This window comes from Bacillus niameyensis (assembly GCF_001375535.1).
In the GTDB taxonomy this organism is placed as follows: Bacteria; Bacillota; Bacilli; order Bacillales; family Bacillaceae_C; genus Lederbergia; species Lederbergia niameyensis.
The window spans coordinates 2389911-2447581 of the sequence record NZ_LN831197.1 but is presented as its reverse complement, the minus strand read 5'-3'; the positions used below and the strand labels follow the sequence as shown (position 1 = coordinate 2447581).

The 57671-nt window shown below is 39.3% G+C and carries 52 protein-coding genes and 1 pseudogene (2 of these 53 cut by a window edge); 40 read left to right on the top strand and 13 right to left on the bottom strand.

Translation table 11 applies throughout. From position 1 onward, the window contains the following. Positions 1–901: the final stretch of an ABC transporter ATP-binding protein gene (locus tag BN1243_RS11525; RefSeq protein WP_326569834.1), read on the top strand. 1121 nt of this gene lie to the left of the window's left edge; 901 of the gene's 2022 nt are visible here — the last part of the coding sequence; its start codon lies off the left edge, out of view; the stop codon is at positions 899–901. 407 nt (positions 902–1308) lie between these two features. On the opposite strand, the gene BN1243_RS11520 is transcribed toward BN1243_RS11525, so the two are convergent. After that, entirely contained in the window at positions 1309–2334 is a 1026-nt protein-coding gene (locus tag BN1243_RS11520) for a YeiH family protein (protein WP_230200180.1), read from the bottom strand. Positions 2335–2451: 117 nt separating this feature from the next. On the opposite strand from BN1243_RS11520, the gene BN1243_RS11515 reads away from it, so the two are divergent. The 18 genes from BN1243_RS11515 to BN1243_RS11430 all read left to right on the top strand — a co-directional run bounded on the left by BN1243_RS11515 (position 2452) and on the right by BN1243_RS11430 (position 22157). Beyond that, positions 2452–3357, top strand: a complete 906-nt coding sequence (locus BN1243_RS11515; protein WP_062106940.1) for a LysR family transcriptional regulator — start codon at positions 2452–2454, stop codon at positions 3355–3357. A gap of 153 nt (positions 3358–3510) precedes the next feature. Then, positions 3511–4053 (top strand): helix-turn-helix domain-containing protein, encoded by a 543-nt coding sequence (locus BN1243_RS11510; RefSeq protein WP_062106938.1) that lies wholly within the window; start codon positions 3511–3513, stop codon positions 4051–4053. 167 nt (positions 4054–4220) lie between these two features. Next, the gene (locus tag BN1243_RS11505; protein ID WP_062106936.1) at positions 4221–5324 is read left to right on the top strand and encodes an ABC transporter ATP-binding protein; all 1104 of its coding nucleotides are present in this window, start codon (positions 4221–4223) and stop codon (positions 5322–5324) included. After that, positions 5314–6120 carry an ABC transporter permease gene (locus BN1243_RS11500; RefSeq protein ID WP_062106934.1) on the top strand — a complete coding sequence of 269 codons (807 nt, stop codon included), beginning with the start codon at positions 5314–5316 and terminating at the stop codon, positions 6118–6120. Before BN1243_RS11505 ends, BN1243_RS11500 begins: the two co-directional genes overlap by 11 nt. Beyond that, complete coding sequence (locus BN1243_RS11495; RefSeq protein WP_062106932.1) at positions 6117–6923, top strand: ABC transporter permease; 807 nt, start codon at positions 6117–6119, stop codon at positions 6921–6923. Before BN1243_RS11500 ends, BN1243_RS11495 begins: the two co-directional genes overlap by 4 nt. Beyond that, positions 6920–7993 (top strand): ABC transporter substrate-binding protein, encoded by a 1074-nt coding sequence (locus BN1243_RS11490; RefSeq protein ID WP_062106930.1) that lies wholly within the window; start codon positions 6920–6922, stop codon positions 7991–7993. Before BN1243_RS11495 ends, BN1243_RS11490 begins: the two co-directional genes overlap by 4 nt. 104 nt (positions 7994–8097) lie before the next feature. Continuing rightward, positions 8098–8469: a hypothetical protein gene (locus BN1243_RS11485; protein ID WP_062106928.1), complete on the top strand. Its 372-nt coding sequence runs from the start codon at positions 8098–8100 to the stop codon at positions 8467–8469. Positions 8470–8804: 335 nt separating this feature from the next. Beyond that, positions 8805–9704, top strand: coding sequence for a branched-chain-amino-acid transaminase (ilvE, locus tag BN1243_RS11480; RefSeq protein WP_062106926.1), 900 nt, complete (start codon positions 8805–8807; stop codon positions 9702–9704). Between the two features lie 45 nt (positions 9705–9749). Continuing rightward, the gene (gene ilvD / locus BN1243_RS11475; protein ID WP_062106924.1) at positions 9750–11414 is read left to right on the top strand and encodes a dihydroxy-acid dehydratase; all 1665 of its coding nucleotides are present in this window, start codon (positions 9750–9752) and stop codon (positions 11412–11414) included. A 483-nt stretch (positions 11415–11897) separates the two neighbouring features. Then, positions 11898–13619: an acetolactate synthase large subunit gene (gene ilvB / locus BN1243_RS11470; protein ID WP_230200318.1), complete on the top strand. Its 1722-nt coding sequence runs from the start codon at positions 11898–11900 to the stop codon at positions 13617–13619. A 5-nt stretch (positions 13620–13624) separates the two neighbouring features. Further along, positions 13625–14143: an acetolactate synthase small subunit gene (gene ilvN / locus BN1243_RS11465; protein ID WP_062106920.1), complete on the top strand. Its 519-nt coding sequence runs from the start codon at positions 13625–13627 to the stop codon at positions 14141–14143. Positions 14144–14161: 18 nt separating this feature from the next. Next, on the top strand, positions 14162–15196 hold the full coding sequence (gene ilvC / locus BN1243_RS11460) for a ketol-acid reductoisomerase (protein ID WP_062106918.1): 1035 nt from the start codon (positions 14162–14164) through the stop codon (positions 15194–15196). Beyond that, on the top strand, positions 15183–16727 hold the full coding sequence (locus BN1243_RS11455) for a 2-isopropylmalate synthase (protein ID WP_062106916.1): 1545 nt from the start codon (positions 15183–15185) through the stop codon (positions 16725–16727). The genes ilvC and BN1243_RS11455 overlap by 14 nt, the downstream gene beginning before the upstream one ends. Positions 16728–16776: 49 nt before the next feature. Beyond that, entirely contained in the window at positions 16777–17841 is a 1065-nt protein-coding gene (gene leuB / locus BN1243_RS11450) for a 3-isopropylmalate dehydrogenase (RefSeq protein WP_062106914.1), read from the top strand. A gap of 11 nt (positions 17842–17852) precedes the next feature. Further along, positions 17853–19268, top strand: a complete 1416-nt coding sequence (gene leuC / locus BN1243_RS11445; RefSeq protein ID WP_062106912.1) for a 3-isopropylmalate dehydratase large subunit — start codon at positions 17853–17855, stop codon at positions 19266–19268. Further along, positions 19265–19849 carry a 3-isopropylmalate dehydratase small subunit gene (gene leuD, locus BN1243_RS11440; RefSeq protein WP_062106911.1) on the top strand — a complete coding sequence of 195 codons (585 nt, stop codon included), beginning with the start codon at positions 19265–19267 and terminating at the stop codon, positions 19847–19849. Before leuC ends, leuD begins: the two co-directional genes overlap by 4 nt. A gap of 282 nt (positions 19850–20131) precedes the next feature. Beyond that, entirely contained in the window at positions 20132–21025 is an 894-nt protein-coding gene (locus BN1243_RS11435; protein WP_230200179.1) for a thermonuclease family protein, read from the top strand. A gap of 319 nt (positions 21026–21344) precedes the next feature. Next, positions 21345–22157, top strand: coding sequence for an EcsC family protein (locus tag BN1243_RS11430; RefSeq protein WP_062106909.1), 813 nt, complete (start codon positions 21345–21347; stop codon positions 22155–22157). 139 nt (positions 22158–22296) lie between these two features. On the opposite strand, the gene BN1243_RS11425 is transcribed toward BN1243_RS11430, so the two are convergent. Continuing rightward, entirely contained in the window at positions 22297–22737 is a 441-nt protein-coding gene (locus BN1243_RS11425) for a cell wall hydrolase (protein WP_062106907.1), read from the bottom strand. A 140-nt stretch (positions 22738–22877) separates the two neighbouring features. Here BN1243_RS11425 and BN1243_RS11420 point away from each other — a divergent pair, with 140 nt between their 5' ends. Genes BN1243_RS11420 through BN1243_RS11410 form a run of 3 tightly spaced genes read left to right on the top strand, consistent with a single transcriptional unit; the run spans position 22878 to position 25172 of the window. After that, positions 22878–23414, top strand: coding sequence for a sigma-70 family RNA polymerase sigma factor (locus BN1243_RS11420; RefSeq protein WP_062106905.1), 537 nt, complete (start codon positions 22878–22880; stop codon positions 23412–23414). Then, the gene (locus tag BN1243_RS11415) at positions 23407–24687 is read left to right on the top strand and encodes a DUF4179 domain-containing protein (protein WP_062106904.1); all 1281 of its coding nucleotides are present in this window, start codon (positions 23407–23409) and stop codon (positions 24685–24687) included. The genes BN1243_RS11420 and BN1243_RS11415 overlap by 8 nt, the downstream gene beginning before the upstream one ends. A gap of 14 nt (positions 24688–24701) precedes the next feature. Beyond that, complete coding sequence (locus tag BN1243_RS11410; RefSeq protein WP_062106903.1) at positions 24702–25172, top strand: DUF4825 domain-containing protein; 471 nt, start codon at positions 24702–24704, stop codon at positions 25170–25172. 44 nt (positions 25173–25216) lie between these two features. Here the strand turns inward: BN1243_RS11410 and BN1243_RS11405 are convergent, their stop codons facing one another. Genes BN1243_RS11405 through BN1243_RS11395 form a run of 3 tightly spaced genes read right to left on the bottom strand, consistent with a single transcriptional unit; the run spans position 25217 to position 27155 of the window. Then, positions 25217–25900: a hypothetical protein gene (locus BN1243_RS11405; protein ID WP_062106902.1), complete on the bottom strand. Its 684-nt coding sequence runs from the start codon at positions 25898–25900 to the stop codon at positions 25217–25219. Next, the gene (locus tag BN1243_RS11400; protein ID WP_062106901.1) at positions 25897–26787 is read right to left on the bottom strand and encodes an ABC transporter ATP-binding protein; all 891 of its coding nucleotides are present in this window, start codon (positions 26785–26787) and stop codon (positions 25897–25899) included. The genes BN1243_RS11405 and BN1243_RS11400 overlap by 4 nt, the downstream gene beginning before the upstream one ends. Further along, positions 26784–27155 carry a GntR family transcriptional regulator gene (locus BN1243_RS11395; protein ID WP_062106900.1) on the bottom strand — a complete coding sequence of 124 codons (372 nt, stop codon included), beginning with the start codon at positions 27153–27155 and terminating at the stop codon, positions 26784–26786. Before BN1243_RS11395 ends, BN1243_RS11400 begins: the two co-directional genes overlap by 4 nt. Positions 27156–27485: 330 nt before the next feature. On the opposite strand from BN1243_RS11395, the gene BN1243_RS11390 reads away from it, so the two are divergent. The 3 genes from BN1243_RS11390 to BN1243_RS11380 all read left to right on the top strand — a co-directional run bounded on the left by BN1243_RS11390 (position 27486) and on the right by BN1243_RS11380 (position 31776). Further along, the gene (locus BN1243_RS11390; RefSeq protein WP_062106899.1) at positions 27486–29657 is read left to right on the top strand and encodes an MMPL family transporter; all 2172 of its coding nucleotides are present in this window, start codon (positions 27486–27488) and stop codon (positions 29655–29657) included. Between the two features lie 71 nt (positions 29658–29728). Then, positions 29729–30409: a response regulator transcription factor gene (locus tag BN1243_RS11385; protein WP_062106897.1), complete on the top strand. Its 681-nt coding sequence runs from the start codon at positions 29729–29731 to the stop codon at positions 30407–30409. Beyond that, complete coding sequence (locus BN1243_RS11380) at positions 30406–31776, top strand: sensor histidine kinase (RefSeq protein WP_062106896.1); 1371 nt, start codon at positions 30406–30408, stop codon at positions 31774–31776. Before BN1243_RS11385 ends, BN1243_RS11380 begins: the two co-directional genes overlap by 4 nt. An 83-nt stretch (positions 31777–31859) precedes the next feature. Here the strand turns inward: BN1243_RS11380 and BN1243_RS11375 are convergent, their stop codons facing one another. Continuing rightward, complete coding sequence (locus tag BN1243_RS11375; protein ID WP_062106894.1) at positions 31860–32321, bottom strand: hypothetical protein; 462 nt, start codon at positions 32319–32321, stop codon at positions 31860–31862. Positions 32322–32493: 172 nt separating this feature from the next. Here BN1243_RS11375 and BN1243_RS11370 point away from each other — a divergent pair, with 172 nt between their 5' ends. The 3 genes from BN1243_RS11370 (at position 32494) to BN1243_RS11360 (ending at position 36225) form a co-directional block, all read left to right on the top strand. Beyond that, positions 32494–33882, top strand: a complete 1389-nt coding sequence (locus tag BN1243_RS11370) for a TldD/PmbA family protein (RefSeq protein ID WP_062106892.1) — start codon at positions 32494–32496, stop codon at positions 33880–33882. Between the two features lie 4 nt (positions 33883–33886). Beyond that, on the top strand, positions 33887–35230 hold the full coding sequence (locus tag BN1243_RS11365; RefSeq protein WP_062106891.1) for a TldD/PmbA family protein: 1344 nt from the start codon (positions 33887–33889) through the stop codon (positions 35228–35230). Positions 35231–35472: 242 nt separating this feature from the next. Beyond that, the gene (locus BN1243_RS11360; protein ID WP_062106889.1) at positions 35473–36225 is read left to right on the top strand and encodes a formate/nitrite transporter family protein; all 753 of its coding nucleotides are present in this window, start codon (positions 35473–35475) and stop codon (positions 36223–36225) included. 229 nt (positions 36226–36454) lie between these two features. On the opposite strand, the pseudogene BN1243_RS11355 reads toward BN1243_RS11360, so the two are convergent. Next, positions 36455–36775 (bottom strand): annotated as a pseudogene (locus tag BN1243_RS11355) (DDE-type integrase/transposase/recombinase); the annotation flags it as partial. A 127-nt stretch (positions 36776–36902) separates the two neighbouring features. Next, the gene (locus BN1243_RS11350; protein WP_062106885.1) at positions 36903–37607 is read right to left on the bottom strand and encodes a hypothetical protein; all 705 of its coding nucleotides are present in this window, start codon (positions 37605–37607) and stop codon (positions 36903–36905) included. A 213-nt stretch (positions 37608–37820) separates the two neighbouring features. Here BN1243_RS11350 and BN1243_RS11345 point away from each other — a divergent pair, with 213 nt between their 5' ends. Further along, positions 37821–38573 carry a Cof-type HAD-IIB family hydrolase gene (locus BN1243_RS11345; protein WP_062106883.1) on the top strand — a complete coding sequence of 251 codons (753 nt, stop codon included), beginning with the start codon at positions 37821–37823 and terminating at the stop codon, positions 38571–38573. A 303-nt stretch (positions 38574–38876) separates the two neighbouring features. Here the strand turns inward: BN1243_RS11345 and BN1243_RS11340 are convergent, their stop codons facing one another. Next, the gene (locus BN1243_RS11340; RefSeq protein ID WP_062104485.1) at positions 38877–40316 is read right to left on the bottom strand and encodes a DDE-type integrase/transposase/recombinase; all 1440 of its coding nucleotides are present in this window, start codon (positions 40314–40316) and stop codon (positions 38877–38879) included. Between the two features lie 340 nt (positions 40317–40656). On the opposite strand from BN1243_RS11340, the gene BN1243_RS11335 reads away from it, so the two are divergent. The 5 genes from BN1243_RS11335 to BN1243_RS11315 all read left to right on the top strand — a co-directional run bounded on the left by BN1243_RS11335 (position 40657) and on the right by BN1243_RS11315 (position 45005). After that, entirely contained in the window at positions 40657–40926 is a 270-nt protein-coding gene (locus BN1243_RS11335) for a hypothetical protein (protein ID WP_062106881.1), read from the top strand. Positions 40927–40961: 35 nt separating this feature from the next. Further along, positions 40962–41735 (top strand): membrane protein insertase YidC, encoded by a 774-nt coding sequence (yidC, locus tag BN1243_RS11330; RefSeq protein ID WP_062106879.1) that lies wholly within the window; start codon positions 40962–40964, stop codon positions 41733–41735. 162 nt (positions 41736–41897) lie between these two features. Continuing rightward, positions 41898–43124 (top strand): efflux RND transporter periplasmic adaptor subunit, encoded by a 1227-nt coding sequence (locus BN1243_RS11325; protein WP_062106877.1) that lies wholly within the window; start codon positions 41898–41900, stop codon positions 43122–43124. After that, on the top strand, positions 43108–43794 hold the full coding sequence (locus BN1243_RS11320) for an ABC transporter ATP-binding protein (protein ID WP_062106875.1): 687 nt from the start codon (positions 43108–43110) through the stop codon (positions 43792–43794). Before BN1243_RS11325 ends, BN1243_RS11320 begins: the two co-directional genes overlap by 17 nt. Then, positions 43791–45005 carry an ABC transporter permease gene (locus BN1243_RS11315; protein WP_062106873.1) on the top strand — a complete coding sequence of 405 codons (1215 nt, stop codon included), beginning with the start codon at positions 43791–43793 and terminating at the stop codon, positions 45003–45005. The genes BN1243_RS11320 and BN1243_RS11315 overlap by 4 nt, the downstream gene beginning before the upstream one ends. 46 nt (positions 45006–45051) lie before the next feature. On the opposite strand, the gene BN1243_RS22655 is transcribed toward BN1243_RS11315, so the two are convergent. Both BN1243_RS22655 and BN1243_RS11310 read right to left on the bottom strand, forming a co-directional pair. Continuing rightward, positions 45052–45324 carry a hypothetical protein gene (locus BN1243_RS22655; RefSeq protein WP_230200178.1) on the bottom strand — a complete coding sequence of 91 codons (273 nt, stop codon included), beginning with the start codon at positions 45322–45324 and terminating at the stop codon, positions 45052–45054. After that, positions 45299–46360, bottom strand: coding sequence for a C45 family autoproteolytic acyltransferase/hydrolase (locus tag BN1243_RS11310; RefSeq protein ID WP_062106871.1), 1062 nt, complete (start codon positions 46358–46360; stop codon positions 45299–45301). Before BN1243_RS11310 ends, BN1243_RS22655 begins: the two co-directional genes overlap by 26 nt. Positions 46361–46545: 185 nt before the next feature. On the opposite strand from BN1243_RS11310, the gene BN1243_RS11305 reads away from it, so the two are divergent. Continuing rightward, positions 46546–46746: a hypothetical protein gene (locus BN1243_RS11305; protein ID WP_062106869.1), complete on the top strand. Its 201-nt coding sequence runs from the start codon at positions 46546–46548 to the stop codon at positions 46744–46746. A 75-nt stretch (positions 46747–46821) separates the two neighbouring features. Further along, on the top strand, positions 46822–49428 hold the full coding sequence (gene adhE / locus BN1243_RS11300) for a bifunctional acetaldehyde-CoA/alcohol dehydrogenase (RefSeq protein WP_062106867.1): 2607 nt from the start codon (positions 46822–46824) through the stop codon (positions 49426–49428). Positions 49429–49654: 226 nt separating this feature from the next. Here the strand turns inward: adhE and ilvA are convergent, their stop codons facing one another. Further along, positions 49655–50923, bottom strand: coding sequence for a threonine ammonia-lyase IlvA (ilvA, locus tag BN1243_RS11295; RefSeq protein ID WP_062106865.1), 1269 nt, complete (start codon positions 50921–50923; stop codon positions 49655–49657). 116 nt (positions 50924–51039) lie between these two features. Continuing rightward, complete coding sequence (locus tag BN1243_RS11290; RefSeq protein WP_069201861.1) at positions 51040–51678, bottom strand: SIMPL domain-containing protein; 639 nt, start codon at positions 51676–51678, stop codon at positions 51040–51042. Between the two features lie 209 nt (positions 51679–51887). On the opposite strand from BN1243_RS11290, the gene BN1243_RS11285 reads away from it, so the two are divergent. The 4 genes in view from BN1243_RS11285 to BN1243_RS11270 are tightly spaced (at most 12 nt apart) and all read left to right on the top strand, a layout consistent with a single transcriptional unit that may run on beyond the window. Continuing rightward, on the top strand, positions 51888–53549 hold the full coding sequence (locus tag BN1243_RS11285; protein ID WP_062106861.1) for a polysaccharide deacetylase family protein: 1662 nt from the start codon (positions 51888–51890) through the stop codon (positions 53547–53549). Between the two features lie 12 nt (positions 53550–53561). Beyond that, complete coding sequence (locus BN1243_RS11280) at positions 53562–54821, top strand: DegT/DnrJ/EryC1/StrS family aminotransferase (RefSeq protein WP_062106859.1); 1260 nt, start codon at positions 53562–53564, stop codon at positions 54819–54821. Then, positions 54818–56638 carry a hypothetical protein gene (locus BN1243_RS11275; RefSeq protein ID WP_062106857.1) on the top strand — a complete coding sequence of 607 codons (1821 nt, stop codon included), beginning with the start codon at positions 54818–54820 and terminating at the stop codon, positions 56636–56638. The genes BN1243_RS11280 and BN1243_RS11275 overlap by 4 nt, the downstream gene beginning before the upstream one ends. Positions 56639–56644: 6 nt before the next feature. Next, a protein-coding gene (locus BN1243_RS11270; RefSeq protein ID WP_062106855.1) for an alpha/beta hydrolase family protein crosses the window boundary here: on the top strand, positions 56645–57671 show its 5' portion. It continues 41 nt past the right edge of the window; the window shows 1027 of its 1068 coding nt (coding positions 1–1027); it begins with the start codon at positions 56645–56647; the stop codon falls past the right edge of the window.

Here is a 57671-nt window from a genome sequence, read left to right as displayed (position 1 = left end):
GTATGTCGATTATATTAATCGTTTATTTAACCCAGTGAACAATATTGTGAATCAGTTTTCGAACTTGGAGAGAGCACTTGTTGCAGGTGAAAGAGTTTTTCGCCTCCTTGATGAAAAGGGAGAAGATGTCACAAGTGAAAGAATGGAACGTTACAAAGGTGATGTGACGTTTGACCATGTTTACTTCGGCTACAAGGAAAATGAGTATGTTTTAAAAAATATCGACTTTGAAGCAAAACAAGGGGAAACGGTAGCGCTCGTAGGCCATACGGGCTCTGGGAAGAGTTCAATCATGAATGTGTTATTTCGCTTTTATGATGCTAATAAGGGAGAAATTCGAATTGATGGGAAAAACATCTTAGATATCCCGAAACAGGCTCTTCGTGACCATATGGCGATCGTGCTTCAAGATCCTTTTCTTTTCACAGGGACGATTGCTTCGAATGTTAGCTTAAATGATCCACGAATCACACGTGAAAAAGTCGAGGCTTCGTTGAAAGCTGTTGGAGCAGATCGGGTTTTGAAAAACTTAGAAAATGGTATTGATGAACCGGTAGTGGAAAAGGGAAGTACGCTTTCTTCAGGGCAAAGGCAGTTAATCTCCTTTGCAAGAGCACTTGCGTTTGATCCTGCTATTCTTATTTTAGATGAGGCAACTTCTAGCATCGATACAGAAACAGAAACGATTATTCAAAAAGCGATGGATGTATTGAAAAAAGGAAGAACGACTTTTATTATTGCCCACAGGTTGTCGACGATCAAAAATGCAGATCAAATATTAGTGTTGGACCGTGGTTCTATTGTCGAGCGTGGTAATCATGAGCAGTTAATGGAAAGAAAAGGTAAGTATTATCAGATGTATCAATTGCAGGCGGGGAATAGTGCGAATCAGGCAGGGTAAGGAAGGGTCTACAGCTTGATGGAACCTAGAATATTCTGCACTTGATCTTTTCATATGGTGCATTTGACTGGAAAATCCATCTCAAAGTGCCGCGAGGTCTCCTATCATGGCCCTTTGATGCAGTTAATCTGGAGGAAAGGGCTATGAGAGCACTTATCATAGCCCTTTGATGCGGTTATTCTGGAGGAAAGGGCTATGAGAGCACTTATCATGGCCCTTTGATGCAGTTAATCTGGAGGAAAGGGCTATGAGAACACTTATCATGAACCTTTGACACTGTTTTTCCGTGAGAAAGGGTCATGAGACAATTACTTATTGTATTTTGATGCTTACTCTCCATGAGAAAGCGCCACGAGAACACTTCTCGTGGCGCTTTTTAAATTAAATATGGAAACAACACAGCTCTATTAAATAATAAAGATAGTAATGACAGAAAGCACAACAGATACAGACACCATGGCAATCAGTGGCTTCAATGCTTTTTGCCGAACATCCCCAAGGCTAACATTTAGTCCGAGCCCGACCATTGCAGCAGTTAATATCCACGTTGTTGCATTTGTAACAATATCTCTCGCATTTTCTGAAAACGGTATTGAATCCCCTAGTACATAGCTACCTAATATACTCATAACAATAAAGCCTAATAAAAACCATGGGAATTCAACTTTTGCTGATGCTTGATCTTCTGCTGTCCTCTTTTTCACCCAAAACATAAAGATAAAACAAAGAGGAATGAGTAAAAATACACGTCCTAATTTGGCTAAAAGTCCAATCGCAAGGGCATCTTCTCCTCCCGCTGCTGCAGCTAGCACGACTTGGGCAATTTCATGTAAGCTTATTCCAGCCCAAGTGCCATACTCTATATCTGAAAGAGGAAGGATCGGTCTTAAAAGAGTATATCCAATCGCAAAGATGGTTCCGACTAGAGCGATAATCCCAACGCTAATTGCAGTGTCTTCATCCTTCGATTTAATAATTGGAGCGACTGCGGCAATTGCTGCAGCTCCGCAAACACCAGTACCGACACCAAGGAGCAAAGAGATCGTTGGGTTCGCTTTTAGTCTTTTGGCAAGCCAGACAGTCGCTAAAATAGCGAAGATTATAACACCAGTATCACGAATAAGGAGCCCAAGTCCATCTTGAAGAACGATGGCGATGTCTAATTTAAGTCCATAAAAGATAATCGCAACTCTTAGTAATTTTTTTGATGAAAAGACAATGCCGGAGCGAATGATTTCCGGATAACCAAATATTTGCCTGAATGCGATTGCGATCAAAATGGCGCAGGCTAGTTGCCCTACCATACTGAATCCGGGAATCTTTGCGAGTAAAAATCCTAGTAAAGCAATAAAAAAGGTGAAAAGGATTCCGCCAACCATTGAAGAGATAGCGGAAGTCTGTTTTTGTTTTTTAGCAACGTCAGGCTGCCCCATACATGAACCCTCCATATGAAAAAATTCTTTTCTCTAGCATAAAGCACTTTCATATATAAGGAAAATAAATCATTATAATAATTGTTATAAGTAATTACTTATCATAGGAGGCTTAAAATGGATCAACCATTATTGGTTTTTATAACGGTTGCTGAGAAACGCAACTTTTCGAGAGCAGCGGAAGAACTGCATATGACACAACCAGCTGTCAGTCAATATATTCAAGCGCTGGAACGAGACTTTGGAACAAGACTGTTAGAAAGAAATAATAAATATGTTGGGTTAAATAAGGCGGGGGAAATTGTTTACCATCATGCGAAAGAAATACTTGGCCTTTATTCAAAAATGCAACGGTTGATTGATGACACTACAAATAAAACGAGCGGTCCCTTGACGATTGGTGCCAGCTATACATTTGGTGAGTATGTTTTGCCAAGAATTATGGTCAAAATGTTAGATCAGTACCCACTAGTAAAACCGAATATTTCGATTGGGAACACGAAGGAAATTGCAGAGCTTGTTTTACAGAATCAGCTCGATGTAGGAATAGTAGAAGGGGAATTTAAAAGTAAAAAGCTTATTATAGAACCTTTTGCGAAAGATACCATGTATGTTGTTGTAGGTCGCCAACATCCTTTAGCCAAGGTTGAAGGGGAAATAAAACCAAGTGAGTTGAAGGATGAAACGTGGATTGTCAGAGAAGATGGTTCAGGCACGAGGGATGCTTCCGAAGCGATGTTTCGACTTCTTGCTATAGACCCAGCGAATTTAATGGAGTTTGGAAGTATTCAATTGATTAAAGAGTCGGTTGAAGCGGGGATCGGCATTAGTATGCTGTCTCATTGGGCTATTCGTAAAGAACTTTCTATGGGAGTTTTGCAAATTCTTAACGTTCAAGGACTTCCTTTTACTCGGGAGTTTTCGATCGTTACAACTTCTCCTTTTAGAACAAAAGCTTTAGATACGTTTATTGACATGGTAAGGAAGGAAAGAATAGATAAAGACACTGCAGAATTTCAATGATATTTTCTTCGATAAAAATCTAGTTTTTCTATTGCTAAATTGGTAAATGTATGTATAATAAGTTGATGGTAAAAGTAAACTTATAGTTAAGTATAATTAAACTTTATTTACTATTAGTTTACTAATAATAAACACGACTTGAGGTTTTAAAGGATGCGAATCGGCAAGAAAATTAAAACGTTGCGATTAAAAAAGGGATTGACTCAAGAGGAATTGGGAGAACGGACAGATTTAAGTAAAGGGTATATATCGCAATTAGAGCGGGATTTGAGTTCACCTTCGATTGAAACCTTTTTTAATATATTAGAGGTGCTAGGCTGTACACCGAAGCAATTCTTTGATGAGGAAGAACGAGAACAAAAAGTAGTATATGAAGAAGATGTTCAGACAGAGTATAAGGATGAGGAAAAAGGTTATAAAATGACATGGCTTGTTCCAGAATCAAACGAAATGGAAATGGAGCCGATTTGGCTTACGCTCTGGGAGAAGGGGGAGTTTAAGCGTTTTGAGCCTTCTTTATCAGAAACCTTTGCTTATGTTCTCGAAGGAAAGATCATGATTACGCTTGGCAGACATACATACTATGCAAAAGCAGGCGAATCTATTTACTTCCATGCCTCAGATGATCACCAAATCAGCAATGTTTATAACGGTCGCTCAGAATTAATTTTGGTCGTTACCGAATCATATTTATAGAGGATATTTAAAAAGTCTGGGAAAAGTTTCTATTGAATTTCTGCGTTAGCTTGCTGCTCCGTTCTACACGTATTAGAATCATACGTTTCGGTGCTTGCATCTGCGCTTCTCAGCTTTTGTCCTCCACACGCACTTATAGTTTTTATCATGAATGGGAGGGTCATAATATGACAGATCAAACCATTATCCGTTTTGAAAATGTATCAAAGCAATTTGATGATGATCTTATTTTGGATGATGTTAGCTTCGAAATTGAACGGGGAAAGTTTTACACACTACTTGGCCCATCTGGTTGCGGGAAAACGACTATTTTACGTCTTATTGCAGGATTTATTGAGCCGACTAAAGGGGCGGTCTATTTTGATGGAAAGCGCGTCAATAAGGTCCCAGCTAATAAAAGGCAAGTTAATACTGTTTTTCAAGATTATGCGTTGTTCCCTCATTTAAATGTATTTGAAAATATTGCTTTCGGTCTTCGGATTAAAAAAATGAAAAATGCTGAGATTGATAAAAAGGTAAAAGAAGCGCTTAAGTTTGTTAACCTTGCTGGTTATGAGAATCGTGAAATTAGTGAAATGTCAGGCGGTCAAAGGCAACGTGTTGCAATTGCTCGGGCAATCGTCAATGAGCCAGAAGTGATTTTGTTGGACGAGCCTTTATCAGCATTGGATTTGAAGTTGCGTACCGAAATGCAGTACGAGCTAAGGGAATTACAACAGCGTTTAGGGATTACTTTTATTTTTGTCACTCATGACCAGGAAGAAGCGCTGGCTATGTCTGATGAAATTTTTGTTATGCATAAAGGGAAAATCCAGCAAAGTGGCACACCAATCGATATTTATGATGAACCTATCAACCGTTTTGTTGCCGATTTTATTGGAGAATCCAACATTATACCAGGTACGATGATAGAGGACTTTCTTGTGGAGTTTGGCGGAAAACAATATGAGTGTGTCGATCAGGGGTTTAATCCTAAAGAACCTGTAGAAATTGTTATTCGCCCGGAAGATTTAGAAATAACGAGCAAGGTACGGGGAAACTTACATGTGAAGGTAGATACTTTACTTTTCCGCGGTGTCCACTATGAAATTGTTGGCTATGACAATGAAGGGAATGAATGGCTCGTTCATTCAACTAAAAAGGCGACACCAGGAGATGAAATAGGTCTTTATTTTGATCCTGAGTCTATTCATGTTATGAGATTTGGTGAGACAGAAGAAGAATTTGATAAACGACTTGAAGCGTACGATGAGGTGCGCCATGCAGAATAAGGTCCGGAATTTTTATTTAATACCTTATGTTTTATGGATTGTTCTGTTTGTTGTAACACCTATTTTACTTGTCGTATATTATTCCTTTTTTGACATCGAGGGACAGTTTACATTTCGCAATTATCAAAAATTCTTTACACCAGTCTATTTAAAAATGACACTTAGTTCATTTTGGTATGCCTTTTTGATTACCCTTTTTTCTTTATTAATTGCTTATCCAACTGCCTACTTGTTAACAAAGACGAAACATCGGCAACTATGGTTACTGCTAATTATTTTGCCATCATGGATTAACTTATTATTGAAAGCATATGCTTTTTTAGGATTGTTTGGCGCATACGGGCCTGCCAATAACTTTCTCGATTTAATGGGCATAGGTAAAAAACAAATATTGTTTACTGATTTTAGCTTTATCTTTGTTTCAGTTTATATCTTCATTCCTTTTATGATTTTGCCGATTTATAATGCGCTAGAGAAAATGAATCCATCCTATATATATGCGGCAAATGATCTTGGAGCTTCAGCGTGGACAACTTTTAGAAGAGTCGTGTTCCCGTTGACTTTAAGTGGCGTTAAATCAGGATGCCAAGCTGTATTTATTCCTGCTCTCTCCTTATTTATGATCACAAGATTAATTGCTGGAAATCGAGTCATAACACTAGGCACCGCGATTGAGCAACATTTCCTAGTTACGCAAGATTGGGGAATGGGTTCAACAATTGCTGTCTTTTTAATTATTGCGATGGCAGTCATTATGATTTTAACAGGCCAGCGGAAGCGGGGTGACTTTGTGTGAGAGGGAAAAGTAAACTTGGCAATGTTTATTTAGTTGTAGTTTTCTTGATCTTGTACGCACCGATTCTTTATTTGATGTATTACTCGTTCAATAGTGGCGGTTCAATGAAGGATTTTGAAGGTTTTACTTTTGAATGGTATGGAAATGTATTTGAAGATACACGGCTAATTATTATTGCGTTGAATACATTAGTCATTGCTCTACTTTCTGCTTCTATTGCCACCATTATTGGCATTTTCGGGGCGCTTTCGATTTATTATGTAAAAAAGATGCAAACAAAGAATACATTGCAAACATTGAATAATGTGTTGATTGTTAGTCCTGATGTCATTATTGGGGCCTCTTTTCTCATTATGTTCACGATTATCGGGGTCAAACTAGGCTTTACATCTGTTTTACTTTCTCATATTGCCTTTAGTATCCCGATTGTTGTTATTATGGTACTTCCGAAACTTCAAGAAATGAGTTCTTCATTAATTGATGCTGCACGAGATCTTGGTGCAAATAATTGGGAAGTGCTATCAAAAGTCATTTTGCCTTATATTACACCCGGGATTTTTGCAGGATTTTTCATGGCATTAACGTATTCTCTTGATGACTTTGCTGTGACATTCTTTGTTACGGGAAATGGATTTTCAACATTATCTGTTGAGATTTATTCACGGGCACGACAAGGGATCTCGTTGGAGATTAATGCTCTTTCAACGCTTATCTTCCTTGTAACGATTGTCTTAGTCATTGGTTATTACTTTATTAATCAACATAATGCAAAATCATCTGCACAAGGGGTGAGAAAATCATGAGGAAATTAGTTCAAATTTTTTCACTCATCTTTATTATATCTTTTGCCTTAATGTATCTTGTTTCACACTTAAATGCTTCCTCGGGTTATTCAAGTGGAAATACGTTGAATGTTTACAATTGGGGCGATTATATCGATCCTGATTTAATTAAGAAGTTCGAAGAGGAAACGGGCATGAAAGTCATTTATCAAACGTTCGATTCGAATGAGGCGATGATGACGAAAATAGCACAAGGTGGTACGGCGTATGATATTACGGTTCCATCAGAATATGCGATTAGTAAAATGAAAGAGGAAGACTTACTTTTACCACTTGATCATTCTAAAATTCCAAATTTAAAATATATCGATCCACGATTTATGGATCTATCTTTTGACCCAGATAATGAATATTCGATTCCCTATTTTTGGGGTACCTTTGGTATTGTGTACAATCCGAAGATGCTCGATGGGAGGACTTTTGAGCAGTGGAATGATTTATGGGATCCGGAATTGAAAAACCAAATATTTCTTGTTGATGGAGCGAGAGAAGTTATTGGGATGGGATTGAACTCTCTCCATTACTCCTTAAATGACACGAATAAAGATCATCTCAAAGAAGCGAAGAAAAAGCTGGATGAGCTGATGCCAAATGTAAAGGCGATTATTGGTGATGAAATAAAATTGTTAATGGCAAATGAAGAAGCTGCAATAGGTGTTACATGGTCTGGTGAAGCTGCTGATATGATGTGGGAAAATGAAGACATTGATTATGTAGTGCCTGAAGAGGGATCGAATCTATGGTTTGATAACATGGTCATCCCGAAATCAGCGCGGAACGTCGAAGGGGCCCATCAGTTTATTAACTTTATGCTCGATCCCGAAAATGCAGCGCAAAACGCTGATTATGTTGGTTATTCAACACCAAATAAAGAAGCATTGGATTACTTAGATGAAGAAGTTGTTAATGACGAACGCTTTTATCCTGAACCAGAATTAACGGAGAGACTGGAAGTTTACGACAACCTTGGTAAACGAATGCTTGCTTATTATAATGATTTGTATTTGGAATTTAAGATGAGAACGAAATAAGAAGGCGGAAAAAAATGGCTGTCTAATGTTGACAGCCATTTTTGTATAGCCTTTATCCAGGCAATAGAGTACAATAATTTTAATATCGAAAGGTGGTGATTTTAGTGGAAAAAGAAGATCAGATTTTGGACATGCTATACGATATAAAAGGGATCCTAACGGAGCACAGCGCAAAATTGAATGAACATACCCGAATATTGAACGAACATTCTCAAATATTGAACGAACATACTCAAAAACTTAAGGAGCATGATCAGAAATTTGCAGAATCGAAGCAAATATTGGATGCATTGCGGTATGGTCAAGAAGGGTTGAAAGCGGAGATCAGTGAGCTAAGGCTTCAAAATGCGAAAGATATTGAAGAAACAAAAAAGCGAACTACAGATGCTGAACTAAGCCTAGAATTATTAAAAGAAGAAACTTGGGGAAATAAGAAAGACATCCGCAGAATCCAAAAAACAATAGGGATTGCTTAACTCATCTTGAATAATCCACATTCATTCCTCAAACTAAAACCCCGAAAAATGAATAGATTTCTAACTTTCAGCTGCATGTTATTTTCCCAATGACTTGCAGCTTTTTTCATAGGTAGAAAAATATAAAACACGTTAAAAAATTCGACATTTTTTTATTTTCGACACAACCTTGATATCACTATAATGGAAGCGTATACAGTGGGAAAACCCGTTTCCCAAATGGTAAAACATTCTGAAAATCCCTTGACCTTTCGCTAATACCGCGGTATTATAGGAACAATTTAATAAATCAAAAATGACTGAAAACGAAATAACCAACGAGAGGGGCGAAAGCGATGAGTGAACAATTGATTTTCCTCAACGGAGAATTCGTTAAGAAAGAAAATGCCGTTGTGTCTGTGTATGATCATGGATTCCTCTACGGAGATGGAATCTTCGAAGGAATTCGAGCATACTCGGGAAATATTTTCCGTTTGGATGAACATTTAACTCGTTTATATGATTCGGCGAAATCCATTATGTTAACCATTCCGTATACGAAAGAGGAGATGACAAACGTCATTGTTGAAACTCTCCGCCAAAACAAGCTGAAAGATGGCTATATTCGCCTCGTTGTCTCTCGTGGTGTAGGAGATTTGGGTTTAAGTCCTTATACTTGCGAGAAAGCAACAGTGATTGTCATAGCAGAGCCATTACGCATTTATCCAAAGGAATTGTATGAAACAGGACTTGAAATCATTACGGTGCCTACACGCCGGAACCGTTCTGATGCTTTAAGCCCAATGGTAAAATCATTAAACTATTTAAATAATGTATTAGTAAAAATAGAAGCAACTCTTGCTGGGGTATCTGAAGCGTTAATGTTAAATGATCAAGGGTATGTTGCTGAGGGATCAGCTGATAATATTTTCATAGTAAAAGATAAAAAGCTGAAAACACCGCCAGGCTATGTAGGAGCGCTCGTAGGAATTACTAGGGATGCAATCATGGACCTAGCCCGATCGAAAGGGTATGAAGTCACAGAAGGTGTCTTTACACGACATGAAGTTTACACAGCGGACGAGGTGTTTTTAACAGGAACAGCTGCAGAAGTCATTCCAGTAAGTAAAGTAGATGGCCGCGTCATAGGAGACGGAAAGCCAGGAGAAGTGACGAATGAATTGTCAGAAGGTTTCCGCGAATTAACTGTAACGGATGGCGTAAAAATCTATGATGAAACATTGAATGTAGGCTGAAATATATAGCTACAGTAGAAATGGATCATACAGGAGATGTAATAAATGAGAAGTGATATGATTAAAAAGGGGATTGATCGTGCCCCGCATCGAAGTCTATTATATGCAACAGGCATTAAAACAAAAGATTTAGAGAAACCTTTTATCGGTGTATGTAATTCATATATTGATATAATCCCAGGACATAAACATTTAAATACTTTCGCGGAAGTAGTGAAGGAAGCTATTTGGGAAGCTGGCGGTGTTCCGTTCGAATTTAATACGATCGGGGTCGATGATGGGATTGCAATGGGACATATTGGAATGCGTTACTCGCTCCCAAGTCGCGAAATTATTGCCGATGCTGCTGAAACAGTCATTAATGCCCATTGGTTTGATGGAGTATTCTACATTCCTAACTGTGATAAAATCACACCAGGTATGTTGATGGCGGCTTTTAGAACGAATGTACCTTCAGTTTTCGTTTCAGGTGGTCCAATGGAAGGCGGAATGTCTTCTGAAGGAGAGCCTCTTACATTAACATCTGTTTTTGAAGGGGTCGGAGCTTATCATGCAGGGAAAATGTCCGCAGAAAAGCTGCTTGACATCGAGCAAAATGCATGTCCGACATGTGGCTCCTGTTCAGGAATGTTCACTGCTAATTCCATGAACTCGCTTATGGAAATGCTCGGTGTTACAATTCCTGGAAATGGAACAATCGTCGCTACTTCAAATGAGCGTCACAGATTAATAAAAGAAGCTGCCAAAAATTTGATTAGAATGGTTAAGGAAGATGTAAAGCCTCGTGATCTAGTAACAAACAGGACGATAGACGATTGTTTCGCGCTAGATATGGCGATGGGGGGATCTACCAATACAGTTCTTCATACATTAGCTGTCGCTCACGAAGCAGGACTTGAGTATGACCTTTCAAGAATTAATCAAGTAGCTGAGCGAGTGCCTTACTTAGCAAAGATTGCTCCAGCATCCCATTATACTATGCAAGATGTTCATGATGCGGGTGGAATAAGTGCTATTATTCGGGAACTATGTGAAATTGGGGCAATTGAAAGGGATAGAATTACGGTTACTGGTAAAACTGTCTATGAAAATGTAAAAGATAATGAAATTAAAAATACATCAGTCATTAGAACAAAGGATAATCCATATAGTCCAGTAGGTGGTCTTTCAATTTTATACGGTAATCTGGCACCTAATGGCGGAGTTATAAAAGTGGGAGCTGTTGACCCATCTATCAAAACTTTTACGGGTAAAGCAGTTGTATATGAATCCCAAGAAGATGCGCAAGAAGGAATTAATAATGGGACTGTAAAAGCTGGGGATGTTGTTGTAATCCGTTATGAAGGTCCAAAAGGTGGTCCAGGAATGCCAGAAATGTTGGCACCTACATCAGCGATAGCAGGTAGAGGTCTTGATAAAGATGTTGCTCTCATCACTGATGGAAGATTTTCTGGTGCGTCGAGAGGAATTTCCATCGGTCATATATCACCAGAAGCAGCAGAAGGCGGTCCAATTGCTCTCGTTGAAAATGGAGACGAAATTGTCATCGACTTAACGAATCGTACAATTCAACTAAACGTCGATGAGAAAGTATTGACAGAACGTCAATTGCAGCTAAAGCCTTTTGAACCGAAGATCAAAACAGGCTACTTAGCCAGATATTCAAAATTGGTTACTTCGGCCAGCACAGGTGGAGTCATGAAAATATAATAGTAATAAAAATGATTCAAGTGAGTAAAACTTATTTATAATTGAAATCTTCATATGAAAATGCAATGAAGAGGTAAAAATGAATGGAACTACTGTATTACCAGAGAGTCGGAACTGCTGGAAACCGACATTACAGCCATTTGTGACATCGCCTCGGAGCGGGAACCCTGAAAGCAGATGCGACTATGGGTTCACGGGGATGCTTAAGCTTCCTCGTTATCAGTGAGTGCCTTGAGCGCTCCTAAGTCAGTTGACTCAACTGAGAAGTAGGGTGGTACCATGAAAGTTTTTTCATCCCTGCATAAAAGGTTCTCCTTTTGTGTGGGCTGAAAGGACTTTTTTGTTTTTTATAAGATAGGCGCTGCAGCTAGACAATGAAAATTAGTATTTTATAGATTTAATGCATTAATCGATTGGATTTCGATATGTTTTTAAAAAATGATAATTGAAAGGAAGGCGCTAGAGGTGAGTATGGGTATCCCAATGGGAGCGAGTGATCAAAAGACTGATGCGACGATGGTAAAAGTGAAAACTGGGGCAGACATTTTCATCGAGGCACTCCAAAAAGAGAACGTTGATATTATGTTCGGTTATCCAGGAGGAGCGGCCCTGCCAATTTATGATGCATTGTACAAAAATCCAATTAAGCATGTATTGACGAGACATGAACAAGGTGCTATACATGCTGCGGAAGGCTATGCAAGAGTTACGGGAAAACCTGGAGTCGTTATTGCAACCTCTGGGCCAGGAGCAACTAACTTAGTGACAGGTATTGCTGATGCGATGATGGATTCATTGCCCCTCGTAGTATTTACTGGTCAGGTTGCTAGCTCGGCATTAGGAACAGATGCATTCCAAGAATCTGACATTATAGGAATCACAATGCCAATTACAAAACATAATTATCAAGTGAAAAAAGTAGAAGACCTTGGAAGAATCATTAAAGAAGCATTTTTTATTGCTTCAACTGGACGCCCGGGACCGGTCTTAATCGATATTCCAAAAGATATTGCCCAACAAGAGGTAACAGAGGTATTCCCTGAAGCTTCGATTAATCTTCCAGGCTACCAACCAACGACAAAGCCAAACTACTTGCAGTTGCAAAAGCTAGTTAGCTTGATGGCCAATGCGAAGAAACCATTAATTCTTGCTGGAGCTGGTGTATTATTTGCTAAAGCGTCCGACTATTTAAAAGAATTTGTTGAAAAAACGGGCTATCCAATAACGAATACATTGCTCGGATTAGGGACTATTCCTGGTGATCATAAGCAGTTTTTAGGTATGGCAGGAATGCACGGTACTTATACATCGAATATGGCGATAACGGAGTGTGACTTGCTTATTAACATTGGTGCTCGTTTTGATGACCGTCTTACGGGTAATCTAAAACATTTTGCTCCAAACGCAACTGTTGCTCATATTGATATCGATCCTGCTGAAATTGGGAAAAACGTTCATACGGTTGTACCGATTGTCGGAGATGCCAAGATCGTATTAGAAGAACTTTTAAAATTCGATCTAAAAATTCCTGATATTTCAGAATGGGTAAGCCATATACAGGATAATAAAGAAAAATATCCGTATAAAGAGCCACAGTCTGAAGGGAATTCATTGTCCTCGCCACATGTTATTAAAATGATTCACGAATTAACTGGTGGAGAAGCGATCGTTACAACGGATGTAGGTCAGCATCAAATGTGGGCTGCCCAATATTACGGATTTAATGGTCCAAACAATTGGGTTACCTCTGGAGGACTTGGAACTATGGGATTTGGTTTCCCATCTGCTATAGGGGCACAATTGGCAGCTCCGGAAAAAACAGTAGTTGCTGTGACAGGTGATGGTGGATTCCAAATGACTTTACAAGAGTTGTCTGTCATTAAAGAACTAAATTTGCCAGTAAAAGTTGTCATTATTAACAACTCCTGTTTGGGAATGGTTCGGCAATGGCAAGAGAAATTTTATGATAAACGCTATTCTCATTCCCTAATACCAGAACAACCAGATTTTGTTAAATTAGCAGAAGCCTATGGAATCAAAGGCTTTAAAGCTTCAAATGAAGCAGAAGCGAAAGTGGTTATGGAAGAAGCATTTAAACTACCAGAACCCGTGTTAATTGATTTCCGGGTTGTTCAAGAAGAAAGTGTCTTTCCAATGGTTGCTCCAGGCAAAGGGCTGCATGAAATGATTGGGGTGGGAGAGTGAAACAGATGAAACGGGTTTTAACCGTAACCGTTAATAATAACAGTGGTGTTTTGAACCGAATTACGGGCTTATTTGCCAAAAGGCAATTCAATATAGAAAGCATTACAGTGGGTCCATCCGATAACCCTGCCATCTCTAAAATGACATTTATTGTTTTAGTAGAGGATCAGGCAAAAATGGAACAACTTTTAAAACAGCTGCAAAAGCAAATTGATGTTTTAAAAGTTTCTGATATTACCGATAAATCAATTGTAACCCGTGAATTGGCACTTATAAAAGTCCAATGTCCACCACCGGTTCGCAGTGAAGTTTACAGTATTATTGAGCCTTTTCGAGCTACTGTAATCGATATGGGGAAAAACAATATTACCGTTCAAGTCACAGGAGAACCAAGCAAGGTGGACGCTTTCGTTGAATTGCTGAAGCCATATGGCATTAAGGATATATCCAGAACAGGGGTTACAGCATTTGTTCGCGAATATCAGAAACCAGATTCACCACAATTATCAATTCTACAATTATAAACTAGGAGATGAAGAAAAATGGCAAAAGTATATTACAATAATGAAATCAATGAAAAAGTATTACTGGATAAAAAAGTTGCAATTCTCGGATATGGTTCCCAAGGTCATGCTCATGCAAGCAACCTTAAAGATAGCGGATTTAAAGTATGTGTAGGAGTTCGTCCTGGTAAATCCTTTGATCAAGCTGTAGAAGATGGTCACGAAGTTTATTCCGTTCGTGAAGCTTGTGCACAATCCGATATCATCATGATCCTGCTTCCAGATGAAAGACAAGTGCCGGTTTACGAAAATGAAGTTAAACCTGAACTAACAGAAGGGAAAGCATTGGCTTTCGCACACGGATTTAACGTTCATTTTAATCAAATCGTACCTCCTGCAGGTGTTGACGTATTCCTAGCTGCTCCAAAAGGACCTGGTCATTTAGTTCGCCGTACATTTGAGCAAGGCGCAGGCGTTCCAGCACTATTCGCTGTTTATCAAGACGCTACAGGCGAAGCAAGAGATATTGCTCTAGCTTATACAAAAGGAATTGGCTCTGCACGTGCAGGAGTTCTTGAAACAACATTCCAAGAAGAAACTGAAACAGATCTATTCGGAGAGCAAGCAGTACTTTGCGGTGGAACAACTGCCCTTGTAAAAGCTGGTTTCGAAACACTTGTTGAAGCAGGATACCAACCAGAACTTGCATATTTCGAATGTTTGCATGAACTTAAATTAATCGTTGACCTTATGTATGAAGAAGGTCTTGCAGGAATGCGTTACTCGATCTCTGATACAGCTGAGTGGGGAGATTTTGTATCCGGGCCACGCGTAATTGATGCTAGCGTTAAAGAAAGAATGAAAGATGTTCTAGATGACATTCAAACTGGTAAATTTGCAAAAGGCTGGTTGCAAGAAAACCAATTGAATCGTCCAGAATATACAGCTATTAAAAACCGCGAAAACAATCATCTGATCGAGAAAGTAGGGGGAGAACTTCGCGACATGATGCCATTCGTCAAAGCTGGCAAAAAGAAGGTTAATAGGGAAGTGGCAACGAGTGCGAAAAATTGACATCTATGACACTACTTTACGAGATGGGGAACAATCCCCAGGTGTAAATTTGAATTCGGTAGAAAAGCTGGAAATTGCCAAACAGCTAGAAAGATTACGGGTGGATATTATTGAGGCGGGATTTCCCGCCGCTTCCCCCGGTGATTTGGACGCTGTTAAGCAAATTGCCTCTACCATTAAGAATTCAACGGTGACGGGACTTGCACGATCCGTTCGTTCAGATATTGATGCTGCATGGGAGGCTTTAAGAGTTGCAGAATGTCCAAGATTACATGTATTCATTGCGACATCTCCTATTCACATGACATATAAATTAAAGCAAACCCCGGAACAAGTAGTGGCAACAGCGGTCGATACCATTCAATACGCAAGAAAATTTTTCCCAGTTGTCCAATGGTCAGCAGAAGATGCATTTCGCTCAGATCGCGCCTTTCTTGCTCATATCGTAGAACAGGCGATTCATGCTGGTGCAACGATCATTAATATTCCAGATACAGTCGGATATGCAACTCCGGCAGAGTACGGAGCTTTATTCAAATTTTTGAAAGAAAATGTTCCGAATATTGACGGAGTTAAGTTATCAGCCCATTGCCATAATGATCTTGGAATGGCAACCGCGAATACACTTGCTGCAATTGAAAATGGTGCAGATCAAGTGGAAGGTACGATCAATGGGATCGGAGAAAGAGCAGGAAATGTGGCACTAGAAGAAATAGCCGTTGCTCTATATACACGACAAGATTTCTATAAAAATATTAAAACAGACTTAAAACTTAATGAAATTAAGCGTACTAGTCAGCTTGTCAGCACTTTGACTGGAATGCATATCCAGGCTAATAAGGCAGTAGTTGGTAAAAATGCATTCGCTCACGAGTCAGGGATTCATCAGGATGGTGTCCTCAAAGAGCCAACAACATACGAAATTATTACACCTGAATTAATAGGTGAAACTTCTAATAATTTAGTGATGGGTAAACACTCTGGTCGCCATGCGTTCCAAGATCGTGCAAAAATAATGGGATTTGAACTTGATCAAGAGGCATTGAATAACGCTTTCAAGGAATTCAAAAAGTTAGCAGATCGTAAAAAGGAAATTACAAATGAAGACCTATGGACGATCTTAACGAATGAGCAATTAAAGGAGTCAGATACTTCTGTTTTTGAACTTGAAGGAGTCGGAGTCTACTATGAATCTTCTAAAGACCCTTCAGCAACTGTCATTGTGAAAAATCCTGATGGTGAAATGGTTGAAATGACAACAAGTGGAGCTGGAAGTGTTGAGGCGATTTTCAATGCTCTTGAAAATGTTATTGGTGAAGAAGTTCACGTTCTAGATTATCGAGTAACGTCGATTGGTAAAGGCCGAGATGCTCTTGCGGAATCGATTGTAAACTTGTCTTATCGCGGAGAAGAATTAACAGGAAGAGATTCTGCACAAGATGTATTAGAATCATCTGCAAAGGCTTATCTCAATGCAGTGAATCGAAGCCTACTATCCACACATATAAAAGAATTAATGAAAACTGTTTAGGGGGGTGCCTGGCACGCCCCGAAATTTGTCGAAAAAGGGGTTTTGGAGAGTGAAGAAGCGAGTAGCGGTATTAAGAGGCGATGGAATTGGAAAAGAGGTAACTGATGCGGCAATCGCAGTATTAGAAACGATCGGACGTCGCTTTCAACATGAATTTGAATGGGAATACGGCCTGATTGGCGGCGACGCGATTGATCAAGCGGGGGAACCGTTACCGAAAGAAACAATTGAAATTTGCGAACAAAGTGATGCCATTTTATTAGGTGCTGTTGGTGGCCCGAAGTGGGATAATAATCCATCTCATTTACGTCCAGAAAAAGGATTACTCCAAATTCGTAAACACTTTGAATTAAGTGTCAATCTAAGACCTGTTAAAGCTTACCAAAGTCTCCTTGCCGTTTCCCCTCTTAAGGAAGATGTTGCAAAAGATGTGGATATGGTAATCGTAAGGGAACTCACAGGCGGACTGTATTTTGGAGAACCTAGTCATCATGATGATGAAAAAGCAGTTGATACATTGTTATATAGTCGCGAAGAAATTGAGCGTGTTGTTGTCCACGCATTTGAACTAGCTAAACAGCGTAGGAATAAACTCAATTCTGTAGACAAAGCGAATGTACTCGAATCTAGTAAGCTATGGAGAAAAGTCGTAGAAGAAGTAGCAAAGAGATATCCTGAAGTTGAGTATGAACATACGATTGTGGATGCTGCAGCAATGAAACTTATAACATATCCATCGACATTTGATGTCATTGTTACCGAGAACATGTTTGGCGATATTCTAAGTGATGAAGCTTCTGTCATTACTGGATCTCTTGGAATGTTGCCATCTGCAAGTCTACGAGTAGATGGATTTGGACTTTATGAACCTGTTCATGGATCTGCACCTGACATTACTGGCCAAAATATTGCGAACCCAGTAGGAGCTATTTTATCAGCCGCCATGATGTTGCGGAGCTCATTTGGATTATTAGATGAAGCTAATGCAGTAGAAACAGCTGTTCAAAAAGTGTTAGAGTTAGGCTATTGTACAAGTGAGTTCAAAAATATTGGCAGGGAAGTTTTATCAACAACGGAAATGACAGAAAAAATCATTAGCGAATTAGAAGGGTGAGGTGAAGAGAATTGGGCAAGACCATAATTGAAAAAATTTGGGAAAAACATGTTGTGCATCGAGAAGAGGGGAAGCCTGATTTACTGTATATTGACCTTCATCTCGTGCATGAAGTTACATCTCCGCAAGCCTTTGAAGGTCTACGACTAAATGGGCGTAAAGTAAGAAGGCCGGATTTGACTTTTGCGACAATGGATCATAATGTGCCAACTCGCTTAAATGAGGCTGTTTCTGATCCAATTTCAAAAAAGCAAATGACCACACTTGAGCGTAACTGTGAAGATTTTGGAGTACCTCTTGCTGGAATGGGCCATCCTGATCAAGGGATCGTTCATGTCATCGGACCACAGCTTGGTTTAACTCAACCTGGTAAAACGATTGTTTGTGGAGACAGTCATACTTCCACTCACGGAGCATTTGGGGCACTAGCCTTTGGAATCGGAACGAGTGAAGTCGAGCATGTTCTTTCTACGCAAACTTTGTGGCAGCAAAAACCAAAAACAATGGAAGTTAAAGTTCACGGCAAGCTTGGTACAGGTGTTACTTCTAAGGACTTAATTTTGGCGATTATTGCAAAATATGGTGTCAATATCGGAACAGGTCATATTTTTGAATATACAGGTGAAGCGATTCGTGGTCTTACGATGGAACAGCGGATGACTGTCTGCAATATGTCGATTGAAGCAGGTGCGAAAGCTGGCTTGATCAGCCCTGATGAAATAACATTTGATTACCTAGAAGGCCGTGAACACGTTCCTTCTGGTGAAGCCTTTGAAAAATTGAAGGAAGAATGGCGGATGTTGGCAACAGATGATGATGCTGTGTATGATGCATACATTGAAATTGACGCTTCCGAAATCGAACCTTTTGTAACTTGGGGAACGAATCCTTCCATGGGCGTTGGTGTTTCCAGTCGCGTTCCGAAGCCAGAAGATGCCAAAAATGATTCAGCAAAAGCTGAAATCGAACAGGCACTTGCCTATATGGGATTAGAGGGCGGAACTAAAATTACCGATATTGAAATCCAGTATGTCTTTATCGGTTCTTGCACAAACTCACGGATTGAAGATTTACGAGCCGCTTCTAAAGTCATCGTGGGGAAAAAGGTAAAAGAAAGCGTCAATGCGATTGTTGTACCTGGATCCCGAACTGTAAAGCTTCAAGCAGAACAAGAAGGTTTGGATAAAATTTTCTTAGATGCCGGCTTTGAATGGCGCGAATCAGGTTGCAGTATGTGCCTAGCGATGAACGCGGACCAAGTTCCTGCTGGAAAACGTTGTGCTTCCACATCAAACCGTAACTTTGAAGGCCGTCAAGGAAACGGTTCTCGAACACACTTGGTTAGCCCAGCAATGGCAGCAGCTGCAGCGATTGAAGGTCGATTTGTTGATGTTCGTAACTTCACGAAAGAGGAGGCGACAGCATGAAGCCGATTAAAGAAGTAACAAGTGTCCTGGCACCACTTGAACGTTCGAATGTTGATACAGACCAAATCATTCCAAAGCAATTTTTGAAACGAATTGAGCGGACTGGGTTCGGAAAATATCTTTTTTACCATTGGCGTTTTAATGATGATGGTAGTGAAAAGGCTGACTTCATTTTAAATAAGTCGGAATATAAAGGAACCGAAATCCTCGTTGCCCGCGAAAACTTCGGCTGCGGTTCCTCCCGTGAACACGCACCATGGGCACTAGGAGATTACGGATTCCGTGTTGTCATCGCTACAAGCTTTGCCGACATCTTTTACAACAACTGTTTGAAAAATGGAATTTTGGCCGTGCAATTATCAGAAGAGCAAATTGAAGAATTGCTTGCTGCTGGAAAAGAAAAGCCGTTGAACGTGACCGTTAACTTGGAAACAGAAACGATTGAAACATCAGACGGCGTAACCTATTCCTTCACGACAGACCCTTATCGTCGCGAAATGCTTTTGAACGGTTGGGACGAAATTGCTTTAACTTTGCAGTTGGAAGAAAGAATAGCGGAGTATGAAAAAGCGCAAGTTTAATAGAATGGGAAACGACTTACCTAATAACTTGGTGAGTCGTTTTTTTTGCTATTTAAAAGAATATTAGCAGAAGTCGGGAAATTCCTTTGTAAAGTCGAAAAATAATGGTGGTCACTTAAAAGATTAATTCTGAAGTTAAAAGATTCTATGCTACATTCGAAAGAATATCTGTGAAAGTCGGATGATTCCATTCCCTTCACACTGTATCTTTCCTCCCTTGCTACAATATCAATAAAAAAGTAGAATATTTACTAGATTCATTTTTCAACAGGAGGCTGCATCTTGAGTTTAATAATAATTGGATGTTTAGTAGCGTTGCTCGGAGGAAGGATTATTTTTCAAAAAAGACGTACAAACCTTATACTTTCCTTCATCATTGTTTTCGCAGCTATTTTTATGACTGCTTGTAGTGAAGGTTTTCAACAAGTCGGAGACAATATTGAAACAGGGAAACATAATGGTCAAACAAGTAATGAACAACAAGAGACGAATAATAAAGCAAATGAATTTTCTGATAAGGAAGCTAAAAAGTCAACGGATACTTCCGGCACAACCGATCAGATTCCAGTTGAACTCGTTCGGGTTGTTGATGGTGATACGATTAAAATTGTCTATGATGGTCAAGAACAAAACCTTCGTTACTTGCTAGTGGATACGCCGGAAACAAACCATCCACGTTTAGGTAAACAACCTTATGGCGATGAGGCAAAGGCAAGAAATAGTGAGTTAATCAATAGTGGAAAATTATCGATTGAATTTGATGTCGGGGAGCGAGTAGACAAATATGGCCGCCTTTTAGCTTATGTGTATGTGGACGGTAAAATGGTACAAGAGACACTGCTGGAAGAAGGGCTTGCGAGAGTTGCTTATGTTTACCCGCCAAACACACGCTATCTTGATCAACTTCAAGCGCTTCAACAAATTGCTCAAAACAAAGCCGTTGGTATTTGGTCAATTGAAAACTATGCACAAGAAGATGGGTTTCATCCAGAAAAAAAGGAATCCGATGCAAAGGTTAATCCATCTCAGGACTGTAATATTAAAGGAAATATCGGTTCATCCGGCAAAATCTATCATACTCCTGATTCGCCATGGTATGAAAAGACAAAGCCTGAAGAAATGTTTTGTACGGAAGAGGAAGCGAAAGAAGCTGGGTTTCGAGCACCTAAGTACTAAGTTACACGAAGGAATTTATCTCTCGCGTAGATAAAATGAAAAAATGTCCCTGAATAAGTCTCTCAGGGACATTTTTTTAAAGACTGATATATCCTTTTAGAAAATTTTTTAATGGTAGAACAATTGCATGTCGGTGACGATTCGTATTCAATCGTTCTCGTATCTGGTGGTGTCATTGCAGATCGGTAACGATCTAGAACTTTCGGGAAAGTTTTAACCCCCAAATATTGACATCTAACCATGGTTAATACTACCCTTGTAATAACTAATTTTTGAAAAGTGGAAAGAATCTTATATAACGAGGAAGGGTTTATAATCTATGATAGAAACGACCGATCAGCTTCTTGTTGAATTGAAAAAGTGTGAGAAATGGGAAAAAGATCAGAACGGATTATGGTTTTGGGAAAGGATTGGCCGTCTTCCATTCAAGCTTCTTGATAAACTGACACCGGTGTTTTTGCAAAAGAAGATTGGCGTGATTATTGATGAATTAGGCCAGTACATACAATCAGGAGGAAGCTATTTAAGTTCAGTCAAATCATTAAAAGCTTATTATCCTAATAAGGCAGTTCAAACTTTAGATGATTTGCGGTCTATTTCACTTAAAGAAATGGACGATACTGTAGGTAAGCTCAAAGTTAGTAGAAAGCGCTTAGCTACTATACAAGGTGCTAGCACAGGTTTTGGGGGAATTATCACATTATCAATCGATATTCCATTGCTACTAGGAATTCAGTTAAAAACCCTCCAGGATATCGCGATTTGTTACGGATACGATCCGAATGATAAAAAAGAAAGAATGTATATTGTGAAAGTTTTGCAGTTTGTTTCTTCTGATATTGTTGGAAAACAGGCGATATTGAAACAGTTATCGCTAATCGATTCTCCAGATGAAGATGCGAAAAGAGAAGTGATTTCCGAACTACAAGGCTGGAGAGAAGTTGTTATGACTTACCGCGATCAAATTGGTTGGAAAAAGCTCTTCCAGATGATCCCGATTGCTGGATTTGTTTTTGGAGCATTTACGAATCGAGCAGCAGTTAAAGATTTAGCGGAGGCTGGGATGATGTTTTATCGAAAGAGAAGGATTCTGGAGCGGTTGGGTGAAAATGAGCAACATACAAACGTGTAGAACTATGTAATACTTATATAAAAAGGAGAATTTGAAATTTAAAAGGGATCGAAAAGGTTGAAGGTGCTAGATGCTAAAACTCCTTTTAGCATCTGGCACCTTCATAATCAAAAAGGAAATGAATCTTTCAAGAGGAAGATTATCCGGAATAAACACTATCACATGTTCCGGCAGCTGGTTCATAAAAACAATGTAGTTTAAATTGGCCAGTGAAAGGTTGGCCGTACCATGTTGGAGGGCACGGACCAAACGGATTAAAGTACCAAAGGGCATACTTAGCAGGGTGGTCTCTCCAATACTCCAAATTCCTTCTTGCTAATCTCCTTTCTGAATCTCTTGCCCTTTGATAAAAAAGATTCCCTTTTTGTACAGCTTCAAAGGAAAAGTTTCCTCCTTGTACTTGAAAAATGACATCTCTAACTGTCCTCAAATTATTAAAATCTGTACAATTTGCAACAACGCGGTTAACAATGACATTTCCGACATATAACATGCCTTGATTTCCTTCACCCTCGGCTTCTGCTCTCATCATCCTTGCCATCAAATCCACATCAGCGCTTCGGTATGCGATTCTGGCCATTCTTTCACCTCCTAATTATAGTATGAAAAGAAATTACCATTCATGAACATATCGATGAAATAGCCGTTGGACAGTAAGTTAAAATGGAAATGAACTTTTCCACCTCCTTAATACTCTTATAATAGAAGAGAGGTGAGGCCATGAATATCGCACGTCTAGTGAAAAAGGCTAAAAAGGGAAACAAGGATGCATTACTTCAGCTAATTATGATCGAAAAAGACGCCTATTATCGGCTTGCTTTCACATATATGAGGAATGAACATGATGCGCTAGAGGCAATGGATGAAATGATTGTGACGGTATACGAAAAAATAAGCAGCCTGAAGAAAAATGAAGCTTTTTACAGTTGGAGTAAAACGATCTTAGTTAATTCGTGTAAAACATTGCTCCGAAATCGGAAAAAGGTCATTTACCTTGATGATATGGCGACTGTCAATGGGGAGTCAACGTTAACAAAAGATCCTTATCACAGCAGTGAACAAGCGATTGTGATGGAAGAGTTGTTATCCCATGTGAATGAATATCAGAGAGAAGCAATCCAATTAAAATATTTTCACGATTTAGATTATCAAACAATCTCCGAAATGACGGATGTATCGGTTGGTACGGTAAAATCACGAGTTTTTCAAGGGCTGAAAAAATTACGGCTTCACTATAGGGGGGATGATGATGAATAAAGTCGAGAAACGATTAGGGAACGGAAAAGAACTAATGGACTCTATTAAGGCGCCAGAAAGTATGGAGCTCAGGTTAAAAAAGGCTTTAGATCGTGCTACGGTCAAGAGGAAAAAGCATCGAGCCCCCATGTGGATTACAACAGCTGTCGTTATATTTTTCTCGTTTTTTATCGGCTATCATTATAATGCAGTTGCCTTTTATGGAAAGAAAATTTTTGGATTTGATGAAGTGATGTCTGGGACACTGAAGGAATTGAATGAACAAGGGATGGGGCAAGTAGTGGATCAGGAAAAAGTTTTAAAGGGTGGAAATCGTTTAATGGTTGATGGCGTGATGGCCGATGAGAATCAATTAATTGTTTATTATACGGTTAAAAACTCGGATGGAATTGATCCTGAATATTTGTTGTATCCAATCGAGATCACTGGATTTTTATCCAAATCTATCGGTGGCGGAACGATGAGTTTGAGTGAAGATGGGACCGAACTAAAGGGCGTGTATTCATTTGAACCGGTTAGTCCTTTTGCAAAGAAACTGACTATGCACTATAGGGAAGATTATGAAGATGGTCAAATGTCAGATGGATCCATTACTTTTTCATATAATCCAAATGAAGCCTTTAAAACGGTCATGAAACAGTCACTAAAGAAAACGTTTAAAGTCGATAAAGGTACGATATCGATTAAATCGATTACAGCTACTCCAACGATGACCGTAATTGAGGGAACGCTGAATGTTGAAAACTATGATCGTGTTCCGTCTCCATTGGATGGTATTGAATTAATTGCGAACGGGCAGTCAATCAACCAAATTGGCAGTGGCAGGCAAACTGGACTCACTGGCACCAAGTTTGATATCAAGTTTGATACTCTGCCTAAGCAGCTTGATTCCTTAAAACTTGTTATGAAAAAGTTTGTCGGCTATAAGACGGTAGATGAGCAGATTTCATTAGATGAGGTTGGAGACGAACCATTTACCGTTGGAGAGAAAGAACTTTTTATTAAAGAAGTTTCGAAAACAACGGAAGGCGTTACGATCACGATAGCAACAGATGAAGATGTCATGCTAGATGGTGTGTCGATTGACGGTAAAGCCGGCAACACACCTCTAAAAACGACGCTCAATCAAACATATATAGAGCATGGCTCAGGAAGAATACTAAAAGAGCGGACATTGTTATTTGCCACAGAAGTAGAACCAGATGCTCTTTTGATTGAAGGGATGCATTATATGAAAGTGTATGATCAAGAATTTGATATACCTACACGATAGTGAGGCGATAGATAATGGTAAGAGGCGTGCTTTATTCAGTGCTAATGGCTGTTATTTTAATGGGCTGTAGCGTTAGAAATCATGATAATGAAAGTATTTTCGAATTAAAAGGCTCCTATATAGGAGATGCAAGTGCTGTAGGCAAGATCGTCGGGTATTTGCCGAAAAGTGAGCTCTTTGAAGGAATGGAGCTTAAAACGACGGATAAACCATATGGCATGATATTAAACTACAAAGATACTAATATGAATGAGGATTCTATGAAAGAGACTGCTTTATATAATGCTAGTTATATTTTTACACTTTTTCGAAATGCGGATTGGATAGAATTTCGTTTTGGTGAAAAAAGTATGACAGTAACGAAGGGAAAATTAGAAGAGTGGTACAGGGCTGAGTTATATAAATACGAGAATGAGGAGGACCTGCAAAAACTGATTCAGAAACATCTAGATGACGAAGAAAAGGTAAAGCAATTTATGAAATAACAGGCAAGAGGAGCATGGTTTGAAATCATGCTCCTTCTTTTTGGCTAAAGTTGGGTTCTCCGAAGCATCCAATAGGAACATATTGCATGAAAAAGTGTAAAGGGTATAAGCCAAAATGCCAACTGCACGGCAGTGTGCTCCACAATCCAATGAAAAATATCGCCCCATACTTCGAAGTAGGATAGTAATAACACGGACAGACTTATCGCAAAAAAGATAGATAATCCTAGTGTTAATAAACCTTTAAGGCCGAAACGCTTCGTAAAAACAGAGAATAGCAGACCTAGGAAAAACAAATTGACCATAACGATAAAGTAAACAGCAAATTGATCAATGATATTTCCATCATTAAGATAAGGAAGATGGAAAAAGGATAGTCTCCCTCCCCAACCGTTAGTATAGTTTTCAAGAGAAGCCAAAAGAACAAAGGCAATGCCAAATAGCAAACTTGATCCAAGCCCGATTAAACTAAGTCCGATAAAATAATCCGTTCTTCTTAGCGACATCCCCATTGCAAAAGAAAAAGTTTGGTTAAAGCTTAAAATTCCCATGATCAACATGTAGATGAAAACATAGCTAAATCCGGTTACCAATATTTTTTCTTCAACGGGAATGATGAAACTAAGAATCATTCCAAATAGAAAACTGGATATCAATATAATCAAAGGGATATAAACCCATGACCATTTATCAATATTATGAATTTTTATCGCACCTTGAATATTCATAGTGATTGCACTCCCTTCGTTCCAGCCTTAGTTAAGTGGACGATTAGTTGTTGTAAGGAGACAGGAGAGACATCGAGTCCGCAGTTTTTGGCGACTGATTGGTCATTGGAATGTCCACTCCCCATTATGGTTGCTGTTAATAATCCGCCAATCGCTTCCCGCTGGATGACTTCTTTCCCCTTTATGAAACCTTCAACCTGTGCTGCAAGTCCAGATACATTGTAGGCCACGCCACGTAAGTCTTCAGAATCTTGGTCGATGATAATTTTTCCATTATCAATGACAATCACATGTTCCAGTAAATTACTTACCTCATCAATTAAATGGGTAGATAAAATAACTGTTCGAGGATGGTTGCCATAATCCTCAATTAATTTATCGTAAAAAGTTTTCCGAGCAACTGCATCCAATCCGAGGTAAGGTTCGTCAAAAATTGTAAGTGGAGCACGGCTTGCAAGTCCGATGATAATCCCTACGGCAGAATGCATCCCTCGGGATAACTTTTTAATCTTCCTTTTTACAGGCAAATTGAATTCTGTAATCAGTTCGGCTGCATATTCTTTATCCCAATTTTTAAAAAGAGCTGCGGAAACATTTAAAGCATCTTGAACACGATAATTATCAGGATACTTCTGGCTCTCTTTAATAAAACAGATATTTCCTAAGACTTGTTGATTTTCGTATGGTTCTTCCCCAAACACTTTAATTTCGCCACTTGTTGGGAAAACTTGGGCTGTAATCTGCTTCATTAAAGTTGTTTTACCTGCCCCGTTTCTCCCAAGAAGTCCGTAAATTTTATCTTTTTCTATTGTTAGATTGACGTCATCTATTACCTTAGTACCCTCATATATTTTTGAAAGTTGCTTGATTTCAATAATATTAGTCATGCTTTCTCCTCCCCTCTCCGAATCATCTCCGTAAGCTGCTCGGTGGTCATTCCTAATTTTTTTGCCTCTTCGATCATCGTAACTACATACTGTTCGTAAAATAGCTCTCTTCGCTTTTCAATCACTTTCGTTCGCGCCCCCTTCGCAACAAACATGCCGATTCCACGCCTTTTATACAAGATCCCTTCATCTACTAGCAGATTAACCCCTTTAGCTGCAGTAGCAGGGTTAATCTTATAAAAGGCTGCAAATTGAGTTGTTGAAGGGACTTGCGTTTCTTCTGGTAAGCCGCCTTGGAGTATATCATCTTCAATATGTTCAGCAATCTGTACGAAAATTGGGCGGCCATCGTCGATTAATGGTTTCAATTCTTCACCACCATATTGGTTAGTTACTTGTGTAATTAACCATATAACATGTGAAGAATCATGTCAACAGAGTTTTAAAAAAATAGGTGAATTTATTTTAAAATGAGTGCAACGGCTAATAAAGGGTGTTTAACAGCTAATAAAACATGTGCAACAGCTAATAATCAGTGTTCAACAGCTAATAAACTGTGACTAACGGCTAATAACTAGTATCTAAAGGCAAATAAAAGTTCGTGCGCGACAGAACTTATCAATGTAAACAGCCATTCATACTCCGTTCATATTCGATTTCTACAATAAAACTAGAATTTATGTAGGAGATGAGTGAGTATGCTACGTCCGTTTCGAAAACTAGTCCAATTTACAAGTAGTGCTAAAGGAGCAAAAATAACATTAATTGCGTGGTTATTAGTAGTTGCGATTCTCAGCTTAGTGGCACCAGGTGCGAAAGAATTTGCTGGAAATAGTCATGAGGGAAGTGTGAAAGGAGACAGACCATCAGAAATATCCGAGCAAATCATGAAGGAGGAATTTCCTTCGGATGATGGTTTACCTGCTTTGTTAGTGTTTCATCGGGATGGTCAGTTGACAGATCATGACCGTGAGAAGTTGACGGAATTAAGTGAGTGGTTAGCATCAGATGATCGTCCGGAACATGTGATGAACGCTCTGCCTTTTCACTTTTTTCCTAAAAACGTTCAAGATCAAATGATGTCTGAAGATCGTTCGACACTTTTATTTAATGTAACATTATCGCCTGGTTTAGATTCAGATGTGACATTAGAAACATTGGATCTAATTCGCGATAAGGTGAAAGAAATTGGGATGACGGATTTACAGTTTGAGATTACGGGTCCTGCTGGAATATCAGCAGATACGATATCCTTATTTAGAAATGCTGACTTTGTTTTAATGCTTGCAACGGTTGTTTTGATTTTTATTATATTAATCATCATCTATCGTTCACCGCTTTTAGCGTTGACTCCACTCCTTATTGCCGGAATTGTGTATGGAGTCGTTGATCGCATTCTCGGGCTTGCGGGGAAAAACGGTTGGTTTGCAGTCGATAGCTCGGCAATTTCAATCATGCTTGTCTTACTGTTTGCAGTGCTGACCGATTACAGTTTGTTTGTTTTTTCAAGATATCGTGAGGAATTGCGAAAACAAGAATCGAAGTATGGAGCAATGGGAGAAGCGATCCACCATGTTTCCGAACCGATCGTGTTTAGTGGCGGAACCGTCTTTTTAGCAATGTTGACGTTGTTTACGACCGTTTTTCAGCCGTATAACCACTTTGCCCCTGTCTTCTCTGTTGCGGTTGTTGTTATTTTAATTGCAGGATTGACGCTTATTCCTAGTATATTCGCGTTAATGGGGAGAAAAGCATTCTGGCCATTTGTGCCGAAAGTCGAGAAAGAAAAGCGTGAGAAACATGGAATTTGGGAGAAAATAAGTCACTTAGTGAAAAAGCAGCCCGTTGTATTAGCTAGTGTGCTGTTTGTCATCTTGCTTGCTGGAGCACTCAATTTCACGACGATGAATTTTTCTTTTAATCTATTAAAATCATTTCCAGAAGATATGCCGTCACGGCAAGGCTTTGAATTATTAGAAGCCCATTATCCGGCAGGTCAATTGGCTCCAGTGACCGTGATTTTGCAATCTGAAAATGAATTTCAAATGGATGAAGAGTTTATCGAAAAGATGAACAGCTTAAACGAACAATTATCTAGTCATGCTGGTGTGAGTTCCGTTTCGCCGGCGGTCACGGAAGAAATGCTTTCAGAAGGATTGCCGCGAAATTTCATGGCGGAATCACAAAAGGCCATTCGTCTTCAAGTCGTTTTAGAGGACAATCCTTATAATGTAGAGGCGTTAGATACGGTTCAAGTTTTACGGGAAGCAAGCTCGGAAATGCTAGAGAAGAGCGGATTTTCAACGAGTGATACAGAACTTCATTATGCTGGTCAAACAGCACAGCAAGTGGATGTTCGAGGGATGAATAATCGCGATATGATTGTGTTGTTTTCATTAGTGACGATTCTTTTAACCGTCATTCTAGGTTTTCAAACTCATTCCGTATGGATGCCGATTTTGATGATGTCAACGATTCTATTATCTTATTTTGCGTCACTAGGGTTCAGTTGGTGGATCTTTAAACATGGAATGGGCTATGATGCGATTAGCTATCGCTTGCCGGTATACACGTTTGTTTTCATGGTCGCCCTTGGTATTGATTACAATATTATGCTCGTCTCCCGTATACGTGAGGAGGCGCAGAAGTTACCGTGGAAAGAAGCTGTAGGAAAAGGGGTAGCCTTGACAGGTGGAGTTATTTCCTCAGCAGGATTAATCTTAGCGGCAACGTTTGCTGTTTTAATGACCCAACCTCTGCAAGAACTATTTTTATTCGGCTTTACGATGGCTTTAGGAATTTTACTTGATACGTTTTTAATTCGGGGAATTTTCTTGCCGTCAATCTTGATGTTGATAAGGAAGAAGTAATTGATAGAGAGCGCCTTTTTATTAAGGCGCTCCTCTTATATGATAAAGTAGAAGAAAAAAGAGGTATGACAATGCAAACACGGATCCTAGTAGTGGATGATGATCCTCATATTCGCGAGCTTTTACGCTTTTATTTACAAAGAGAACGATTTGTTGTCATTGAAGCAGAAGATGGTAATCAAGCTTCTGCTCTACTTGAACAGGAACAAGTTCACTTGGCCATTGTTGATGTGATGATGCCAGGGAAAAATGGTTGGGAATTGTGTGAAGAGATTCGGAAGTATTTTGATATTCCTGTCATTCTTTTAACGGCTAGAGGGGAAATGGAGGATAAGGCGAAAGGATTTTTATCGGGGACTGATGATTATGTTGTCAAGCCGTTTGAACCAGAGGAACTACTATTTCGAGTGAGAGCTTTACTTAGAAGATATCAAATGGTTTCCGACAACATTATTCATATAAAAAATACCGTTATAGACAGGAATAATTATGAAATCAAAGTGGGAGAAACACGCTACGAACTGCCATTAAAGGAATTCCAACTATTAGCGCAACTGGCTAGCCAGCCAAATCGAACGTATACACGCGAACAGCTTCTTAACTTAGTATGGGGAAATGACTTTGAAGGTGATAGCCGAACGATCGATGTTCATATTAAAAGATTGCGGGAGCGCTTTCGTAATCTGACCGATGATTTTAAAATTGTAACGATCCGTGGTCTCGGCTATAAATTAGAGGTTGAGAAAGAATGAAAACACTTTACGTACGAATTGTAGCAACTTTTGCGTTGATTGCTTTAGTTAGTGGTGTGATCGCCTTCTTCATCTCCAACCTTTATTATCAAATAAAATTGAAAGATTACAATGAGGGGAAAATATTAGAAATCGCGAACGAAATTACTACTCTATATAAGCATTCAGATCAGCCGATTGATGATTTTTTGATGAATGTGGCCAATATGAATTTCCAATTATATTTAGTCGATCAAAACATGAAAGGGAGCAAATTTGGTGATGAATTCCGCCACTATGAAATGGATGAAGATATCATTCATTCGATCTTAAATGGTCATACTTATCACGGTATATCTGAGTTTCAAAGCAGTCTCTTTGTTACAGGTTTTTTTAAAGATGATATAAAAAATAGTATCGGTGTGCCTATTATCGTTGATGGTGAAACCCAAGCATTGTTTGTCCGGCCTAATGTTGAAAAACAGTTTGGTGAAATGCGAATTGTCTTCAGTTTATTATTAGGATTTACCTTTTTTATTAGCTTAGCATTAATAACTTTGTTTGCGACATTTCTTGTTCGGCCAATTAAAAAGTTGACGAGGGCTACAAGGAAAATAGCAGGTGGAAACTATGATATTCAACTTGAGAGTAATCGTGCGGATGAAATTGGAGATTTAGCAAGAGATTTCGGGTTAATGGCTAAGTCATTAAAAAAGTTAGATGACATGCGTCAAGAATTCGTTGCAAATGTTTCGCACGAAATTCAGTCGCCATTAACATCGATTCGCGGCTTTACGAAAGCAATTCGTACGAAGTCGGTATCTCCGGAACAGGCTGATCAATATTTAGAAATCATTGAAAAAGAAAGTATGCGCCTATCCTCATTAAGTAAGCAATTGTTGATGCTTTCTTCGCTTGATAAACAAGTAAAAGCAATCAATCGAGAAGCCTTTCGCCTTGATGAACAAATTCGGGAAGTCGTTTTACTCATGGAATGGGAGTGGAGTGGAAAGGGTTTGAATTTAGCAATTGATTTACCCACGATTGTAGTTGAAGCAGATCATCAGTTATTGCAACAAGTCTGGACGAATCTGTTGGCAAATAGTATCAAATTTACTGAGGAATCAGGTTCGATTTATATCTCAGCAGTAGTAGATAAAGAAATTATTGTAACGGTTCGTGATACAGGTATCGGTATACCAGAGACGGAGATAAGCCACATTTTTGATCGCTTTTATATGGCAGACAAATCCCGAAACCGAACGAAATCTGGAAGCGGGTTAGGGCTTTCGGTTGTGAAAAAAATTATCGATCTCCATGACGGCGAAATTAGTGCTCGAAGTCAGCTTGGGGAAGGAACAGAATTTATTGTACGATTACCGTTGTGAAATTTGGGGCAATTGTGATCAATGGCTAATAAACGCACCTTAAAGCGAAAGGCATATGTAGCCTTTCGCTTTTCTGAGTTTTCTTAGAACCTAAAACTTACTACGAAAATAACGGATAAAATCAATAACAAGGAAGCGAACATCACGGCGACATACGTATTTAAACTTCCTGTATGTTTCAAAATGCCGCCTTCCATCTCAAGATTATTTAATTTCTTAACGAGTCGACGTCCAAAGAGGCTGATCGCAATGATCGAGAATAAAACTGTAACACCGCCGATACGTTCCATAAATGCTAAATAAAAGGGCTTAGTTGCATCACCGAAATTCATGGAAATAATCATGAATACTCCACTAATTAATACGAAGAAGGCGCTAGGATGCACGAGAAGATTACTAACCTTCGTGACCTTTTTGACAATAGTCGATAACTCCTTTGATCCAAGATGCTTTTTCATCATGACTAAGATTAAGGCTATGGCAATAAGGGATCCTACCCAAATAGACAACCCAGTAAAATGTAAGAACAACCAAAATTTAAACATTCTATCTCCTCCTTAAGAACATCGTATTCTACGAATATGAACAACAGATGAACGAACTTTTACAAGTGAATTTAGCAAATAAGTAGTATCACGTTTACATTGGTAGTACACTAGAAAGAAGGATTTATGAACATTCTGTCAACAAAGGAAAAATAAGGAGGGAAAGCCCAGTATGATCAATCAATCAATTATAGAAGATGTGTTAGCAGCAGCTCTGTCAACCGGTGGGGATTTCGCTGAAGTTTTTGCGGAGGATCGATTCTCCAATAATATTACCCTTCATAATGGGAAAATTGAACGAAGTCTATCAGGTAGAGATGCAGGTGTAGGGATCCGGGTTTTCAATGGCTTCCATAGTGTGCATACGTATACGACTGATTTTTCAAAAGCAGGTTTGCTGAAGGCAGCCAAAAGTGCGGCTCAGGCTATTAAAGGGAATGATGAAAAGCATCTAGAGGCTTTGCAAAATGAGCTGTATTCTCCTCTTCATAAAATTATTCAAATGCCTGATTCTGTGAAAGGTCAGCGAAAAACGGCCGTCATGAAAAAGGCTTACGAAATTGCGAAAAACTATCATTCCAGTATTCAACAGGCAACCGTCCATTACATAGATCATGAGCAAAATATTTTGGTTGCCAATAGTGAAGGGAAATTCGTTGAAGATAAGCGAGTACGGGGACGACTTGCCATCCAAGCAATCGCCTCTGATGGAAACCAGATGCAGACAGGCTTTTATGGGCCAGGTGCTCTTCAGGGGTTTGAGTTTTTCGAAAATCTCGACCTTGAACATTACGCCGGAGAAGCTGCCCGAATTGCGGTGACGATGTTAAATGCGGAAGAATGTCCGAGCGGAAAATTTCCAGTCATTATCGATAATGAGTTTGGCGGTGTTATTTTTCATGAAGCATGTGGGCATGGATTAGAGGCAACAGCTGTCGCCAAAAACAATTCCGTATTTGCGAACCGGATTGGGGAAAAGGTTGCGCCAGATATTGTTACTTATATTGATGATGGTACCATTCCGAATGAGTGGGGTTCACTAAACATTGATGATGAGGGAGAAAAGACGCGGAAAAACGTCCTCATTGAAAATGGAATTTTAAAAGGATATTTAATTGATAAATTAAATGGCCGTAGAATGGGAATGGAGTCAACAGGTTCGAGCCGTAGAGAATCGTACCGTTACTCACCAACATCACGGATGACAAACACATATATCGCACCTGGAAAATCAACCCCTGAGGAAATTATTGCTGCGACTGAATATGGGATTTATGCCAAGTACATGGGTGGCGGTCAAGTTAATACAGCCACTGGTGATTATAACTTTGCAATCCGTGAAGCGTATATCGTGAAAGATGGGAAAATTCAACAACCAGTAAAAGGTGCCACTCTCATTGGGAATGGTCTGAAGACATTGCAAAAGGTTGATATGGTTGGGAATAATCTCGCTCATGGGCAAGGGATGTGTGGATCGATTAGTGGCAGCTTGCCTGTTAATGTAGGTCAGCCAATGATTCGCGTTAGTGAAATAACCGTTGGCGGGACGAAAGGGGAGTAGGGCGATGAAAATTGAAAAGTTCCAAGAAAAACTAATGGCGAGCGGATTAATGTCTGGATTTGAAGATATGGAAATTTATTATGTTCATTCCGAACGCTTTTCCTGCCAGGTTTATCAAGGCGAAGTAGATCAATATGAAACTGCTGTTGATGGGGGCATCTCCTTCCGAGGCATTTTTAATGGAAAAATGGGCTATGCCTATACGGAGAAAATTGTCGAAGACTCGATTCCTTATTTACTTACGAAGGCAAAAGCTAACGCGGAACTAATTGAAGAAGAGGAACAGGACGATATTTTCGAAGGCAGTGAAGAATATGAGGAACGAGACTTCTATTCGGAAGAACTAGACAAGGTTGTAACAGAAGATAAGATTGCCTTCTTAAAAGAAGTTGAACAAAAGATCGTGAATTACGATCCGCGTATCAAGTCTCTGAATGCTTGTCGCCTAATCGAAAATTCGAATGAACGTCTCCTTGCCAACAGTAAAGGACTAGTATTACATGACCGGAAAAATTACTTAGCACTTCAACTATCCGTTATTGTAAAAGAGAATGATGAAACGAAAAGTGGATTTACACTCAAAATTACGAAGGACTTTTCAACCTTGAATGCAGATGAAATGGCAAAAGAAGCAGCTGAAGAGGCGCTTTTCTATTTAGGAGAGCAATCGATCGCCAGTAAAAAATATCCGATTATCCTTCGCAAGGATGCCGCTGTTCAGCTATTAGATACTTTTGTGTCTGCCTTTTCCGCGGAAGTCGCTCAAAAAGGCCAGTCTCTGTTAGAAGATAAAGTTGGGGAAGCTATTGCGGCTCAAAATGTTACGATCGTAGATGATCCGTTTTATGAAGAAGGACTCTCAAGCCGCAACTTTGATGGTGAAGGAGTTGCTTCCCAAAAATGTACGGTTATCGAAAAGGGTGAATTGAAAACTTTGCTTCATAACCGTAAAACGGCACGTAAAGCAGGTGTCGAAACGACAGGTCATGCCTATAAATCATCGTATAAAGGAACATTGATCGTAGCACCGTCTAATTTTTATGTAGTTGCTGGTGAGAAAACACAGGAAGAATTAATTGCTTCCCAAGCTGAAGCTGTTTTCATTACGAAGTTATCCGGCCTTCATTCGGGAACTGATACGGTGTCAGGAGATTTTTCTGTAGCGGCAAGCGGTTTTTACGTAAAAGATGGTAAAATCGATGCGCCTGTTAAACAAATGACGATTGCTGGCAACTTTTTCAATCTTTTAAAAGAGATTCAGGAAGTTGGATCAGATTTATATGTGAGTGCAGGGGGGATTGGTTCACCGTCACTTTTATTGAAAGAATTATCGGTTACAGTTGATTGATCGGATAAAGGCCATCCTATTAGAGGGTGGTCTTTTTAAAATTTATATAGGCTAAAAACCGTTATTGTGGTAAAATAGGGGTGTAGAAATAAATAATTGTTTCTAGTTGTTTTACCTTACATGTGAAATTATTCACAAATAAAACATAGACGGGAAAATGTGAATTTTAAATATAACTATAAATGTGAAGATGTGAGCAAGGGGAACGACGAATAATTAGTCGGGAAAGGAATGTGCACAAAATGGAAAATACTGCTCTCGATGCCTTAACAAAAAAGGCAAAAACTTCTGTTCATATCGTTGAAAATCGTCCAATTGAATATTTTGTCAGAGCGATGATGGCGGGAGCTTATATTGGTTTTGCTTCTGTATTTTGCTTAAAAGCAGTTAATGGACTGTATATGATTCAAAGTCCTCTTGCAAGTCTTATAGCAGCTCTTTTATTTGGGGTAGCGCTTCTCATGATCGTATATGGAGGAGCGGAATTGTTTACAGGAAACACAATGTATTTTGTTATTGCCACTATGAGAAGAGAGACAAGTTGGAAAAATACGTTGCAAATTTGGACTCTATGTTTATTGGGAAATGCCTTTGGCGGTTTGCTTTTCGCCTTGATTATGGCTCCGACAGGGATTATTCAAGAGTTAGGAATGGATAACTGGTTATTTACGCTAGTAGGGGGGAAGATGAGTCATAGTACGATCGAAATCTTTTTTAGAGCGATCCTATGTAATTGGATGGTTTGTATGGCAATCTTTTTACCGAAAACATTAAAAAATGAATTTGCCCAAATTTTCGCGATGATGCTACTAGTTTCTGTCTTTTTTGTTTCAAGCTTTGAACACGTCATTGCGAATCTTGCCATATTTGCACTTGCATTAGTCGTTCCCCATCCAGAAGTCATAACGATTGGTGGAGCGATTCACAACTTGATTCCAGCATTGATAGGCAATATTATTGGTATTGTAAAAAGTTCTATGAAAACTAAAGCCTAATGTTAGTGATTCATCCCGAAACGGAGTGGAAACCCGTCGCAATCGCTCTTGACAAACACGCCAATGGTTTGAATTCAGAGTATCAAGGGCGAAGGGGACAAAAGAAGGCAGGCCAAATAAGCCCTTGGTTTTTCCAATTTTAAACCATTGGCAAGTTCGGTTTGTCAAGAGTTCGCTACGCCGATTGCTGAACAGATCCAAAAACACAAGGGCTCAGCTAAACAAAAAGTTAGGCTAACCGCTGTTGAACAATCCAATGCTGAGCTAAATCGATCAATTTTGTCCACCGTGCTGGCATGGTAGGAAGACCCGATAACGCTGTGTTCACAACAGGTACCTTTCCTTCTAAAGAGGCATGTGGCCGCAGAAAATTAAAATAAGCGACAAACAAAGTGACATAGGAAACAGAACCATGTTCTGAACCAAAGCCATGCGTGGAACGATAGTTCCCCTTGAAAGTACGATTCAATCTCTCGATGATTTGTTTTAGCGGTCTGTATTCAGTTGAAATAGGATCCTCATTGGTAAGCCCAATCACTTGTTTCACATCAANAAGCCCTTTTCTCTTCTCCTAGTGGAATATAAAGAAGTTTCCCAGCCGCAAATTTTTGTATTTCATTTAATAGTTCCACTGGCAATACATCCTTTGCGTTTTCATATTTCATAGCAATCACCATCTATAATGTGTAGATTCTGTTTTCCAGTTCACTTATTGATTTCATGATCGACATGCAAGATTCTGAATCGTCAATTGATGCATGCCAGCGTAATGTATCGATCCCTTTATAATAGGCCATACATAAGAATCTCTCTTTAAAATCTTCTATGACAACGTTACGGTTTTTGCAGTATTGAAAAAACAACTCCGGTATTTTCAAGTAAGGCTTATTTAAATCCATAATGGCAAAATCTAAAAGGAAATCACCTATACCAGATCTGCTCCAGTCAGGGAAACCTACCATTGTTTTCCCATCAGTAATCATATTTATAAAAAAAGTATTGTTATAGATTAAAAATCGCTTTCCTTCACAATAGCTGATTCTTTCTTCCATTTCCTTAAAATATTTTTCAAAGAATTCACGCTGCAAAAGAGTCGTTTCATACATTTCCGTCCAATTATACCAGTAGCCTTCCTTTTCGTTAGAAAATGTATCTATCAGAAATTCCTTACAGGTAGCGTACTCTAGCGTGCAATCATCATTAAACTCACCATATCCGTCTATTCCCGCAATGTTTGTTGAACTAATTTCTAAAATTTTATCAAAAAACAATTCATGATGTTCTGTAAATTCGTGAGGACTTAACTTATCCGCGACAAACCCATTTGGTGTCATGTTTATATTCTTAGAAAGCATCGACTTAAGAATATGATCCTTTCTCATTCTTATACCCCCTAATATTGATATATCAGTTGCGCACCTGAATTAAGTAAATCATATCATTGGGGACTACCGAAATATATCCAATAAACAATTATAAATAACTTTGCATATCTGTTAATGAGATCCTAATTTGGATAGGAACCTAGCTCCCTCAGTTAACCCATGGTACACTTAACTTTGAGAGAAAGCTAGATGAAGAAAAGGGGCCGGATTATGGGAACATCGAATAAAGTCGGATCGTTTAAACTTATTGCACTTGATATGGATGGAACATTATTAAATCATCAACAAGAAATATCAGAAGAAAATCAAAAAGCGATTGCGGAAGCCATGGAAAAAGGTATACACGTTGTGCTTAGTACAGGGCGTCATCTTCATTCAACCAAACCATATGCAGATTCTATGCAACTTGCTTCCTATCTAGTTGTGATTAATGGGAGTCAAATTTGGGATCCTTCTGGTAATCTACTAGAGAGTCATCCGCTTCATGAGGATTTAATTCGGTCCATATGGGAGTTGTGTAATCAACATAATGGCCGTTTTTGGGCGATGACGGCGGAATCTGAATTTCGTGATGGTTTTCCTAATGAAATCCCTGGACGTGAGTGGCTTAAATTTGGTTTTGATTTAGACACCCATGAGGTAAGAGAAGCGATTTTAACGGAGCTGCGAAAAAATAAACAATTAGAAATAAGTAATTCCAGTCCACTAAATATCGAGGTTAATGCTCTCGGAATTAATAAAGCAAATGCGTTAAAAAAGATTTGTGGTTTACTCGGCATTACGATGGATGAAGTGATGGCTGTTGGTGATAGCTTGAACGATCTAGCGATGATTCAAGAAGCTGGATGCGGTGTCGCTATGGGCAATGCTCAAAATGCTGTGAAAGAAGCAGCTGATTGGGTTACAGATACGAACGACGCTGATGGAGTTGCAAAAGCTATTCGCCACTGGGTATTGAACTAGAAGAAATTGAGGCACGATACTGTTAATCGCGTTGTACTGGTATTGTAAAAAGTTCTATGAAAACTAAAGCCTAATGTTAGTGATTCATCCCGAAACGGAGTGGAAACCCGTCGCAATCGCTCTTGACAAACACGCCAATGGTTTGAATTCAGAGTATCAAGGGCGAAGGGGACAAAAGAAGGCAGGCCAAATAAGCCCTTGGTTTTTCCAATTTTAAACCATTGGCAAGTTCGGTTTGTCAAGAGTTCGCTACGCCGATTGCTGAACAGATCCAAAAACACAAGGGCTCAGCTAAACAAAAAGTTAGGCTAACCGCTGTTGAACAATCCAATGCTGAGCTAAATCGATCAATTTTGTCCACCGTGCTGGCATGGTAGGAAGACCCGATAACGCTGTGTTCACAACAGGTACCTTTCCTTCTAAAGAGGCATGTGGCCGCAGAAAATTAAAATAAGCGACAAACAAAGTGACATAGGAAACAGAACCATGTTCTGAACCAAAGCCATGCGTGGAACGATAGTTCCCCTTGAAAGTACGATTCAATCTCTCGATGATTTGTTTTAGCGGTCTGTATTCAGTTGAAATAGGATCCTCATTGGTAAGCCCAATCACTTGTTTCACATCAAATTTGATGTCGTTCTGGGCAAAAAAGTGTTGAGCTAAAAGATAGATGGGATTTCCATCCACTACGAAGGTAAGATCTTTAGGGATATCTTGCATTTTAACTAACACTTCATCAATGGCACGAATAGCCGTTACCGTGTCGCGATTTGGAGACACTGGATAAGAGAGAATGATCTTCTTTACTGCATCAAAAAAGAAAAATAAATAGTGCCACTTTCCATTGACTCGGATATAGGTTTCATCGCCACAGAATTGATCAGAAAGCTCATAGGGATAATGATCCACATACGGTTTAAGCAATAGAGCCACACTGTTTTCGTAATTCAAAATGGTTTGGTGGGAAATTGCAACACCATGGACATCTTGCATAATGGCTGCTGTCTTACGGGCTGAAAGCCCATAATTCACATGATAGGTTAAGATCAGACCCAAAACGTGTGGCGAAGCATAAATCCTAGATAAATCGACTTTTGGTAACTCGAATGATCTCTTAGATAAAGGTCTAAAATCAATGTGAAACTGACGAAAGATATACCTCAATTTAAATGCTTGAGGATCTTTCTTAAACCGCTTTTTCTCTTTTTTAGACATGGTCTTCAGTTTCTTTCGATAATAAGAACAGTCATTATTTCTACATTTGTAGACAGAGAAATCTTTTCTTTCTTTAATCTTATCAAGGGTCTTTGCACAGTGAGGGCACTTAAGAATGGCCTCTTTAGAAAAGCGATTCTTATCACTGAAAAGGCAAGAACAAACCTTGCATTGAAACTGCCCTTTATCACCATTATTGGCGTACAGATAATCTGATGGAGCTCCACACTGTGGACAGTTCATTGTTTTTGGTACAGTGGCCTTTGCGTTAGAACGTCTTTGAACAGGTTTGAGGACCTTTCCATGTTCCTCAAGATACTCGTTTAAAAGTAATTTGTAATCAAATTTTTTTACGGTTTCGATGATCGGAAGGTCATCTACCTGCAGTTTTCGATAAGGCTTATTAACTGGCTCTTCTAAAGGTTTCTCAAACATGTTTTTACCAATGAGAAGAGTTTGTAAAGTACGGATCATTTGATCTTGGTACTTGATAAATTGAAGTAAATAGGTTAATAATTGAGGGTACAACTTGTCACTTCCTAATCTTGGTTGTTGGTGGTCTGGTAACCTCAATTATCCAAAGATTTTAGGGGGTGGCAAGTTTTTTGTCTATAAACCCTTTTAAATCAAGGAATTATTAACTTTTTACTATAGATGTTTTGACAATACGATATTATTGGTGGCGGTCTATTTATGGGAGCTCTCTATACGTGGTTGAATACGAAGAAAGAGAGTAAAGTTATTAAATTGGATAAACGTAAGCTCGTTTAAAATAATATCGTGTCATTGGAGTTTCCAAAGAAATCCTTTTACTTTCTCCCTAATTACTACTATACTTTTAGTATTGAATAGAAATTAGGTGTTAACTATGTATGAACTTTTACTCCAAGACACATATACAGAATGGCTTGTACCGCTAGCTATTGCGGCTATATGGATCTTGAGTTGGCAGTTATTTTTACTAGCACGCCCGATTCGCGCGAATGGAAAAATGAATAATTCCATTCGAATGGAGATTTCATTTTCAGCTGGAATCCCAATGGATAAGCCGTTCTTACCTAATTTGCAATTAATAAAAACATTTAAACGACAAGAAAGTCCAGAAGATTCCGAAGAAGATCATCACTTTCCTATTTAAAAACAAGAAATTTTTAAATAGAAAGGTGAAAAGATTTGAAAAAAAATATTACATTACTTTCCATACTAGTTGTCACAACAATGTTCTTGGGTGGATGTTCGGGAGTCGAAAATAAAACAGGGTTCTTTTACAATACGTTTGTTCGCCCGTTTATTTGGGCGATTGATGAACTTGGCTCCATATTCGGCGGGAATTATGGCATAGCGTTAATAATTATTACTATAATTATCCGCTTGATTCTTATGCCGTTCATGTTAAAGGTTTATAAAAATCAGCAAGAAATGAAAGTCAAAATGGATAAAATGAAGCCCGAGATGGAGGACGTTCAGAAACGAATGAAAGAAGCGAAAACACCTGAGGAACAGAAAAAGGTTCAGCAGGAAATGCTTCAACTCTATCAGAAACATAATGTAAACCCGCTAGGTGTTGGCTGTCTTCCTATGATTATTCAAATGCCGATTTTAATGGGGTTATATTGGGCGATTCGCGCTTCTGAACATATTGCGAGTCAAAACTTTTTATGGTTTAACTTAGGAACTCCTGATCTAATCATGATGTTAATAGCTGGAGCTGTTTATTTTCTACAAGCAAATGTGTCAATGGCAACTGTGCCGGAAGCACAAAAAAAGCAGATGAAAATGATCTCTTATCTATCTCCGATTATGATTATGTTTATTTCATTTTCGGCACCTGCGGCATTACCTCTTTACTGGGCAGTCGGCGGTATATTCTTGATTTTCCAAACATGGCTTGGACGTAAAATTTATATGAAGCCAGAAGAAAAAGTTGAAGAAAAAAATAATTCTTAATCTAAAAAGGATAGTCTTTCAAAGGCTATCCTTTTTATTTTTACAAATGTTTACAAAAAGAGAAACCTTTTTGTCGGAATATACGTTATATTAGGTAGGACTGGAATTTATCCTATTATTTTCTTGTCTAGAGAATGAGAGTATTAATCAGGGGGATCAAATGTGAAAAAGAAGGTATGGATTTGGATTGGGGTTATTGTTGGGGTACTCATTATTTTTGGGGTGGCAGCCACAATTGTTTTAAAGATGGGTGCCCAAAAAGCATCAAGTTTTGAGGAAGAGGAAATGCCTATTGCTGTTCAAAAAGCGTCGGAGCGAGAATTAACAGAAAGTATTCTTGTCACGGGACAAATTGTTCCAGAAGGAGAACAAAAGATATATTTGGAGCAAGAAAAGGGTGAAATTCTAGAATTTAAGGTAGAAGAAAACCAAGAAGTGAAAGCTGGCGATCCGCTTTTTATCTATGATTCTACTAAATTGGCACGAGAGTTTGAACGTTCCGTACGTGAACGAGATTTAATTAAAAAGCGTGCCCAAATTGAAATAAACCAAATGGCTGCATTAGATAAACAGATTAAAGAAGCCAAGAAAAAGGTTGGAAGGAAGATAGATCCAGAGGCAGAAGTTATTGAGGAAGTTGTGACTCAAGAAGATGTCAATCAACTGGAAAATGAAAAGGTTCAAATGGAAATGCAATACGAAGGGACTAAGTCCGAAATTGAAGGTGTTCAGGAAACAATTAATGATCTAGATGCTCAAATTAAAGCGATGACTGTAGTAAGTAAAATAGATGGAATTATCGTAAAAATAGATCCGAATGTGGCGAAAACGGAAATGGGTTCTAATGAACCTGTTGTCCATATTATTTCCAGTGAACCATTTAAGGTCATTGGAACGATGAGTGAATTTGATGCTGTTAAGATTGAAAAAGACCAGCCTGTTATCGTTCGACCAAAGGTGTTTAAAGACCGCGAATGGAAAGGCGTTGTTGAATCTGTGTCTCACTTTCCAACAGATGAAGGTGGTGGCGGAGAATACGATATGATGGGCGGGGGTGGCAATGTAACCACTTATCCATTTAAGGTAGCTATTACAGATGATACATCTGAATTACGTCAAGGTTTCCACGTTTCCTTAGAAGTCAAAATGGGTGGCGGAGAAAAATCACTTGTTGTTCCGCATATGGCCATTATTGATGAAGAAGAATCAACCATTATTTATGTATTGAAGGATGGAATGCTTGAAAGACGTGAAGTCACAACCGGAGCTATGAATGATGAGTTCATCGAAATCACAGCAGGTGTTGTGAAAGATGAATTAGTCGTAGTCTCGCCATATATGGAATTGTATGATGGAATGGAAGTGACGTCCTATGATGAAATTGAGTAAAATTACAAAAGTGTACGGGAATGGTTCATTAAAAGTTCCTGTTTTACATGGAATCGATTTAGAAATCGAGGACGGCGAGTTTGTTGCGATAATGGGTCCTTCAGGTTCGGGCAAATCGACTTTAATGAATATTATTGGTTTTCTCGATTACCCAACAGAAGGAACATATGAGTTGAATGAAGAAAAAATTAGCACGTTTAAGGAAAAACAATTAGCACAACTTCGTAATCGTCATATCGGTTTTGTCTTTCAGCAATTTTTCCTTTTACCAAGATTGAATGCGTTGAAAAATGTGGAGACGCCGCTAGTCTATGCTGGTGTGTCAAAACGTGAGCGCAGGGAAAGGTCCCAGCAAATGTTGGAAAAGGTTGGTCTTGGTGATCGAGTAAAGCACTTGCCTAACCAATTATCAGGCGGACAAAAACAGCGGGTTGCAATTGCACGTGCGCTTGTGAATAATCCCTCTGTTATTATGGCGGACGAGCCTACTGGTGCACTTGATTCAAAGACAAGTACGCAAATTATGGAGTTATTTGTTCAGCTGAATCAGGAAGGAAAAACGATTATTGTTGTTACGCATGAAGAAGAGGTTGCTGCTTATGCGAATAGGGTTATCACGTTACGGGATGGCTTGATTACAGATGATAATCGGAGGAGGCTGACCTCATGAATATACTGGAAAGCTTTAAAATCGCCTTTTCTTCGATATGGAATCATAAAGTCCGTGCTTTGCTGACGATGTTAGGGATTATTATTGGGGTTGCGGCTGTTATCATCATTGTCGCGCTAGGGCAAGGAGCACAAACGCAGCTGACGGATGAGATTTTTGCTGTGGATGAAAATGTGATTGAAATATACTATGATTACCAGCCAACAGAAGAGGAAATGGAGAGTGGGCAGTGGAGTTATGAACCACCAAATTTATCACCAACTGATTTGGAAGTAGTTGCAGAGGTACCAGGAGTGAAGGCTGTTATTGGTACAAATACAGGTTGGGGCATGATGGTTCATAATGATAAAACAGGTGATATGCAAATTACAGGAGTTGGAAAAGAATATTTTTCAGCTCGTAGTATCGAGGTGCTTGAGGGAAGACCTATTAATGCTCGAGATAACGAAGGAATGAATCGAGTTATTATGATTGATAAAAAGGCCCGTGAAAAATTTTTTAAGGAAGATGAAAATCCGATCGGAGAGATTGTTGATATTAATGACAATCCATTTAAAATTATAGGGGTTTATAAATCTCCGATACCTGAACAATTTCAATATAACGAGAGTGGCGAATTACTTATGCCCCGTGCCGTTATTTCAATGATGTATGGAAATAGTGAAATAGAAAACATTTCGGTTTTAGCTGAAAATCCAGAAACGCTCGCAGAGACAGGAAGATTGGCTGCAGAAACATTAACAGTCAGTAAAGAACTGGAAGATGGTTATTTTACTACGTACGATATGTCTGAATTTGAAAATGAATTTAATCAAGTTATTTTGATTATGACGTTATTCATTGGAAGTATTGCTGGTATTTCCCTTTTAGTCGGGGGAATCGGTGTAATGAATATTATGCTCGTATCTGTGACGGAAAGAACGAGGGAAATTGGTCTTCGGAAAGCACTTGGTGCGACACGAGGAAAAATTCTTTTTCAGTTTTTGATTGAGTCCATCACACTTACTTCGCTAGGAGGCTTGATCGGGATAGGCTTAGCTAGTGCAGCAACTGGATTAATTACCTGGCTGTCACCGATAAACGCTATGGTCAGCCCACTTGTAGTGTTGATCGGCGTCGGATTCTCCGCCTTTATTGGGATTATTTTTGGCATCTTACCAGCCAATAAAGCATCAAAGCTTAGTCCAATAGATGCATTGAGGTATGAATAATATTTTTAACAAAAAAGGCTGATTTCATGGGACGGAATCAGCCTTTTTAACGTGATCGCAAACAGAAGTTAAGGCATTTCTCTAAATTATGCTTGAATAGCTCTGAATCGTTCCCGAAAGACGAATCCCCTAAGTGAAACGGTAACGAATGCGGTTGAATCGTTCCCGAAAGACGAATCCCCCAAGTAAAACGGTAACGAATGCGGTTGAATCGTTCCCGAAAGACGAATCCCCCAAGTGAAACGGTAACGAATGCGGTTGAATCGTTCTCAAAGCACTGAAGCCCACACAATTCACCGTGACCAGTGTGCGCCTTCATCCATATGCACAAATGGGATATCTGTATCAACTTCACCTGTAATCTGATCTAGTTCCAGATCCTTGCCAGCTAACCACTCGGAAAAGCTGAATTTAACTGGTTCTTGATCGCCGCCCAATGCAATCCAGGCTTCCAATTCTCGCGGTAGGTACGCCGAAGTATGGATCGTGCCAGCCCAACTGCTATATAAATCAGAGAAAACTCCACGATTCCTGTCATTCATAAGACGAAAGGCGTCATAGGCATTGACAAGGCCAGACCGCTCCGACTCGATGACATCCAGCCTTCTTTTGGAATCAACAAGATGATGGCGATTCTCGTCTTTCATCATTTCGAAATGATTTGTACAAGCATTGGCTTGTCTAACTTGAACAAGCCGTGGGGAAGTCTCTACAATATATGTTTCTCCACTCCGATCATAAACGACATACGTAAACGAGTGACGATGGGGGATCTCTTTCAACATCTCTACTGCCTCCATCACTGTCGCGCAAGATTCCAAAATCAGTCTGCCGATCATACAACAAATAAAGCCATCACCAGGCTGCTTGCGATTCATAAAATTGTATCCCATCGCTAACCCTTTCTCATTCATACCATCCATCCGACCTGTTCCTCTTTGGCTAGGGCCAATAATCGCATAGCCTTGATCTGTTGGCTGATAAACAATATAGCGTCCTTCATATGTCTTTGGATGGTAATCGTAATTGCGGATTAGAAAATGATCACCAGTTAAAATCGAGCAACCTGATTTTACATATTCCACCCGATAGCCGCCGAATTCTTGCAGAACTTTTTCAATTGGCCATTTAAGAGCTTCTTGATAGCCTAATAGCTCATCCAAAATTCCAGGTGCAAATGTACAAATCGCACTTTTTACTTCATCTATGTCAACCATAAAACGCGGTTTTCGGACCTTCCATTGCCGTTCACGATTTTTTACTGTCAACGAATCTTTCAGTTTTTCACCTTGCATATAGCCAAAATTATAATGGTTTCCACGAAATTGAATGATTTCACTGTATATCTGTTTCAAATGATCATCCCTCTAATTGTATTCAATCATATTATTATAATCGTACCACAACCTATAAATGTATTCAGAAACGATGAATGTAATCGTATTCAATAAAAAAATTAAAGTTTGTTCAACATTTCACATGATTTTTCTGAATGATTATGTTATATTAAAGGTGACAAAAGAATGTAAGGGGGATCGATGTGATTTTGTATGAATGGAAGACATTCTCTACAGATGAGAAGTTGTTTGTACAAACATATTTTGAATCCATCACTAGAGAAATCTCACATTATAAAAGATTCCATTCACAAGAACCTACTATTGCAAGAGCATCACAACAACATCCATCAGTTGTAAATTTGAAAAAGGTTCAAGCAGTTCAAGCAATGAATTTGTGTTAGCTGGAAAAGTTATATTTTTTTTAAAACATTATGTGAAATAATTCACAATGGTTAATTCGTCAGGAGGGACTAAAAATGACAACAACTGAAATGAAGAATCCGCAAACTAAAGATGTCCATTCGATGATTGATGACTTGGTTAATAATGGTTTAATAGCTTTAGAACAATTTCATTATTATGACCAAGAACAGATTGATCGTATTGTAAAGGCGATGGCTGTCGCTGGGCTTGATCAGCATATGCAGCTCGCAAAAATGGCGGTAGAAGAAACGAAGCGGGGAGTATATGAAGATAAAATCATTAAAAATATCTTTGCGACTGAGTACATCTACCATAATATTAAATACGATAAAACAGTCGGAATCATCCATGAAAATGAACATGAAGGAATTATAGAAATTGCGGAACCTGTTGGGATTATTGCGGGAGTTACACCTGTAACAAACCCAACATCAACAACGATGTTTAAGGCATTAAGTGCCATTAAAACAAGAAACCCGATCATCTTTGCATTTCATCCTTCAGCTCAAAAATGTAGTAGTGAAGCAGCAAGAATATTAAGGGATGCGGCAATCAATGCGGGTGCTCCTGCGAATTGCATCCAGTGGATTGAAACACCATCTGTTGAGGCTACAAGAACATTGATGAATCATTCGGGCGTTTCGATGATTCTTGCAACTGGCGGTTCAGGCATGGTGAAGTCTGCATATAGCTCTGGTAAACCAGCGCTTGGCGTTGGACCTGGTAATGTGCCTTGTTATATAGAAAAAACAGCCAATATAGAACGTGCCGTTAATGATTTAATTTTATCCAAAACATTTGATAATGGAATGATTTGTGCTTCCGAACAGGCGGTTATTATCGATAAAGAAATATATCATCAAGTAAAACAAGAGATGATTACTAATAAATGTTACTTCCTAAATGAAGAAGAAAAAGGTAAAGTTGAAAAACTTGTTATTAACGAAGAAAAATGTGCGGTTAATGCGGATATTGTCGGAATGCCAGCAGCGAAAATAGCTGAAATGGCTGGTGTGAAAGTACCGGCGGAAACAAAGATGCTAGTGGCAGAACTAGAAGGAGTCGGACCAGAATTTCCACTTTCCAGAGAAAAACTAAGTCCTGTGCTTGCATGCTACAAAGTAAATACTTTAAAAGAAGGACTAAAAAGAGCAGAAGAAATGCTTCGGTTTGGGGGAATGGGACATTCAGCCGTTATTCATTCAACAGATGAAGCTGTCATTGAAATGTTTGGAATGCGAATGAAGGCAGGCCGGATTATTGTCAATGCTCCATCTTCTCAAGGTGCGATAGGGGATATATATAATGCCTATATGCCATCCCTTACACTTGGCTGTGGAACTTATGGAGGAAACTCAGTTTCAACGAACGTTGGCGCTGTCCACCTTGTTAATACTAAAAAAGTGGCGAAAAGGAATGTCAATATGCAGTGGTTTAAAGTTCCACCTAAAATTTATTTTGAAAAACATGCGATTCAATATTTGGAAAAGATGCCTAATATTTCGAAAGCAATGATCGTTACTGATCCTGGAATGGTCAAACTCGGATATGTCGCAAAACTTCTTTACTATTTAAGAAAACGTCAAGATTATGTTAATTGCCAAGTCTTTTCCGATGTGGAGCCAGATCCAAGTATAGAAACAGTCATGAAAGGCGCGGAAATGATGAGAAGTTTCCAACCAGATGTGATTATCGCACTTGGCGGCGGTTCTCCGATGGATGCAGCCAAAGCAATGTGGTTGTTCTATGAATATCCGGAAACAGACTTCCGTGGCTTAAAACAAAAATTTATGGATATCCGCAAAAGAGTCGTCAAGTTTCCGAACCTTGGTCGGAAAGCACAATTTGTCGCCATTCCTACAACATCTGGAACAGGGGCAGAAGTGACCTCCTTCGCCGTTATTACTGACAAAGCAACGAATACAAAATATCCGTTGGCTGACTATGAATTAACACCAGATGTGGCGATAATTGACCCACAACTCGTTATGACCGTTCCGAAGACTGTTACAGCAGATACAGGAATGGATGTTTTGACACATGCTCTCGAAGCATATGTCTCTGTTATGGCTAACGACTATACGGATGCACTCGCTATGAAGGCGATCCAACTTGTCTTTGAATATTTACCAAGAGCTTATCATAATGGAGCTACTGATGAACTAGCACGTGAGAAAATGCACAATGCATCAACAATTGCTGGAATGGCCTTCTCCAATGCGTTCCTTGGTATTAACCATAGTTTAGCTCATAAGCTTGGTGCTGAATTTAGCATCGCACATGGTCGTGCGAATACGATCCTTTTACCACATGTCATTCGCTATAATGGAACGAAGCCTACTAAATTTACGGCATTTCCAAAGTATGAGAAGTTTATTGCTGATAGGCGATATGCAGAAATTGCAAGGGTGCTTGGACTTCAAGCGCGGACAACGGAGGAAGGCGTAGAGAGTCTAGTTCAAGCGGTTATAAAACTAGCAAAAGAACTTGATATTCCAATGAGTATTGCTGCGAATGGTGTCGATAAAGATGCTTTTGAGCGTAAAGTGGATCAAATGGCTGATCGTGCATTTGAAGATCAATGTACAACCGCTAATCCACGATTACCATTAGTTAGTGAACTTGCAGAGATATATAGACTTGCGTATAAAGGGGTTTAATATAAAAAAGGAGCTAGGGGAACGATTCCCTAGCTCCTTCGTGCTCATCTAGCTCCAGCGCATATCGACGTACAAACTCCTATGCTTCTTTCTACGATGAGTCAAACTACGGCTCATCGTGTTTTCTTTATCTCATGCCAACAGGACATTGGTCAGAACGGCGAGTCTTTAGCCGTTCATCCTTATTATAGAAGTTTGTACATCAATGCGCTTGCGCTTTTTGTTTCTAAATAAGTAAGTGAAACAATGTACTATCCTTATTCACTTCTGTAAAAGGAAAGCCTCTTTGTTCCATGCGCTCAACAAGTCCAGCGTAATCTTCCTTATTTTTTAATTCAATCCCGACAAGTCCTGGTCCACTTTCCTTATTATTCTTCTTTGTATATTCAAAGTGAGTAATGTCGTCATCAGGTCCCAAAACAGTGTCTAAAAATTCACGCAAGGCTCCAGCGCGTTGTGGGAAGTTAATGATGAAATAATAAAGAAGACCTTCATATAAAAGCGATTTTTCTTTAATTTCCTGCATGCGTCCAATATCATTATTCCCGCCACTAACGACACAAATGACTGATTTGCCTTTGATTTCATCTTTATAAAAATCAAGTGCTGCGATTGGTAATGCTCCTGCTGGTTCGGCAATAATTGCATGCTGATTATATAAATCTAAAATAGTTGTACAAACTTTACCTTCTGGGACAGGGAAAATATCGTCAACGTAATTCCTACATATTTCAAAGGTCTTTTTACCTGCACATGCTACAGCTGCTCCGTCAACAAATTTGTCGATCGTATCAAGGGTAGTAACCCCATTGTTTGCTATAGCTGCCTTCATACTTGCTGCTCCAGCAGGTTCGATTCCAACTATTTTCGTGCGAGGGGATAAATTTTTAATATAGGAACTTAAGCCTGATACGAGCCCGCCTCCACCGATACTGGCGAAAACATAATCGACTGGTTCTTCTAGGTCATTCATAATTTCGACAGCGACAGTTCCTTGTCCAGCAATGACATCAAGGTCATCAAAAGGATGGATGAAAATCATCCCTTCTTTTTCGCAATATTCCATCGCACTTGCTGAAGAATCATCAAAAGTATCTCCGACCAAAATAATTTCTACATACTCTCTTCCGAACATTCTTACTTGATCAATTTTTTGTTTGGGAGTTGTTTGTGGCATGAAGATCTTCCCATAAATACCGAGGTGGGAACAGGCGAATGCGACACCTTGAGCATGGTTGCCTGCACTTGCACAGACAACGCCTTTATCACGTGCTTCTTCCTCGATTGTTTTTATTTTGTAAAAGGCTCCCCGCAACTTAAAAGAACGTACATGCTGCAAGTCCTCTCTCTTAATATAGACATGGCAGTCATATTTTTCGGACAGACGCTCATTCTTCTGCAAAGGCGTATGTGCCACTACGTCTTTTAGTTGTTGGTAAGCGATAAGAATATCCTCAACATGAACAGCATTGGACTTTAGGTTCGTTTCACTCATGACGTTTTCCACTTCCTTTGCTTACTCTAAATTATCTGTAATTTAATTATTATAACATGTATAAATTGAGTTGGACATATGAATATTCAGTAATATCCATTGATAGCGTTGCCATTTTAAAAATAGTTAAACACGACCTCAACTTGACTGCTAATATCCATTGTTCCAGGTTGGATCGAAGTTGCACTCTCACTTTTCATCAATACATGGGATTGAAAAGGAATCGGGCCATTTATAGGTAACGGCAATTCAGTGATAGATTTAGGTGGTTGGCTTAATTGTACTTTAATTGTTTGGGCAATGGTGTTGGCCTTCTGAATAGCGTTTATGACAGCTTTAGATAATGCTTGCTCGTAATAATGATGATACTGCGAGGAACTGAACTGAATGGCGGATATTTCGTTTGCGCCACTTGTTACGGCTCCATCGACAATCATACCAACCTTTTGGATATCTTTTACTGTTAAGTGGAGCAAATGCTCGACGCGATAATTGCGAAAGGTTTGCTTTCCATCGATATAGTCATATTGAGGAGAAATGGAATAATGAGATGTTTGGATTTCATTTTCTTTCATCCCAAGGTTGTAAAGGGTCTGTATAATGGCACCAATTTTGTTCGCATTTATTTCTAACGCTTTCGATAAGTTGGCATCTTCAGTAGAAACGCCGAGTGTGATTTCAGCTTGGTCTGGACGGATAGAGATAATACCTTCACCAGTTACTTTTATGATCTTAGGTTTCTCAGCCGATTTCATTGTACGATAAGATGGATACTGCACAATATCTTCCTCACTTTCATCTTTTCAAATAGATTCTCCCCTATTTTACTGTATAAAAACGTAAGTTAGTCTTATTGGTTTTAAAAATTATAAACAATTTTTAAAATATTATTGAAATATTAGGCGTTTTCCATTAATCTATGTATACAGGTAAAATACATGTTCATAGATAAGCAGGTGATAAGATGAAATTGGCTCGGATTGGTGTTTTCTTTGATAAGCAAGCAAGTTTCAGCTTGTGGGCTGATCAAAAAAATATTTTTGAACGATATATTATAGAAGTATTGGAGCATGCGCGTATCCCGTATGATTTAGTGGACAGTTTATCGGCAATTCAGCAGTTTAATATTTTAATAGTGGCTGTTGCAAAGGATGATGATGCAACGAGAAAGACATTATTACATTATGTATCATTAGGTGGAACCATTATAAATTATGGCGGCTTAGATTTTCTGGCGGAGGATCTGAACTGTAAAAGCCTCCCGAAGATTAAGAAAGGCTATGCCGATTTACATTTAGAGTTTCATCAAGAAAGTTCACTGCGATTTCTCCATGCCGCACCGTGGGAATGCCTTGAGACTAATACGCTCATAGAAAAGGGGAACATTCGGGAAGAAAACCTAGCCGCACTTCAACAGTTTTCTGTTGGGAAAGGGTTAATCGATCGATGGGCGATTCATATACCAGAATCCATTGTCGCTTTTCAACAAGGAACTGCGCCAGTAACGGAGGACGGAATACCTGCCCCAGATGGTACAGCGAATCTTGATGAAGGAATTTTAAAAGCAGATGATGGTTTCGAGCTGGATTGGGAAAAAGATCGTGAGCACACGGAAACAGGAATTCCCTATTTTTCACAGCCCTATGCCGATTTGTGGAGAGAGGTTATACTGGAACATTTGCTTCAGAGAGTATTGGATCAAAATTTAACATTGCCATTTGTCGAGCCATGGCCTTCTGGAATTGATCAGATCGCGATGATCTCGCATGATAGTGATTTGAATGTTGAAGAGTCTGCAGAAGCGGCGTTAAAAGTTTTAGAAGAGATCGGAGTTTGCTCTACTTGGTGTATGATCGCCCCTGGGTATAGCTCAGAAATGTATGAGAAGGTAAAACAAGCTGGCCATGAACTTGCCTTCCATTACAATGCTCTGGAAACAGAAGGCGGTAGTTGGTCGGAGGAAGAATTTAACGCCCAATTGGCATGGTTGAAAAAGGCTATTAGTGAAAACGATGTCATTTCTAATAAAAATCATTACACCCGCTTTGAAGGGTGGGGAGAGCTATTTAGATGGTGTGAACGCAATGGGATAGAGGTTGATCAAACACGGGGACCGAGTAAGAAAGGGAATGTCGGTTTTCCGTTCGGGACTTGTAAGCCGTATTTTCCAGTCGCGTGGGCGGATGAACATAATCGCTTTTATAATGTACTAGAAATAGGCTTTCTTACACAGGATTTAAACCATGAAACATTAGCTGATACAAGCGTCATTCAACCGTTTTTAGAAAAAGTAAAACGTGTAAATGGAGTAGCACATTTTCTATTTCACCAAATTCATATTTATAATAAGCCAGCAGTTCGAAAAGCAATTATAGAAGTGGCCGAAACAGCAAAAGCAGAAGGATTCACCTTCTGGACCTCCAAGCAAATTAATGAATGGGAGCGGGCACGAAGAACCGTTCAGTTGACGATGGAAGGTGAAAAAGTAAAGGTGAGCAGTGACCGAGAAATGGATGATCTAGTCGTTTGGATACCTGTAAAAGAAGGGTCAGAGAGTGACTGCGTTTACAAGTTTGGTATTCCTGGTATAAGACAAATTGTGAAAGCTGAATCCATAAAAATATGAGGAGTGACTGAAGTGAGTCGTCAGCAATTGGCCATTCATGGTGGCCCGAAAACAAAAACAACTCCATTTGGAACAGGAAAGCGATTTGGTGAAGAGGAACTGAATGAGTTAAGGGAAACGCTGGAACAAAACACTTTGTTTTATCATTTTGGGAAAAAGACAAAGCAGTTTCTGGCTGATTTTAATGACATGTTTAATGTGAAGCATAGTGTCGCCACTTCTTCAGGCACAGCCTCGATTCATGTTGCTTTGGGAGCGGCTGGAGTGAGTGCTGGAGATGAAGTGATTACAAGTCCGATTACAGATCAAGGTACTGTTGTTGGGATTCTTTATCAAAATGCGATCCCTGTGTTTGCCGATCTTAAACCATACTCTTTTAATCTTGATCCCCGATCGATAGAAAAAAAGATTACAGCAAAAACGAAAGCGATTCTTGTTGTACATTTAGCCGGGAATCCATGTGATATGGATCCAATCATGGAAATGGCCGAAAAGCATAGTTTGAAAGTGATTGAAGATTGTGCGCAAAGTTATTTAACTCGATATAAAGGGAAATTAGTTGGAACGATTGGTGATTATGGTTGCTTCAGTACAAATGATTTCAAACATATTTCGACTGGTGATGGGGGAGTTGTCACAATCAATTCCGGAGTTGAGGCGGACTATCAAAGAGCTCATGCCTTTGCCGATAAAAATTATCGACGCTTTGATGATCAAGTCTCCAAGGATATCCATTATTTAGCTCCGAATTATCGAATGACAGAGCTTCAAAGTGCTGTTGGAATCGCTCAATTGAGGAAGCTTCAATCGATTTGCGAAAGGCGACACCAGCACGGGCAAATGCTTGGCGAAGGCTTAAAGGAAATAAAAGGCGTCTTTCCAATGGAAGTTTCAGAAGAGGATTGGTGCACTTACTGGTTTTATATGTTCAGACTTGATATGAATGTATTAGGTTGCACAAATGTAGAGTTTTCTGAAGCACTAGCTGCTGAAGGAATTCCGAATGCGGCAGGCTATATTCCGAAAGTGTTATATGAACAGCCTATGTTCCAAAATAAACAAGCCTATCTTCATACCACATATCCGTTTAATCTTTCGGATGTTGATTATTCGCAAGGAAGTTGTCCTGTAGCGGAAGAAATTCTAACTTCTGCTATTCGTGTGAACGTTAATGAATTTTTTACAAAAGCGGATATGGAAGAGACGATTGCGGCGATCAATAAAGTAGCGAATCATTTTGCTAATATAAAAGTAACGGAGAAAATCGAATGATCGAACAAAAAAATGTGCAAGATCATGGAATACCTGTTCAAGCACAGGAATCGAGAACGGCTGCCATCTGTATTAATTCTGATGGGGAAGAGAGATTTGTCATTGCGGCAAAAGGGTTTCTAATGATTTTGGATCTAGAAACAGGGAAAGCAACTCAAGTTTTCTTTCCGGAAAAGTACGTGGAATATCCATTTGCGTCGTTTAGTAGTAAGTCTGGTTTATTTTATACAGGTGCAGGGAAGATGCTCATCGTTTTAGATCCTTTTAAAGAGAAAGTGATCGATTACAAGTGGAACGAAAATGGTGAGGAAATTATTGGCTTTAGTTTTGCGGAAGATAGAAAGGGCAACATCTATTGCACAACTTATCCGCATTGCCACCTTTTACAATATATACCTGAGAGTCGCAGTATTATTGATTATGGTTCAATGGATCCCACTGAGAAATATGCTGGGAGTTTAGCTGTAGATTTAAATGGTTGGATTTATATGGGCGTTGGAACAGAACGCAAAGATATTATCGCTTTTCAACCAGCAACAGGGAAAAAGCAGTCGCTCGTTGCTGATCAGGAGAGAACGAGGGGAACTGGCTTCGTGTATCAAGGTACGGATGGTGGAGTTTACGGTCATTGGGAAGCAGAAACGATGCAAACTGTTAATCACGCTTTTGAATGGTATACATTTTCCAATGGCTATCTTGAAAAGAGCAAAGGTAGAGCGCCTTCACATTATTCAGGCCTTCAATTTAAGCGAATTCATAGGAATGGAGCTCGCAAATATACAATAGCAGAGTTTAGCCTTTCGGAAGGTTACGTTATTTGTAAATCGAGTGACGGTGAGCAAAAGCAAGTGGATTTTACTTATCGATCGGATGGCGCTGTATTGTCTCCTTTATATAAGGGCCCCGATGATTGTCTTTATGGAACGTCGCAACATCCACTTCAGTTTTTTAAATATGACTTTGAAGAAATGCAAAATTATGGTCCAATCGAAAGGGGAGGAGGGGGCAATATTTGTGCTTACGCTTCCCAAGGAATGAAAATGATCGGCTTTGCCTATGCAGGTGGTAAAATCTATGAATTCGATCTGAATAAGCCGATTGCTCCTAAAGCGCAAAATCCTATTTTAATAAGTGAACATGAAAGTATTCATCGGCCGCGGTGTGCGGTTTCTCATTCGGATGGAAAACATATAGTGTGGGGCGGCTTTCCCGGGTATGGAATGACTGGCGGAGGATTGGGAATCTATCATGTCGGGACGAAAGAAATAGAGATTATTCCCCATACTGCTATCGTACCGAACCAAAGCACAATTTGCCTAGGAATCTTGCGTTCTGGTGATGTTTTAGGAGGAACAAGTATTGACACCCCTGGGGGTGCATCGTCGAAAGAAAAAACAGGGGCCTTGTATTATTTTAATTGGTCCAAAAAACAAGTGGAGTATGTGTTAAATCCAATTTCGGATAGCCGGGAAATATCACAGTTATTTATCGACTGTGAAGATCAGGCTCATTGCTTAACGGTCGAAGGGGTATACTTTATTTTCAATCCGACTAAAGGGTTAGTCTCAAAGTCTATTGATTTATCTAAGTACGGAACACCTGTAAGAAGCGGCTTCACAGTGAATGAACAAAGAACAAAGCTATATGGATTATTCAGTAAGACTATCATTATGTTTGATTTAGAGTCGCACGCAGAGCCAGCCATTGTCACAACCCTCGAAATTGCAGCGACGAGCGGCATCGCCTTTAAAGACGGGCGAATTTACTATGGCAGCGGGTCACGGCTTTTAAGTGTCGAAGTAGAGGAATCGTGGTGAAAAAAGTTGGCATATAAATTAGCACAATTGCAGAAGGAAGGGATTCCCTCCTTACTTGAGGGGATTTTAACTAAAGATGATTGGGAAACGAAGAGAAAAGCTATTATGGCAGATTGGCTTGATGTCATCGGCGATCTCCCAGAGTGTGACAGTGAAAAAGTCGAGTTTCTCGCTATTGATGAAGAGACAGATCATGTACGGATTCATTTAAAATATGAAACTGTTTATGAAGACTGGGTGACGGCTTATTTATTAGTGCCCGCAGGGGTAATCTCGGGCAAATATTTAGAGGTAGAATTGTTTTCTACCACTCCTTCAAAGTCGCAGACCCCAGCTGTTCTTGCCTTACATCCAACTGAAGCGACTGGTAAAGGAGATATTGCACTTGAAAGCGGCAGAGCGAATCGAACATATGGATTGGAACTCGTAAAACGAGGGTTTGTCGTTCTCGCTCCAGATACGATTACTGCAGGTGAACGGATTCAGAGAGGGGAAGAAGCGTTTCATACAGGTCGATTTTATGAGCAATATCCAGAATGGTCTGCTGTCGCAAAAATGCTGGTCGATCACCGCCAAGGTGTCTCCTTATTAAGCAAAATCCCTTGGGTCGGAAATATTGGTGCGATTGGGCACTCGCTTGGAGGATATAATGCTTATTTCTTAGCAGGGATCGATCGCAGAATCAAGGCTGTTATATGTAGCGCTGGTTTTGCGACATTTACAAATGATCCGGAAAGAGAGCGCTGGGGAAAACGGGATTGGTTTAGCCATATGCCGAAAGTGAGCGAGTTTTTAACGGATGATGAAGTCCCATTTGAATTTCATGAAATTGCAGGCTTAGCAGCTCCGACGCCATTGTTTATTTGGATCGGTCAAAATGATCGGATTTTCCCTCATTGGAAACCAGCTTTGGATGCAGTGAACGATTTAGATCGTCTCTACACAATTTTAGGTGAAGAAGCTTCCTTTAAGTTCTATTTGGGAAATGTCGGGCATGATTTCCCGTGCGAAATTCGTGAATGGGCTTATTCTT

Coding starts and splice junctions, on each gene's coding strand:
- BN1243_RS11510 (WP_062106938.1), top strand. CDS start 3,511: ATGCGAATCGGCAAGAAAATTAAAACGTTGCGATTAAAAAAGGGATTG.
- BN1243_RS11335 (WP_062106881.1), top strand. CDS start 40,657: ATGTATGAACTTTTACTCCAAGACACATATACAGAATGGCTTGTACCG.
- BN1243_RS11275 (WP_062106857.1), top strand. CDS start 54,818: ATGATCGAACAAAAAAATGTGCAAGATCATGGAATACCTGTTCAAGCA.
- BN1243_RS11365 (WP_062106891.1), top strand. CDS start 33,887: ATGAAAATTGAAAAGTTCCAAGAAAAACTAATGGCGAGCGGATTAATG.
- BN1243_RS11425 (WP_062106907.1), bottom strand. CDS start 22,737: ATGGCCAGAATCGCATACCGAAGCGCTGATGTGGATTTGATGGCAAGG.
- BN1243_RS11380 (WP_062106896.1), top strand. CDS start 30,406: ATGAAAACACTTTACGTACGAATTGTAGCAACTTTTGCGTTGATTGCT.
- BN1243_RS11390 (WP_062106899.1), top strand. CDS start 27,486: ATGCTACGTCCGTTTCGAAAACTAGTCCAATTTACAAGTAGTGCTAAA.
- BN1243_RS11490 (WP_062106930.1), top strand. CDS start 6,920: ATGAGGAAATTAGTTCAAATTTTTTCACTCATCTTTATTATATCTTTT.
- BN1243_RS11420 (WP_062106905.1), top strand. CDS start 22,878: ATGAATATCGCACGTCTAGTGAAAAAGGCTAAAAAGGGAAACAAGGAT.
- BN1243_RS11320 (WP_062106875.1), top strand. CDS start 43,108: ATGATGAAATTGAGTAAAATTACAAAAGTGTACGGGAATGGTTCATTA.
- BN1243_RS11500 (WP_062106934.1), top strand. CDS start 5,314: ATGCAGAATAAGGTCCGGAATTTTTATTTAATACCTTATGTTTTATGG.
- BN1243_RS11410 (WP_062106903.1), top strand. CDS start 24,702: ATGGTAAGAGGCGTGCTTTATTCAGTGCTAATGGCTGTTATTTTAATG.
- BN1243_RS22655 (WP_230200178.1), bottom strand. CDS start 45,324: ATGAAGGCGCACACTGGTCACGGTGAATTGTGTGGGCTTCAGTGCTTT.
- ilvA (WP_062106865.1), bottom strand. CDS start 50,923: ATGAGTGAAACGAACCTAAAGTCCAATGCTGTTCATGTTGAGGATATT.
- BN1243_RS11345 (WP_062106883.1), top strand. CDS start 37,821: ATGGGAACATCGAATAAAGTCGGATCGTTTAAACTTATTGCACTTGAT.
- BN1243_RS11385 (WP_062106897.1), top strand. CDS start 29,729: ATGCAAACACGGATCCTAGTAGTGGATGATGATCCTCATATTCGCGAG.
- BN1243_RS11430 (WP_062106909.1), top strand. CDS start 21,345: ATGATAGAAACGACCGATCAGCTTCTTGTTGAATTGAAAAAGTGTGAG.
- BN1243_RS11290 (WP_069201861.1), bottom strand. CDS start 51,678: ATGAAATCGGCTGAGAAACCTAAGATCATAAAAGTAACTGGTGAAGGT.
- ilvD (WP_062106924.1), top strand. CDS start 9,750: ATGAGAAGTGATATGATTAAAAAGGGGATTGATCGTGCCCCGCATCGA.
- ilvE (WP_062106926.1), top strand. CDS start 8,805: ATGAGTGAACAATTGATTTTCCTCAACGGAGAATTCGTTAAGAAAGAA.
- BN1243_RS11315 (WP_062106873.1), top strand. CDS start 43,791: ATGAATATACTGGAAAGCTTTAAAATCGCCTTTTCTTCGATATGGAAT.
- BN1243_RS11515 (WP_062106940.1), top strand. CDS start 2,452: ATGGATCAACCATTATTGGTTTTTATAACGGTTGCTGAGAAACGCAAC.
- BN1243_RS11360 (WP_062106889.1), top strand. CDS start 35,473: ATGGAAAATACTGCTCTCGATGCCTTAACAAAAAAGGCAAAAACTTCT.
- BN1243_RS11400 (WP_062106901.1), bottom strand. CDS start 26,787: ATGACTAATATTATTGAAATCAAGCAACTTTCAAAAATATATGAGGGT.
- BN1243_RS11350 (WP_062106885.1), bottom strand. CDS start 37,607: ATGAGAAAGGATCATATTCTTAAGTCGATGCTTTCTAAGAATATAAAC.
- BN1243_RS11285 (WP_062106861.1), top strand. CDS start 51,888: ATGAAATTGGCTCGGATTGGTGTTTTCTTTGATAAGCAAGCAAGTTTC.
- leuD (WP_062106911.1), top strand. CDS start 19,265: ATGAAGCCGATTAAAGAAGTAACAAGTGTCCTGGCACCACTTGAACGT.
- ilvN (WP_062106920.1), top strand. CDS start 13,625: ATGAAACGGGTTTTAACCGTAACCGTTAATAATAACAGTGGTGTTTTG.
- BN1243_RS11370 (WP_062106892.1), top strand. CDS start 32,494: ATGATCAATCAATCAATTATAGAAGATGTGTTAGCAGCAGCTCTGTCA.
- adhE (WP_062106867.1), top strand. CDS start 46,822: ATGACAACAACTGAAATGAAGAATCCGCAAACTAAAGATGTCCATTCG.
- BN1243_RS11375 (WP_062106894.1), bottom strand. CDS start 32,321: ATGTTTAAATTTTGGTTGTTCTTACATTTTACTGGGTTGTCTATTTGG.
- BN1243_RS11520 (WP_230200180.1), bottom strand. CDS start 2,334: ATGGGGCAGCCTGACGTTGCTAAAAAACAAAAACAGACTTCCGCTATC.
- BN1243_RS11405 (WP_062106902.1), bottom strand. CDS start 25,900: ATGAATATTCAAGGTGCGATAAAAATTCATAATATTGATAAATGGTCA.
- BN1243_RS11415 (WP_062106904.1), top strand. CDS start 23,407: ATGAATAAAGTCGAGAAACGATTAGGGAACGGAAAAGAACTAATGGAC.
- BN1243_RS11505 (WP_062106936.1), top strand. CDS start 4,221: ATGACAGATCAAACCATTATCCGTTTTGAAAATGTATCAAAGCAATTT.
- ilvB (WP_230200318.1), top strand. CDS start 11,898: ATGGGAGCGAGTGATCAAAAGACTGATGCGACGATGGTAAAAGTGAAA.
- ilvC (WP_062106918.1), top strand. CDS start 14,162: ATGGCAAAAGTATATTACAATAATGAAATCAATGAAAAAGTATTACTG.